47 protein-coding genes, 1 tRNA gene and 2 pseudogenes (2 of these 50 running past the window's edge) are annotated in these 57,671 nt (G+C 49.6%); 38 read left to right on the forward strand and 12 right to left on the reverse strand.

Annotated features, from left to right (window positions below):
• The 9 genes from MRBLPE1_RS29485 to MRBLPE1_RS29525 all read left to right on the forward strand — a co-directional run.
• Positions 1-1,197: the 3' portion of an SWIM zinc finger family protein gene (locus MRBLPE1_RS29485; RefSeq protein WP_364152991.1), read on the forward strand. 420 nt of this gene lie to the left of the window's left edge; 1,197 of the gene's 1,617 nt are visible here — the last part of the coding sequence; the start codon falls outside the window, past its left edge; the stop codon is at positions 1,195-1,197.
• Positions 1,194-4,097 carry a DEAD/DEAH box helicase gene (locus tag MRBLPE1_RS29490; protein WP_364152994.1) on the forward strand — a complete coding sequence of 968 codons (2,904 nt, stop codon included), beginning with the start codon at positions 1,194-1,196 and terminating at the stop codon, positions 4,095-4,097. Before MRBLPE1_RS29485 ends, MRBLPE1_RS29490 begins: the two co-directional genes overlap by 4 nt.
• A 9-nt stretch (positions 4,098-4,106) precedes the next feature.
• Positions 4,107-4,298 (forward strand): hypothetical protein, encoded by a 192-nt coding sequence (locus tag MRBLPE1_RS29495; RefSeq protein WP_364152997.1) that lies wholly within the window; start codon positions 4,107-4,109, stop codon positions 4,296-4,298.
• Between the two features lie 194 nt (positions 4,299-4,492).
• Complete coding sequence (locus MRBLPE1_RS29500) at positions 4,493-5,863, forward strand: extracellular solute-binding protein (protein WP_364153000.1); 1,371 nt, start codon at positions 4,493-4,495, stop codon at positions 5,861-5,863.
• Between the two features lie 94 nt (positions 5,864-5,957).
• Entirely contained in the window at positions 5,958-6,839 is an 882-nt protein-coding gene (locus tag MRBLPE1_RS29505; RefSeq protein WP_364153003.1) for a carbohydrate ABC transporter permease, read from the forward strand.
• Entirely contained in the window at positions 6,839-7,684 is an 846-nt protein-coding gene (locus MRBLPE1_RS29510) for a carbohydrate ABC transporter permease (RefSeq protein ID WP_364153006.1), read from the forward strand. Before MRBLPE1_RS29505 ends, MRBLPE1_RS29510 begins: the two co-directional genes overlap by 1 nt.
• A 21-nt stretch (positions 7,685-7,705) precedes the next feature.
• Positions 7,706-9,517: a cache domain-containing sensor histidine kinase gene (locus tag MRBLPE1_RS29515; protein ID WP_364153008.1), complete on the forward strand. Its 1,812-nt coding sequence runs from the start codon at positions 7,706-7,708 to the stop codon at positions 9,515-9,517.
• Positions 9,517-11,157, forward strand: coding sequence for a response regulator transcription factor (locus tag MRBLPE1_RS29520; RefSeq protein ID WP_364153011.1), 1,641 nt, complete (start codon positions 9,517-9,519; stop codon positions 11,155-11,157). Before MRBLPE1_RS29515 ends, MRBLPE1_RS29520 begins: the two co-directional genes overlap by 1 nt.
• 31 nt (positions 11,158-11,188) lie before the next feature.
• Entirely contained in the window at positions 11,189-12,805 is a 1,617-nt protein-coding gene (locus MRBLPE1_RS29525; RefSeq protein WP_364153013.1) for a glycoside hydrolase family 3 protein, read from the forward strand.
• 1,099 nt (positions 12,806-13,904) lie between these two features.
• On the opposite strand, the gene MRBLPE1_RS29530 is transcribed toward MRBLPE1_RS29525, so the two are convergent.
• Positions 13,905-15,047 (reverse strand): YfbR-like 5'-deoxynucleotidase, encoded by a 1,143-nt coding sequence (locus MRBLPE1_RS29530; protein WP_364153016.1) that lies wholly within the window; start codon positions 15,045-15,047, stop codon positions 13,905-13,907.
• 116 nt (positions 15,048-15,163) lie between these two features.
• On the opposite strand from MRBLPE1_RS29530, the gene MRBLPE1_RS29535 reads away from it, so the two are divergent.
• The 3 genes from MRBLPE1_RS29535 to MRBLPE1_RS29545 all read left to right on the forward strand — a co-directional run bounded on the left by MRBLPE1_RS29535 (position 15,164) and on the right by MRBLPE1_RS29545 (position 18,822).
• A complete protein-coding gene (locus MRBLPE1_RS29535; protein WP_364153019.1) occupies positions 15,164-16,141 on the forward strand; it encodes a bile acid:sodium symporter family protein in 978 nt (325 codons plus the stop codon).
• A 72-nt stretch (positions 16,142-16,213) separates the two neighbouring features.
• A complete protein-coding gene (pnpS, locus tag MRBLPE1_RS29540; RefSeq protein WP_364153021.1) occupies positions 16,214-17,989 on the forward strand; it encodes a two-component system histidine kinase PnpS in 1,776 nt (591 codons plus the stop codon).
• Positions 17,990-18,099: 110 nt separating this feature from the next.
• Positions 18,100-18,822 carry a response regulator transcription factor gene (locus MRBLPE1_RS29545; protein WP_364153024.1) on the forward strand — a complete coding sequence of 241 codons (723 nt, stop codon included), beginning with the start codon at positions 18,100-18,102 and terminating at the stop codon, positions 18,820-18,822.
• A gap of 27 nt (positions 18,823-18,849) precedes the next feature.
• On the opposite strand, the gene MRBLPE1_RS29550 is transcribed toward MRBLPE1_RS29545, so the two are convergent.
• Positions 18,850-19,716, reverse strand: coding sequence for an AraC family transcriptional regulator (locus tag MRBLPE1_RS29550; RefSeq protein ID WP_364153027.1), 867 nt, complete (start codon positions 19,714-19,716; stop codon positions 18,850-18,852).
• 201 nt (positions 19,717-19,917) lie between these two features.
• On the opposite strand from MRBLPE1_RS29550, the gene MRBLPE1_RS29555 reads away from it, so the two are divergent.
• A complete protein-coding gene (locus tag MRBLPE1_RS29555; protein ID WP_364153030.1) occupies positions 19,918-20,769 on the forward strand; it encodes a lipoate--protein ligase family protein in 852 nt (283 codons plus the stop codon).
• Positions 20,770-20,779: 10 nt separating this feature from the next.
• On the opposite strand, the gene MRBLPE1_RS29560 is transcribed toward MRBLPE1_RS29555, so the two are convergent.
• The 5 genes from MRBLPE1_RS29560 to MRBLPE1_RS29580 all read right to left on the reverse strand — a co-directional run bounded on the left by MRBLPE1_RS29560 (position 20,780) and on the right by MRBLPE1_RS29580 (position 25,876).
• Positions 20,780-21,718, reverse strand: a complete 939-nt coding sequence (locus MRBLPE1_RS29560; protein WP_364153032.1) for a phosphotransferase — start codon at positions 21,716-21,718, stop codon at positions 20,780-20,782.
• A gap of 39 nt (positions 21,719-21,757) precedes the next feature.
• On the reverse strand, positions 21,758-22,186 hold the full coding sequence (locus MRBLPE1_RS29565; RefSeq protein ID WP_364153620.1) for a threonine/serine exporter family protein: 429 nt from the start codon (positions 22,184-22,186) through the stop codon (positions 21,758-21,760).
• A gap of 28 nt (positions 22,187-22,214) precedes the next feature.
• On the reverse strand, positions 22,215-22,973 hold the full coding sequence (locus MRBLPE1_RS29570; RefSeq protein WP_364153035.1) for a threonine/serine exporter family protein: 759 nt from the start codon (positions 22,971-22,973) through the stop codon (positions 22,215-22,217).
• 33 nt (positions 22,974-23,006) lie between these two features.
• Positions 23,007-24,194, reverse strand: coding sequence for a M20 family metallopeptidase (locus tag MRBLPE1_RS29575; RefSeq protein WP_364153037.1), 1,188 nt, complete (start codon positions 24,192-24,194; stop codon positions 23,007-23,009).
• A gap of 833 nt (positions 24,195-25,027) precedes the next feature.
• Positions 25,028-25,876, reverse strand: a complete 849-nt coding sequence (locus MRBLPE1_RS29580) for an AraC family transcriptional regulator (protein WP_364153039.1) — start codon at positions 25,874-25,876, stop codon at positions 25,028-25,030.
• 121 nt (positions 25,877-25,997) lie between these two features.
• Here MRBLPE1_RS29580 and MRBLPE1_RS29585 point away from each other — a divergent pair, with 121 nt between their 5' ends.
• The 14 genes from MRBLPE1_RS29585 to MRBLPE1_RS29650 all read left to right on the forward strand — a co-directional run bounded on the left by MRBLPE1_RS29585 (position 25,998) and on the right by MRBLPE1_RS29650 (position 42,808).
• A complete protein-coding gene (locus tag MRBLPE1_RS29585; RefSeq protein WP_364153042.1) occupies positions 25,998-28,067 on the forward strand; it encodes a beta-galactosidase in 2,070 nt (689 codons plus the stop codon).
• A gap of 286 nt (positions 28,068-28,353) precedes the next feature.
• Positions 28,354-29,619: a methyl-accepting chemotaxis protein gene (locus tag MRBLPE1_RS29590; RefSeq protein ID WP_364153046.1), complete on the forward strand. Its 1,266-nt coding sequence runs from the start codon at positions 28,354-28,356 to the stop codon at positions 29,617-29,619.
• A gap of 99 nt (positions 29,620-29,718) precedes the next feature.
• Positions 29,719-30,717 carry a PstS family phosphate ABC transporter substrate-binding protein gene (locus tag MRBLPE1_RS29595; protein WP_364153049.1) on the forward strand — a complete coding sequence of 333 codons (999 nt, stop codon included), beginning with the start codon at positions 29,719-29,721 and terminating at the stop codon, positions 30,715-30,717.
• A gap of 191 nt (positions 30,718-30,908) precedes the next feature.
• Entirely contained in the window at positions 30,909-31,772 is an 864-nt protein-coding gene (gene pstC, locus MRBLPE1_RS29600) for a phosphate ABC transporter permease subunit PstC (RefSeq protein WP_364153623.1), read from the forward strand.
• 1 nt (position 31,773) lies between these two features.
• Positions 31,774-32,649 carry a phosphate ABC transporter permease PstA gene (gene pstA, locus MRBLPE1_RS29605; protein ID WP_364153052.1) on the forward strand — a complete coding sequence of 292 codons (876 nt, stop codon included), beginning with the start codon at positions 31,774-31,776 and terminating at the stop codon, positions 32,647-32,649.
• Positions 32,650-32,691: 42 nt separating this feature from the next.
• Positions 32,692-33,447, forward strand: a complete 756-nt coding sequence (gene pstB, locus MRBLPE1_RS29610; protein WP_364153055.1) for a phosphate ABC transporter ATP-binding protein PstB — start codon at positions 32,692-32,694, stop codon at positions 33,445-33,447.
• A gap of 50 nt (positions 33,448-33,497) precedes the next feature.
• A complete protein-coding gene (phoU, locus tag MRBLPE1_RS29615) occupies positions 33,498-34,157 on the forward strand; it encodes a phosphate signaling complex protein PhoU (RefSeq protein ID WP_364153058.1) in 660 nt (219 codons plus the stop codon).
• Between the two features lie 192 nt (positions 34,158-34,349).
• Positions 34,350-35,882, forward strand: a complete 1,533-nt coding sequence (locus tag MRBLPE1_RS29620; protein ID WP_364153061.1) for a GGDEF domain-containing protein — start codon at positions 34,350-34,352, stop codon at positions 35,880-35,882.
• A complete protein-coding gene (locus MRBLPE1_RS29625) occupies positions 35,883-37,103 on the forward strand; it encodes an EAL domain-containing protein (RefSeq protein ID WP_364153064.1) in 1,221 nt (406 codons plus the stop codon).
• Positions 37,104-37,205: 102 nt separating this feature from the next.
• Positions 37,206-39,884, forward strand: coding sequence for a DNA polymerase I (gene polA, locus MRBLPE1_RS29630; RefSeq protein WP_364153067.1), 2,679 nt, complete (start codon positions 37,206-37,208; stop codon positions 39,882-39,884).
• Between the two features lie 48 nt (positions 39,885-39,932).
• Positions 39,933-40,787 carry a DNA-formamidopyrimidine glycosylase gene (gene mutM, locus MRBLPE1_RS29635; protein ID WP_364153070.1) on the forward strand — a complete coding sequence of 285 codons (855 nt, stop codon included), beginning with the start codon at positions 39,933-39,935 and terminating at the stop codon, positions 40,785-40,787.
• Between the two features lie 129 nt (positions 40,788-40,916).
• Positions 40,917-41,633 carry an MntP/YtaF family protein gene (locus MRBLPE1_RS29640; RefSeq protein ID WP_364153072.1) on the forward strand — a complete coding sequence of 239 codons (717 nt, stop codon included), beginning with the start codon at positions 40,917-40,919 and terminating at the stop codon, positions 41,631-41,633.
• Between the two features lie 15 nt (positions 41,634-41,648).
• A complete protein-coding gene (gene coaE, locus MRBLPE1_RS29645; protein WP_364153075.1) occupies positions 41,649-42,245 on the forward strand; it encodes a dephospho-CoA kinase in 597 nt (198 codons plus the stop codon).
• Positions 42,242-42,808, forward strand: a complete 567-nt coding sequence (locus MRBLPE1_RS29650) for a lytic transglycosylase domain-containing protein (protein WP_364153626.1) — start codon at positions 42,242-42,244, stop codon at positions 42,806-42,808. The genes coaE and MRBLPE1_RS29650 overlap by 4 nt, the downstream gene beginning before the upstream one ends.
• Before the next feature lie 108 nt (positions 42,809-42,916).
• On the opposite strand, the gene MRBLPE1_RS29655 is transcribed toward MRBLPE1_RS29650, so the two are convergent.
• Entirely contained in the window at positions 42,917-43,135 is a 219-nt protein-coding gene (locus MRBLPE1_RS29655) for an alpha/beta-type small acid-soluble spore protein (protein WP_169085206.1), read from the reverse strand.
• A gap of 142 nt (positions 43,136-43,277) precedes the next feature.
• Here MRBLPE1_RS29655 and nrdR point away from each other — a divergent pair, with 142 nt between their 5' ends.
• Together nrdR and MRBLPE1_RS29665 are read left to right on the forward strand one after the other, a co-directional pair.
• A complete protein-coding gene (gene nrdR / locus MRBLPE1_RS29660) occupies positions 43,278-43,760 on the forward strand; it encodes a transcriptional regulator NrdR (protein WP_308999348.1) in 483 nt (160 codons plus the stop codon).
• A 43-nt stretch (positions 43,761-43,803) separates the two neighbouring features.
• Positions 43,804-43,879 (forward strand) — tRNA-Ala (locus MRBLPE1_RS29665).
• Between the two features lie 266 nt (positions 43,880-44,145).
• On the opposite strand, the gene MRBLPE1_RS29670 is transcribed toward MRBLPE1_RS29665, so the two are convergent.
• Positions 44,146-44,334 (reverse strand): hypothetical protein, encoded by a 189-nt coding sequence (locus MRBLPE1_RS29670; RefSeq protein ID WP_364153080.1) that lies wholly within the window; start codon positions 44,332-44,334, stop codon positions 44,146-44,148.
• Positions 44,335-44,599: 265 nt separating this feature from the next.
• Positions 44,600-45,219, reverse strand: a pseudogene (locus MRBLPE1_RS29675) (NADH:flavin oxidoreductase); the annotation flags it as partial.
• A gap of 129 nt (positions 45,220-45,348) precedes the next feature.
• On the opposite strand from MRBLPE1_RS29675, the gene MRBLPE1_RS29680 reads away from it, so the two are divergent.
• From MRBLPE1_RS29680 to MRBLPE1_RS29690, 3 genes are all read left to right on the forward strand, one after another.
• Positions 45,349-46,008, forward strand: a complete 660-nt coding sequence (locus MRBLPE1_RS29680) for an alpha/beta hydrolase (RefSeq protein ID WP_414698942.1) — start codon at positions 45,349-45,351, stop codon at positions 46,006-46,008.
• Between the two features lie 56 nt (positions 46,009-46,064).
• Complete coding sequence (locus tag MRBLPE1_RS29685; RefSeq protein WP_364153086.1) at positions 46,065-46,196, forward strand: hypothetical protein; 132 nt, start codon at positions 46,065-46,067, stop codon at positions 46,194-46,196.
• Positions 46,197-46,407: 211 nt separating this feature from the next.
• Positions 46,408-48,273, forward strand: a complete 1,866-nt coding sequence (locus tag MRBLPE1_RS29690; RefSeq protein WP_364153089.1) for a beta-L-arabinofuranosidase domain-containing protein — start codon at positions 46,408-46,410, stop codon at positions 48,271-48,273.
• A 179-nt stretch (positions 48,274-48,452) separates the two neighbouring features.
• Here the strand turns inward: MRBLPE1_RS29690 and MRBLPE1_RS33205 are convergent.
• A pseudogene (locus MRBLPE1_RS33205) lies at positions 48,453-48,656 on the reverse strand (carbohydrate ABC transporter permease); the annotation flags it as partial.
• Between the two features lie 521 nt (positions 48,657-49,177).
• Positions 49,178-49,375 (reverse strand): alpha-L-arabinofuranosidase C-terminal domain-containing protein, encoded by a 198-nt coding sequence (locus MRBLPE1_RS29700; protein ID WP_364153628.1) that lies wholly within the window; start codon positions 49,373-49,375, stop codon positions 49,178-49,180.
• Positions 49,376-49,520: 145 nt separating this feature from the next.
• On the opposite strand from MRBLPE1_RS29700, the gene MRBLPE1_RS29705 reads away from it, so the two are divergent.
• The 6 genes from MRBLPE1_RS29705 to MRBLPE1_RS29730 all read left to right on the forward strand — a co-directional run.
• Positions 49,521-49,583, forward strand: a complete 63-nt coding sequence (locus MRBLPE1_RS29705) for a hypothetical protein (RefSeq protein WP_364153630.1) — start codon at positions 49,521-49,523, stop codon at positions 49,581-49,583.
• A 363-nt stretch (positions 49,584-49,946) separates the two neighbouring features.
• Positions 49,947-52,172 carry an AraC family transcriptional regulator gene (locus MRBLPE1_RS29710; RefSeq protein ID WP_364153092.1) on the forward strand — a complete coding sequence of 742 codons (2,226 nt, stop codon included), beginning with the start codon at positions 49,947-49,949 and terminating at the stop codon, positions 52,170-52,172.
• 209 nt (positions 52,173-52,381) lie between these two features.
• Complete coding sequence (locus MRBLPE1_RS29715; protein WP_364153096.1) at positions 52,382-53,323, forward strand: ABC transporter permease; 942 nt, start codon at positions 52,382-52,384, stop codon at positions 53,321-53,323.
• Between the two features lie 12 nt (positions 53,324-53,335).
• Positions 53,336-54,226: a carbohydrate ABC transporter permease gene (locus tag MRBLPE1_RS29720; protein WP_414698938.1), complete on the forward strand. Its 891-nt coding sequence runs from the start codon at positions 53,336-53,338 to the stop codon at positions 54,224-54,226.
• A 93-nt stretch (positions 54,227-54,319) separates the two neighbouring features.
• Complete coding sequence (locus MRBLPE1_RS29725) at positions 54,320-55,936, forward strand: extracellular solute-binding protein (RefSeq protein WP_414698939.1); 1,617 nt, start codon at positions 54,320-54,322, stop codon at positions 55,934-55,936.
• Between the two features lie 76 nt (positions 55,937-56,012).
• A protein-coding gene (locus MRBLPE1_RS29730) for a hypothetical protein (RefSeq protein WP_364153098.1) crosses the window boundary here: on the forward strand, positions 56,013-57,671 show its 5' portion. The gene runs 321 nt beyond the window's last position; the window shows 1,659 of its 1,980 coding nt (coding positions 1-1,659); the start codon lies at positions 56,013-56,015; the stop codon falls past the right edge of the window.

The following is a 57,671-nucleotide window of genomic DNA, read 5'->3' on the forward strand; positions in this document are numbered from 1 at the left end:
GATCCCGGCGAATCGGCATCTGCGCTAGAGTGGCTGGAATGGATGGAAGCGACGCATGGCGAAGTTTGGCAGAAATGCCGGCATTCACTCCACGCGCTCCAACCCTTGTTATCCTCATTAAAGGGATTATCCAAAGATTGGGAGAAGCCGATGCAGCGTTTGCATTGGTCTACGGCCATTATCTTTGTTCTTGAGCAAGCGGAGCGGGCGATCAATACGGTTGATTCGTTCAGCCGCTATTATCACGAAATGTCGTTCCTCCGAATGGCTGAGCCATGGGTTGAGCATTTATATACACTCGTTTCAGAACTTGCTCCTGCTGCGATGGAGCCAAAGGAAGAAGCTTGGGCGGACGCTCTAATAACACGCGTAAAGCAATGGGCCTCCGGCACCGAGCGTCAGCTCTTTGATTGGGAATACATGTACTTGGCTTTTTGCGAGAAGCTTGCTGAAAACCGGGGTTGGTTTGAAGGGGAGCTGGCTGCAATGGTCCGGCAGGCGAATACCGAGGAACCGGAAAGCGTCAACCTGGCTTTTTTGCACACCGCAATCGGCATTATGTACTTTTTGGATCAGCAGGATAAGCAGGCTATCGAGCATTTTTCCATGGCGACCTTTGAGCGCGCGCAAAAGGTAATGTATCCTTGCGCGGCACAACGAATGGAAGAAGGGAAATGGGAGCTTGTCGAGCAGTGGATGAGCTTTTTGTTTGAGCGGGTAAATAAAGTAAAGAACGGCCGATCGGTCGGACCGTTCGTGACGTTATGCCGCAGAGCGGATCTTGATCGCCCTGAAATACCGACATGGACGGATTACATGACGCAATTGCTGCCCCATTCCTATTCAGAATTATCAGATCATTGGCTCGATCAGAAGCGTTACGATGAATGGGCAGATTTGCAAATGCTTGTAGGCGCGCGTCCTGAAGATGTCGGCGCCCATGCGCTGCGCGAAATTGCAAAGCTCGCTCCGCGTGCTTTAATGCCGATGTACCATCAGTCGGTCGAAGCGTCGATTCAGACCCGTAACCGCCAAGGTTACCGCGTGGCTGTCAAGCAGTTGAAGAAGCTGGAGAGATTATATAAAGCAGATAAGGATCCGGGCAGATGGGATCAATATATAGACGCACTCGTGCGTAAGCATCAGCGTCTTAGAGCGTTTCAGGAAGAGCTGTGGAAAGGGAAAATCGTTACATGAGAACATACATTGGCGCGCGCAAGTTGATGATAGACGGGTTTTGGAACGAAGACGAAAGCGGAACCTCTGTTTTATTAAGCGCCGTTGATCGGAAGGATGCGGCGGAGGGAAAGCTGCGCCCTTTATTGTTTGCTTGGCACAAAGCATCCTGGTACGGGGCGGATGTCGAAGAAATCAGCGTTGGCGAACGAAAGCTGCTGAAGATCCCGCCGCTTCTCGCCATCGATTATTTATCCTCGCCGCAGCCCGTGCGTTTGCTGCAAGTAGAGTGGACGGATCGGGTTTCTCTCATCATGCAGATGGCTGAGCAAGTCAGAACGGCGCTTCTTAAGGGCTGGTTTGAGCCTGATTGGGATCGTTGGAGCGACGACCAGCGCAGCTGGCGCATGGCTATCCCGGAGCAGGAGCTGGATTATAGACTGCAATGGGAGAGAAACGTTGCCGCAGCGCATCGAAATGGCGATAAGGGCATCGAATATTGGATTAGCGGTGCCGTTGAACAAATGATCATCGAAAACGAACAGGCTGCGGGGGCATGGAGAGCTATTGGTACGGCCTCCGGCGAGGCTGTGCTGAGAAGAAAGTCGGCCGATGAGGAAGACTGGTTTATTGCCATTGGGCTTCGTAAGGATTTGCTTCCGTTCCGTATCGCACTTCAGCTGGTTGAGCCAGTAGAATCATCCGTTTGGCGTCTGCGGCCCGCGCTGCAGGACCGCGACGGAGGCCCGTGGCTCCCGATTCGTCCTGCCATCCGGGAAGATGGCTGGGAATCAGACTCCGAAGATGAACGGGCGATTCCGGAGGAGTGGCTGCCGCTGCTTAGCGGTAAGCTTGCAAAGGGACAGCTGAAATGGACAACGGCCTTGCCGGAGCTAAAAGATCCTTCGGATGAAAGCAAGCTTCGCGATAAGTTGTCCGACAACGAAGCCTGGAGCTTTTTGGAGCATGCCAGCGTTAAGCTGCTGGAGGCTGGATGTCCGGTGCTGCTCCCTGGCTGGTGGGAGACGGTTCGTACGCGCAAGCTGCGTTTGAAGGCGAAAATGAAGTCGTCGGTAGGGTCGGCGGCGCAGCCGATGTTCGGACTGGACCAAATCGTTCAATTCGATTGGAAGCTTGCCCTTGGCGATGTTAATTTATCGGAGGCCGAATTTCTTCATCTTGCCGAGCAGAACCGCCGTCTCTTCCATATTGGCGGCGAATGGGTCCATTTGGACCCGCAGGATGTCACGCAAATCAAACAATGGCTGAAACGGATGGGCAAACGCAAAGGACTTTCCTTCCGGGACGTGCTGGAGATGCATTTAAGAGGAGGCATTCCGCTGGATGACAGCGGCGAGCTGGACTCGGAACTGGAAGCAGAGGTCGAGCTGAACGAGCATTTAACGTCATGGCTCACGCAGCTTCAGCAAATCTCGCAAATTCCGCCTGCCGAAATTCCGCCTTCGTTTCTGGGCGAGCTGCGCCCATATCAGCATGAAGGCGTATCATGGCTTTTGTTTCTGAGAAAATTCGGGCTTGGCGGCGTGCTCGCCGACGATATGGGACTAGGTAAAACCATTCAATTTATGGCTTACCTTGCCTATATCAAGGAATATAAGCAGCAGAAAAACGGCCCTTCGCTGCTGATTTGCCCCACCTCCGTAATCGGGAACTGGGAGAAAGAGCTTGAACGGTTTGCACCGTCCTTGCGCGTGATGCTGCATTACGGGAACAAGCGGGACAAAGGAGAGTCATTCCGTGATTCGGTGGCGGACGCGGATTTGGTGATTACGTCTTATTCGCTCGCCCAGCTGGACGAGGAGGATTTATGCTTGGTCGATTGGGATGCGCTCTGCCTTGACGAAGCGCAAAACATCAAGAACGTCTATACGAAGCAATCGACGGCCATAAGGCGCCTGCCGGCAGAGCATCGCATTGCGCTAACGGGAACGCCGATGGAGAATAGGCTGACGGAGCTGTGGTCGATCTATGATTTTATAAATCCAGGGTACTTAGGCAATATTAGCGATTTCCGGAAGGAAGTCGTTGCGCCGATCGAGAAAACCCGCGACGAGAAAATGATCGCGGGCCTGCAGCGCTGGGTGAAGCCGTTTATGCTGCGCAGAATCAAAAAGGATCCTTCGATCCAGCTATCGCTGCCGGATAAGAATGAGACCAAAACCTATATGACATTAACCGCGGAACAGGGCGCGATGTATGAGAATTTTGTAGCCGACCTTCTGGAAAATCTCGATAAGCTGGGACCGATGCAGCGAAGGGGACTTATTCTTGCCGCGTTAACGAAGCTAAAGCAGTTATGCGACCATCCGTCTTTGCTCGGCAATGAGGATAAAACGGCTTTATGGGAAATCGAACGGTCAAACAAAGTAGCCCGGCTGTTGGAAATGTGCGAGGAAATCGCCGCGGAAGGCGAACGCTGCCTCATCTTTACGCAGTATATCGACATGGGGCATCAGCTCAAGCAATTGCTTGAGGAAAAGCTTGGTTTGCCTGTCCCTTATTTGCATGGAGGCGTTCCGAAGGCGAAGCGGGATCAAATGATCGAACAGTTCCAGAATGCCGAGGAGCCGTGCTGCGCGTTCGTGCTTTCGCTTAAGGCCGGCGGAACCGGGCTTAACCTGACGGCAGCGAACCATGTGTTTCATTTCGACCGTTGGTGGAACCCGGCCGTGGAAAATCAAGCGACCGACCGGGCGTTCCGAATCGGGCAGACGAAGCAGGTTCAGGTGCATAAGTTTATCACGCTCGGCACGCTTGAGGAGAAGATCGACGAGATGATCGAACGGAAGCAGTCGCTGAATGACCAAGTAGTCGGCCAGTCGGAGCAATGGATTACCGAAATGTCTACCGATGATCTTAGAGAGCTTTTTGCACTGCGAAAAGGCTGGTTAAAGGGATGAGGGATATAAATGTCAGATGGCAGCCTGCGGGCGAAGCAGGAGAAATTACAGCTTGAAAGCAAGAAAATGATTCATGCAGAGCTAGCTTCGCATTCAGAAGAGGGAAGTCTGGGTGAAAACCGCAAGAAAGAGGGGGCTAACCCGGAGTGGCAGCGGTTTTATGAGGTTATCAAGGAAATAACGCAGGATATGCGTTACTAATACGAGATGTAAATAAACATAGCCTGTCGGGGATTATAACCCTGGCGGGCTATAAAATTTTATCCCTCTTTTCAAAAATAAGCGAATTGTATCCCTAACTCATCGTTTTTTGGACCTCCTTACATAGCAAAGGACCCGACTATAATAAAGGTGCGAGGCAAACAAGCAACACCATAAACGAGGAGGTCTTCCCAATGAAAAAGAGAGCTACACTTCTTGGCACCCTATTAGTATCGATCATGCTGGTCGTATCTGCATGCGGCTCTAACGGCAACGCGGAGACGAACAAAAACGCCGGCACGAACAACAGCACCAATACTCCCGCCGAAGCAACGGAACCGCCTGCTGAAGCGAAGGATGTAACCTTGTCGCTGCGCCATACCCAAATTAAAGAAACGAGCAAAACCCGTTTGAAAATTCTTGAAGATGTCGTTGCAAAAACACAAGAAGAAAACAAAGGCTTAACCTTCAAGCTTGAAGGCATCGACGAGATCGTTAACCGCGACCAGAAGCTGAAGGCTGAAATGGCTGCCGGCAATCCTCCCGATATTTTTGAAGTATTCGGCGGCGCGGATCTCAATCTTTACGTAAAAGCAAACCGCATGCTGGACTTGACTCCTATCATCGAAGAACTTGGCATTAAAGACAAGTTCGCCAGCTTGGATGAGTTCACGATCGACGGTAAAGTATACGGCCTTCCTTTCGGCGGCTATAGCGAAGCGATTTTCTACAACAAGAAAATCTTCTCCGAGCTGGGCTTGGAAATTCCTACGACATGGGCGCAGCTGCTTGACGTCTCCGAAAAAATTAAAGCAGCGGGCTACACGCCGTTCGGTTTGGCAGCCAAAGACGGCTGGGTTAACGGTATGTTGTGGAACACGGTGATGGAACGCAACGTAGGGATCGATGCCTTCAGCAAAGTCGTATCCGGGGAAGCGAAATGGACGGACGAAAACTTCGTAAAAGGTTTTGCTTCCTATGCTGAGCTTGTGAACAAGGATTATTTTACAAAAGGCGCGCTAGGCCTTGCTTATGCCGACCAAGGCGCACAATTGCTCTCGGGTAAAGCCGCAATGGTATTTACCGGAACCTGGGATGCCAACCGCTTCTCCGGCGACGAAGCTGGCGAACTGAAAGGCCAAATCGGTTACTTCGCATTCCCGTCCATCGACGGCGGGGCAGGCGACCAAACTTCAATCAATGCTTCGTACTCGAACGGCTTTGGTTTCTCAGCAAACCTGAACGAAGATCAAGTAGCGGCAGCCAAGAAATTCATCGCTAATTTCTACACGGAAGAAGTTCAAAAACGTACGTTGGTTGAAGACAAATTGCTGCCTTCCATGAAGCTTAGCGACCTATCCGGCGTTGATCCGCTCACGACTGAAATTTTGACGGTCATGGCGAATGCATCAACCTCTTGGAAAGCATACGACGCCATCGTTCAACCGGCGGTTGGCGCGGATGTAAACGTTGGAATCCAAGAGCTTATCGGTAAAGTAAGCACACCGGAAAAAGTAGCGGAAAAAATTCAAGCGTCGCAGGACAAAGCTAACGCAGCTAAGTAATCGCGAGACATGACAATCGATCCTGATGGGCGAGAGGGTGTTCTTCCTTCCAGGAGGACACCCTCTTCTTATGCCGGGATAAAAGGAGGACATTATGAACAGAGCTCTCAAAAATCCGATTACTTACGTGGCGTTCATTATTCCGACGCTTGCTTTATACGCTTTATTTTTCGTATACCCGGTCATCGTTTCCTTTTTTTACGGCTTCTTTCGTTGGGACGGCATTACCGAAAAGGTATTTATCGGTTTCGATAACTTTACGAGACTTTGGCAGGATGAGGTTTTTCGAAAAGCACTCATGAACAATTTTTACTTTATGGCGTTTTCCTTAATCGTGAACATTCCGCTCGTCTTCTTGATTTCGATTATCATCAGCAAAGTAAGACGGATGCGTGACTTTTACAAATCGGCCGTATTCGTACCGGTTGTTATATCGACAGCGACGGTAGCGATTTTGTTCGGGGTGCTGTACAACTATGACTCGGGCATGATCAACCAGTTTATCCGCCTCGTTGCGCCGGAGGACTGGGCGCGCGAATGGTTGTCCGATCCAAAGCTAGCCATGCTGTCGATTCTGATAGCAAACGCCTGGCAAAATATCGGCTTCTTCATTGTCCTATGTTTGGCAGCGATACTAAACATTCCGAAAGAGATTGTCGAAGCCTCCAAGCTGGACGGCGTAAACGGCTGGCAGGAAACATGGTCCATTACGCTGCCGCTCGTTAGGCCGATCCTGTTCGTTATGCTGCTTCTCACGGTTTCGGGAACGATGAAGGTGCTTGATATCGTGCAAATTATGACCAACGGCGGTCCGTTTCAATCCACGGAGGTTATGTCGACCTATATGCTTAAGGTAGGCTTCCGTTCGCTGGAGCTTGGTTACGGCAGCGCGATCGGAGTCGCGATGTTCATTATTATTTTAGTGCTAACCGGTATTTTGCAACGCATCACGAAAAGCGAAGAGGTGCAGTACTGATGGAACGTGCCCGTAATTCCCAATGGTGGATGCATACTTTTTTATTTGGTTATGTCATCGTATTGCTTTTCCCGCTGCTGTGGCTGTTCATGTCCTCCTTTAAAACGAACCGTGAAATTACGGTCAATACTTGGGCGCTGCCGAAAAGCTTCAATTTCGATAACTATGCTGCCGCATGGCAGACGGCGAATATCGGAAAATACGCTTGGAATAGTACGTTTGTTACGGTTATCGCCTGTGTTCTGACGCTGCTGTTCGCAGCCATGACCTCGTTCGCAATCGCGCGTATGAAATACAAGAAAACGAATAAAGCGATCTATCAATTTATTCTACTCGGATTAATCGTTCCGCCGGGCGCTTTATTTATTCCGTTGTATCGGCTGGTGCAGGGGATTAAAGTATTCGGACATCCGTTGTACGATACGCATTGGTCCTTAATTTTGGTATACTGCACATATGCGCTGCCTATAACCGTTTTCATTATTTATGCCTTTATGCTCTCGATACCGAATGAGCTGGAGGAAGCGGGCATTGTGGATGGGCTGGGCGCCACTGGACTTTTCTTCAAGGTCATTATTCCGATCTCTTTGCCGGCGCTTGTTACTGTGTTTATTTTGAATTTCATTTCCAATTGGAACGAATATATTTTATCCCAGCTATTTATCACGTCTGAATCCCTCAAAACGCTGCCTACGGGGATGGCGACCTTTAATGACGGCTACCGCACGAACTTTGCCTCGCTTTCGGCAGCTGTCATCATAAGCATTATTCCGGTTCTTGCCGTGTATGTATTTTTGCAGCGCCAAATCATTGAAGGCATGACGGCTGGAAGCGTGAAAGGGTAAAAAGAAGAAGGAGCCTGCTGGATGAACCTGAGACCGAAATTGATGCTTGCTTTTATATTCCTGATCGTCATTCCGATGATTGGACTCGGCATGTTCTCTTTCCTTCATTCAGAGACGCTGCTCGAGAAAAAATATAGCGAGCAAACGGAAATTTCCCTCAGGGCGGTAGGCGGGAATATCCGATATTTCTTCCGAGAGCTGGATCAGCTCTCCGACGGCAACCTGACGAGCTCAGAGGTCCAGGATACGCTTAAGTACAGCACGTATACGTCAAACGATGCCAGTACGATGATCGCGATCAACCAAGCTGAAAAAGAAATGAAACGGATATTGTTCCAGCATCCCGCCGTTAGCTTCGTTGTGCTGTACGCGAAGGACGGCACCATGTTCCGCTCGTACCGGAACGATCCGACGACGTTCAAGCCGATTTCATTCGATATGCTGAAGGCGCATTCCACCTATAAGGAAGTGCAAAAACTTGGAGGCCGGCCGCTTTGGATCGGTCCGTATGAGCAGCGGGAGCTTACTGGCGTTGAACCGCCGCTGTTCACGCAAATGCGCGTGGTTAAGGATATCGAGACGTTCAATGATCTCGGCGTTATGATTACGCAGTACAAAACCGAAGAGATATCTGACATGCTTAAAGCTTTCCAAAATCCGAAGGCGGATGCGGCTGAAACCAGATATCTGATCGTGAATAAAACGGGTCTCATCATGCTGGACAGCAAAAGCGAGTTTGACGGCCGCAACATTAATGAACAGACCGATTCGCTGCCGCAGCTTACGAATAGTTACAACAGCTCTAGAGTGAAGTTTGAGGGGGTAGACAGCTTAGTCTCCTCCTATCAATTGGACCGCAATGAGTGGATTCTCGTATCGGTAAAGCCATGGAATTCATTAACGAATGAAAATGTAAGGTTTGTGCAGTGGATCGGCATGATTACGGTGCTTGGCTTGCTGTCAGCGGTGCTGTTTAACGTCTTTTTTGTCAATCGCGTGGCCAAATCGATCATTAAGGTTGTTCGCAAAATGAGATTGGTCGAGCAGGGGCTGCTTGATATTCGCGTAACGGCCCATGGCAAGGATGAAACGGTACTGCTTGCCAACAGCTTCAATAGCATGGTTGAGAGAATCGGCAGCCTCCTTAGCGAGGTGAGAAGAGAGCAGGCACGCAAGCAGCATGCGGAAATGATGCTGATGCAGGCTCAAATCAAGCCTCATTTTTTATTTAATACGCTGGAGTCGATTAATGCGCTTGCCGCGCAAAACGAAGGCGCAAAGATCATGCTTATGGTTCGCAGATTAAGCAATCTGCTCCGCACAAGCATGCACCATACCGAAGAAATAAGAATAAACCAAGAAATTGAACATGTGCGAAGCTATTTGGAAATTCAAAAATATCGTTTTGAGGAGCTATTTTCATATGAGCTGAATGTTCCCGCCGAGGCGTTGGATTATACGATAATGAAGCTTACGCTTCAGCCTCTCGTCGAAAACAGCATTCAGCACGGCTTTGACGGCTATGAAGACGGGCAAGGGAAGATCGAAATAGATGTCATAACGGAACCTTATCAAATCGTTATTATGGTTCGTGATAACGGACTGGGCATGAGCGCGAATGTGCTGCATCAGCTAGCTGCGGGCTCTGACTCATCCGGTAAGCTGTCAAATGCTGCGGAGATTGGGGAAAGAAGAGGGCTCGGACTGCGAAATGTTGCAGATCGCCTGCGTATACATTACGGTCCGGCTTTTGGTTTATGGATTTGCAGCCAAGAGGGCAGCGGTACCGTTATTCGTTGTGTAATTCCGAAGAGCAGAGGTGATCAGCCATGATGGGTAAAGTGCTCTTAGTTGACGATGAGGCACATATAACGAGAAATTTAGAGAAGGTTATTCCCTGGGAAATGCTAGGGCTAACCGTCGGCGGCACGGCCAAAAACGGGGTGGAAGCGCTGGAGCTTATGGAGCAGCAGGCCTTTGATTTGTTGCTGTGCGATATTCGAATGCCGGTGATGGACGGCTTGGAGCTGGTGCGTCATATCCGTGATAAAGCAATGCCTTGCGATATCATTATGCTGTCAGGCTATCAGGATTTTGCCTATACGCGAACGGCTATTCAATTCGGGGTCAATGATTATATTCTGAAGCCGATTCCGTACGATGAATTGACCGGAGTCATTGCGAGGGTCATGTCCAGTCAGCGGAGCAAGCAGAAGCAGCTGCAGGAAGAGAAGCAGAAACTGGGCCGCATGATCGATTTGGCAAGCGAGAAAATTTTATATGACATTATTATGGATTATACCGACGTTACGGCAGACCACTTCCTGCTGACCGGAGACGAACAGCAGCTGAAGCAGCAGCAGTTCGTCTTAATCGTGCTTGATCTCGATGTAAGCTCCGAGAAAACGAAGGACTGGCGGGACTGGTCCGATAAAGAACGGAAGCTGTGGAATTTTGCCGTCTGCAATGTGCTGAGAGAGAGGCTGCAGCAAAATGGGCTGCATCACGCGGTCATTCAGATCCGTGACGGTGAATGGTGCGTGCTGATCGAAATGGAAAAAACGGCAGCCTATGATTTAACCAAGATTAAAGAATGGGCAGAGATGCTGCTGGCGGCGATTAAGAGCCATGTTAAGCTGTCTTTGTTTGCAGGGATATATAGGGAGTTTGCTGCGGTTGCTGAATTGTCCCAAGCTTATAAGCTTGTCCAGCAGGGCATGCAGCTGACGCCGGTTCATGACCTTATCGCTGTATATCCGTCGGAGCAGCAAAAATCATCGCAAGCAGATCAGGCTTTTTGGGATACCGCCGAGAAAATGATCGGCGCGGTAAAGCGCGGCGACTCGATCGGCGTAGATAACGAGCTTCAAAGGATAACGCTGCTTTTGCAGCGCATGAATGAGCCTTCGTTAAACCGCGTCAAGCAGCTGCTGCATTTCTTCGTGCTGCATCTAATGCGGGAAATGAAGGAGATGGGCGTTTTCTCGCGCGAGCAGGAGGATATGCTGTGGCGCCGATTGGATCGCCGCTTCGGCATTAAGGACTTGTTATCGTTCATTCGCCAGGTCACGAATGCGGTATCGGAGAAATCGTTGGACAAGAAAAAACAATCGGAGCGCTCGATGACGGAGGCGAAGGCCTTTCTCGACCGAAATCTGTATAGAGATCTTAGTGTGGAGGAGACGGCGACCCATGTCGGTTTGAGCACCTCTTACTTTAGTCTTTTGTTTAAACAAACATTTGGCGAAACGTTTATTGAATATGTAACGCGGCAGCGGATGGAACGCGCGAAGGCAATGCTTGCGGAAACGGCCAAGAGCGTGGCTCAAATCGCCAAGGAAGTCGGTTATGCGGAGCGGCGGTATTTTACAAAAGTATTCATGAAATATACCGGTGAGAATCCGACCGACTACCGGAGCAGGCGACAAGAAGGCTCGCAATCCGCCGAGGATTTGACTGAGCCGAAGCAATAAGGTTTGAACTACGGAAGGGATGGAGAAGGCATTGACAAGTGGGCGTGAGTGGCAAAGCTGGAGTTTGAAGAAAAAAATCGGGCAATTATTCGTATTTGGATTCCATGGTTATGAGCCGACTGAGCAAATCAAGCAGCTTATTGCAGCAAACGGCATTGGCGGAACGATCTATTTCTCGCGCAATGTGAAAAATGCAAAGCAGGTGCATAAGCTGGGCGGAGAGCTTCAAAGCCTCGCAAAGCAAGCAGGCTGTCCGCCTTTATTCGTTGCCATTGACCAAGAAGGCGGCATGGTCGCGAGACTGGTCGACGGCGTAACGCTTATGCCCGGCAATATGGCGCTCGGTGCGGCTGGTGTTGCGGAGGGAGCTCAAGAAACGGCGCGTATTTGCGGTGAAGAGCTTCGGCAATTAGGCATAACGATGAACTATGCGCCTTGTATCGACGTGAATAACAATCCGGACAATCCGGTTATTAATGTCCGCTCCTATAGCGACCGTTCGGATGTGGTTGCAGTGCTTGGCGCAGCCGCCGTTGTGGGTTATCAGTCTGCCGGGATAGCGGCGACCGTCAAACATTTTCCGGGACATGGCGATACGGCGGTCGATTCCCACCATGCCTTACCGGTGCTGCTTCATGGCCGGGAGCGTCTGGAGGCGATTGAGCTGAGGCCGTTCCGGGCGGCCATAGAAGCAGGCACGGATTGTATCATGACCGCGCATGTTTGCTTGCCGGCACTTGATCCTTCCGGCGTGCCATCTACCTTGTCGGAGAAAGTCATAAGCGGCTTGCTGCGCAAGGAGCTGGGCTATGACGGGGTTGTCGTAACGGATTGTTTGGAGATGGATGCCATTGATAAAAACTATGGACCGGAGCAGGGAGCGATCATGGCGATTCGAGCAGGCGCGGACATGGTGCTGATCAGCCATACGTTTGAGAAGCAATGGGCCGCGCTGGAAGCCGTTGCGGACGCGGTTGAGAAGGGTGAGCTTGCCGAGGCGCGCATCAATGAGGCACTTGACCGGATTATGACGCTCAAGGAGAAGCTTGCGCTGGATGAGCCGCAGCTGACTTGGACGGAGGTGGAAGCGGCGATCGGTACCGAAGCGAATAAAGCGGTTGCGAAACGCTGGAGCGAGGCCTCCATAACCTTAGTTAAAAATGAGGGCGGCTTGCTGCCGATCAGCCGCAGCGAAGCCACGCTTGTGCTATGGCCGGAAATTGTCCCGGTATCGGTTGCGGATGAGATGCTTTCTGGCGAAGGTTCCCTGGGCAGCTTCCTTTCGGAGCTTGGCGCTAAGGTGGTTGAGCGTAAGATGAATGCGGTCAATCCGCTTGCTGATCTGAACAGCTTCTCGCAGATCATTGTTGTGACCTACGACGCTTCAAAACATCCTCTCGAGCGCGAAATCGCTTGCGAGGCCGTACGGCTTGCGCCGGATCGCACCATAGCGGTATCGGTGAGAAACCCGTTGGATTTGTTGCTGTACCCAGACGTGAAAGCTTATCTGGCTGTGTATGAATGCAGACCGCTAGCGCTTGCGGCAGTTGCAAAAGCTCTGCTTGGCGACCTCGAGCCGGCGGGCAAGCTGCCTTTAGAAATTTCGGCAGCATATCCTTTTGGCTGGAGTGCGGCGGTTGACGGATAATGATTGCCATTCCTTATAGCTTTGGATGTTTAGACTGCCGAGAAATTCGGCAGTCTTTTTTTTGCGCAGCTGGATGCTGCTGCTGGAGAAACTGCGCTATAGCTCAACGGATGCAGGTTTTTCGCGCCGTACGCTGGAGGAACTGCACTGCAATTCAACGGAAGCAGCTTTTCGCGCCATACGTTGCAGAAACTGCACTGTAGTTCAACGGAAGCAGCTTTTCGCATCATACGCTGCAGAAACTGCATGATAGCTCAATGGATGCAGGCTTTTCGCGCCATACGCTGCAGAAAATGCACTGTAGTTCAACGGAAGCAGCTTTTCGCATCATACGACGCCAAAAATGCACTGTAGTTTAGTTCAACAAATGTACGCTCAACGTTCCATACGCTGCATTATTTGCTGAATAGGTGCGTGATGGTTTGCTGCCGAACGAAGGAGGCTGTTCAGCGGGCGTACTAGGTTGACGTGGAGGCATGCCGATGTCGTACGTTGTACTTTGTGCAACGGAAACCTTACATGGGTTGCAAACGATGGGGTTACGCTGCACTAAATGCAATAGAATCAAAGAATTAACGGGTTAAATGGGAGTCTCCCAGCGATTCTATTGCAGAAACTGCACTGTAGGCAGACACAAGCATGCTTTTGGCATCATACGTTGCAGAAACTGCACTGTAGACCGGCAGAAGCAAGTTTTACGCTTCATCCGTTGCAGTAACTGTACTGCAGCTCAATGAAAGCATGCATTTCGCGCCATATGTTGCAGTAACTGTACTGCAGCTCAATGAAAGCATGCATTTCGCGCCATCCGTTGCAGAAACTGCACTGTAGCTCAACGAAAGCAAGCTCTACGCATCAATCATTGCAGGAACTACACTGTAGGCCAACAGAAGCAAGTTTTACGCTTCATCCGTTGCAGTAACTGTACTGCACCTCAATGAAAGCAAGCATTTCGCCATATGTTGCAGAAACTGCAATGCAGCTCAACGAGAGCACGCTCCACGCGCCATACACTGAAGTAACTGCACCAGAGGTGTTTTAGAAGCCTGCAGCAGAAAAGGTAACTGAAGCTGCATAGCTTTGCAGTGAGTTACCTTCGCTACTGTCCAATCAGATTAGAATAGGTGAGATCATGCAGGATATACGCAAGGAAGAAAATAACGCAGGGATTTTCAAACCGATGCTGTACCCTTACTAGCTGATTATAGTAGGTGTCCGCGTAATGGGGATTATTGCGCATCTCCAGGCTAGCTTTAATGAGGGCGTCCAGCTTATCCGCGATATCGACCATTTCTCCGACATAATCATCGGATTTGCTGTGCGCAATGAATTCGAACATCTCCGCGTGGAAAAGCTCAGGCAGCTTGTTAATCATAAGATGAGCGGTTTCCTTCTCATATTGTTCGAAAGCCAGCTTGATTTCCGGATTATTGTGTTTAAAGTTCGATACGACATCGCCGGACAGCGCCTCGGGCAGGTCATGGAGCGTGGCCTTTGCCAAAAGCGTATAAAGATCGATGCTTTTGTTGCCAAAGCGCTCGATTTCGAGCAGCCCGTTAAACAAAGCCAGCGAAGCTACGCGGAAGGAATGCGTCGCATCATTGTCGGGTACGAGGTTATAGCTGCCGTTCCATCTTTTTACGGTGTCCAGGCTGACGATGTATTGGATAAATTCATATAGGCCTGCGTGCTTATTATACTCGTCCAGCAGCCAGCGAATAGAGCGGAGCTCGGTATTTTGGAGGATTTGCTCGAGCTCCTTATGCTTGGCATGGAAGAAGGGATTCGTATCATGACGCGATTCCCGGTGGCAATAAAGATAGGCATCAAATGTATCGATCGCATCGACCAAACGGCCGATATGCGTATCATCCTGCGCATTGACGATATAATCGAATGCTTGGGCTTGAAGGGATTTGGAGAGATAGGAAACGATTTCCTTGCTGAGCTCCACTTCAAAATCCCGAATATGGTTCATGACGAGCGATTCTTTTTTGGTAACATGCTTAATAGAGCCGGTTCCGGTATTTTTAAGATCGCCCCAGAGGCATCTCCCGAGAAGCTTTAGCTTATCGAGCGGTTCATGGAATACCTTCTCCTCAATGATGCCTACCATGATAGATAATGCGGCGCATCTGAAGCTATGAGCGGAGGCGTTGTCTTCAAAACGAGGAGCATGCTCGCTCCATCTCGGTACGTATTGCATGCGGATGATCGTATTGGTGAATTTTCCATTTTTCATAAATCGGCTCCTTAGCTAATCGAAGTGCAAGAGATTCCGTTCATGTGCAGGATTGTCTATGTTATTATATAGCTTATGTATAGAAACGACTAGTTGAGGTAAATGAGGGAATGAAAATGCGTGAATTCGGTTTGGCCTTTAATCGATATTTCGAGAAATGGATGTTTATTATTATCCCTAGCTCCTTGGTACTTGGTTTTATATTTGCATCGCAGCTTCAACCCTACATCAAATCCGTTCCGTATTTATTCGCGTATGTCACGCTGACGATGGCCATTGGCTGCGGCCTGGGCCAATTGCGGGCGGTGATGAAGCGGCCGGGGATTATGGCGCTAACCTTTTTAATTGCCCATGTGCTCTCGCCTTTGGTTGCCTATGCTCTTGGCGCGCTCGCTTTTGGTGCGGATTCTCCTTATGTCGTGGGACTCGTGCTGTTTACCATAATACCGATCGGCGTCTCGACGGTGCTGTGGGTAGGGATGTCGGGCGGCAGCGTTCCGCTCATGCTGGCGATGGTGGTGCTGGATTCCGCGCTAAGCCCGTTAGTTGTGCCTGCCGGCATTCATTTGTTTTTCGATTCGGCGGTTGAGGTAAAGGCAGGCCCTATTATTATGGATTTGCTCGTCATTATCGTGCTTCCTACCATTATCGGGGTCGGGCTGAATCAGATGAGCCGCGGCCGCATTCAACATGCCGTGGCACCTTATACGTCGCCGCTCTCCAAGTTTTGTTTCGTTGCCGTTGTCTCGCTGAATGCATCGGCGATCGCGCCGCATCTGGACAAGCTAAAGCAGGATATGGCGCTGCTCGTGCCGGTTGTCATCGTGCTTGTCGGCATATGTTATGCCTTCGGTTATATCGGTACGGCTGGTCTTCGCAATTACGAGCAGCAGGTGACGGTATCGTATGCAACAGGGATGCGCAACATTTCGCTCGGTATCGTATTGGCGCTCGGTTATTTCAGTCCGCTTGCGGCTGTGCCTGTCGTATTATCGATTCTCATTCAGCAGCCGCTCGCTACGGTGCATCATTATGTTTTACAAAAACTTAACAAAAACAAGACTGGCGTAAGTACGGCGACGCATGTACGATAAACGTTGTATGTTAGGTCAGGGGTTGTATGACGTTAGCAGCCTGTGCTTGAAAAAACGTAGGGAGTGAACCGGATGAACAGCTTTCGCACCAGGCTGACGCTCATTATGATCTCGATGATCGCATTATCGGTCATTGCGGCAGGGCTATTCATGGTCAAAACATTTAAAGAAAACCATATTAATGCGCTTGAAGATAATATGGTTCGCGAGATGCAGATCATTTCGGCAAAAATGGAATGGAAGACAGGCGAGCTTCCTTTGCTTTACGGTTATTTTTCGGACGAAGCAAAAGAGCTTAAGCATTATACCGGCGCACGGGTTACTTTTATTCGAAATGACGGCGTGGTGCTTGGGGACTCGGATGGAGATCCGAAGGAAATGGATAATCATCTTGACCGCGTGGAAATAAAGGAGGCGCTCCAGTTAGGTAAGGGGAGAGCGATCCGGAAAAGCGAAACGGTCAAGCAAAATATGATGTACGTGGCGATCCCTGTGGAGGTCATGCCGAATCAAGCGCCGGATGTTATTCGTTTGGCGATGAGCCTAGAAGAGGTGGAGGCAAGCATTCGCCAATTGACGGGCCTGCTTTTTGCCGGATTGCTGGTGCTGTTCCTGATTGCCGCATTAATCAGCTATCGTCTTGCGCTTAGCTTGACGAGGCCGCTCGAGCAAATAACGAAGGTAGCCAAGCGGATCAAAAACATGGATTACCGGGCAAGGGTAAAGGTTGCGAAACAGGATGAGATCGGGGAACTCGGCAATGCTATTAATGCAATGGCAGACAGCCTGCAGGTTCAAATGACGCGTATCCAGCAAAATGAGAATCAACTCGAGAGCGTTCTCGATAATATGATAAACGGAATTGTGATGATTGATCGCAATGGAATAATCGTATTGATGAACAGGCGCGCAGAGGAAGTGCTGGGATTTTCCGCGCGCGAGCTAGTCGGACGCCATTTTGCAGAAGCGAAGCAGCAATATGAGCTGTCACAAATGATTCAAGAAGGCCTGAAGAGCAAAGAGCATTTGCGCGAGGAAATTACGTTTTATTTTCCGGAAGAGCGTCTGCTTGAGCTGAATCTGGTTCCGATTCATCCGGAAGGCAATGATTTCTCAGGCGTGCTTCTTGTCCTGCAGGATGTATCCGCTATCCGAAGATTAGAGCGTATGCGCAGCGAATTTGTCGCGAACGTCTCCCATGAGCTGAAGACTCCGATTACCGCCGTAAAGGGGTTCGCGGAGACGCTGCTTGGCGGTGCAGTGAATGATGCAGAAACGGCACGTTCTTTTTTGCAAATCATATATGATGAGAGCGACCGGCTCAACCGGCTGATCGGCGATATTTTGGAGCTGTCTAAAATCGAATCCCGCCGCGTTCCGCTTGTATTTTCACCGGTAGAAGTCGATACCTTTGCGGAGAAGTCGGTTAAGCTCATGGAATCTGAGGCATCCCGCAAAAATATTGAGCTCAGCATGACTATCGAGCCAGGCTTATATGTGGAAGCGGATGAGGATCGGCTGAGGCAAATAATCATGAATTTACTTTCGAACGGCATTAACTATACGCCTGAAGGCGGCCGTGTATCCTTAAAGATTGAGGGTCTCGGCGATGATTACATCCGCGTCCAAATCGCTGATTCGGGAATCGGCATTCCGAAAAAGGATTTACCGCGAATTTTTGAACGGTTTTACCGCGTGGACAAGGCGCGTTCGCGAAGTTCAGGCGGCACGGGGCTTGGCTTGTCCATCGTTAAGCATCTCGTTGAGCTGCACAAAGGAACGATCTCGGTTACAAGCTCGGTAGGAGTGGGAACTACGTTTACAATTGAGCTTCCGGTTCTGCAATAGAAAAAAAGATTTACCTATTCTTCATGAAACCATGATAAACTAAGATTAAACGTCTTAAATATGCGGATGCGGCGTCTTTGGGCGCTGCCATTCGCCAGGTTGGAGGTAACATGTCGCATAAAGTGCTCGTAATTGAAGATGAACCGACATTAGCAAGGCTTCTGTCGTACAATTTGACCCAAGAGGGCTATGAAACGACCGTTATCGATCATGGCGGAGAAGGCTTGCAAACCGCTTTGCAGCGTACTTTCGACTTGGTCATCCTCGACATCATGCTTCCAGGCATGAACGGCTTTGAAATTTTGAACCGTCTGCGCCAAAACGGCGTTAGAACGCCCGTCATTATTTTAACCGCCCGCAATGCGGAGGAAGAGGTTGTACAAGGACTGAAGCATGGGGCCGATGATTACATCACGAAGCCATTTGGCGTAGCTGAGCTTCTAGCGCGCGTGTCAGCTGTGCTTCGCCGGACGCAGCTTGATGACAGCAAGCCAATTGAATCAACGGAGAAGATTATTACAGCCGGTGATTTATCGATTTACCCAGAGAAATACGAGGTTATTTTGAACGGAGATACGATTCCGCTCAGACCTAAGGAATTTGAGGTTCTGCTGTATCTCGTACAGCGCCCAGGTATGGTTATTACGCGGGATGATCTGATGAATGTCGTATGGGGCTTCGATTATATCGGCGGCCAACGTACGGTAGATGTTCATGTAAGTTCTTTGCGGAAGAAGCTGGAACTTGGTCAGCAATCGGTCCAGATTGAATCTATCCGCGGCGTAGGTTATAAACTCGTAATGCCAAAAAAGCTCGTTACCCCGAAAGTGTAGGGTGGACGAGCTTTTTTGATTCCAGGGCTACTGCCGGTTCCATACGAGCATTTTACGCTGGTATTGCTTGGGCGAGCAGTCATTGTATTTTTTGAACATCTTGTAAAAATGAGCCATATTCGGCATGCCAATCCGTTCGCCTACCTCGGAAATGCTCAAATCCTTCGTCAGCAATATCCGCTCCGCCCATTTCACCTTGCGATAATTCACATATTCCGTAAAAGATAGTCCAATCGTCTTTTTGAAATATTTGACGAAGTAGTAGTAGCTCATATTGGCGATTTTGCAAACCTCTTCGACCTGGATGCGGTCCGTCAGATGATTCTCGATATAATCGAGCACCGGCTTCAGGCGGATGCGGTCGAAATTGTCCTGCTCAATAAGCACCTTCCGGCTGTCATGGCGAAGCAGCAGCAGCAATATTTGCTTAATGAGCACGCTGACCGCCAGCTCGTAGCCGGTTTCCTTACGGGTAGCTTCATTTAACATTTGCTGGATGCAGGAAGCGGTTTGCTGCTTGACGTTACTGTTTTCTTGGAAAATGTAATTCGCTTTGCTTAGCGGCATTTGGGTTTCCGAGAAATAACGCATATAAGGAATCGTGCTCTGGTCAAAAAACGGTTCCAAATCAAATTGGAGCACGATGTAATCGAGCAGGCTATGGCTGCGGTCGCGGTGCAGCTCGGAGGCTCCGATGAGCATGACATCTCCCGTCGTCAGATGAAAGCTTTCCTCATCGATATAAACGTCCAGATTGCCTTCAAGAATGAGCAGCAGCTCAAGCTGTTTATGATAATGCCAGTTTGTAAATCCATCAAGATCGCGTATCGTCTGAAAAATCCGCAGCGACAGCAATGGGTTTTCGTATGCGACTTTCTCGTTTATGACTTCCAATGTATTGCTTCCCCCTTGGCGCTGCATGACAATATCTTTATTGTATTGAAAGCGTTGGTCATTAGCAATAAGGAGGATAGATATTAAAATGTATTTTATCTATTAACGGAAGAGAAGATGCATGAATGCGCAATTACCGTTAAAATAGATTATAAAGCAAATAAGCGGAACGAAAAGCAGGAGAGGGCTGGACGACGACAAATGGGATGGGATGAGCTTAAGGATTTAGGACTTGAAAATGTATGGATATTGGACCGTCGGGATGATCTGTCCCAGGCAGATGTGCTTTATTCTTTTGCGCTGGACGAGCTGCTATGCCGGAAAACAGGGCAGGGCGGACCGTCCATTTGTCATATTTGGCGTCATCCGAAGGGCTTTGTAATGGGCTTGCGGGATAGTCGTTTGCCTAGGGCCGCTGACGCGGAACAAGCGCTTCAATCAGATGGCTGGGCGACTGCCGTCCGCAATTCGGGCGGCGCGGCGGTTCCGCTTGATACAGGGGTGATCAATCTTTCATTGATTATGCCTAAGCCAAGTGTAGAGTCTTTCCATTTCCATGATGATTTTGAACGGATGTACGGACTGATCCGCTATGCCTTGCAGGAAACGGGCTGCCAGGTCGACAAAGGAGAAATAAAGGGGGCGTACTGTCCCGGTGATTTTGATTTAAGCATTAACGGATATAAATTTTGCGGCATAGCGCAGCGCAGGCAGACGCATGCCTACATTGTGCAAGCATTCATTGTTGCAGAGGGATCCGGACAGGAGCGGGCCCGCTTTGTCCGTGAATTTTATGACCAAGCTGCAGGCGGAGCGGATACGAAGGAATATCCTTTGGTCCATGCAGACAGCACTGCCAGCTTGGAGCAGCTGACAGGACTCGGCCAGGATGCGGGGAAACGTTTCGTCGAAGCCGTGAAACGGATTATCGGGTCGCAGCAAACGGAAGCGGGCATGAGAGACGCAAAGGCAAAGTTCGAGATGCCTTCCCGCGAGCAAATAGAGGCTATGGCAGAGGTCATGCGAGCCAGGTATGCTATCCAAACGGAATAAGCTGCAAGTCTTATAGAAATTCCGCGATTTGTCGGAGGTTTGATCTTGTTTCGATATACTGCTGCTCTAATTGGTTAAGAGGCCATATCCCTTTGTTGGCGCGGATATCGCTAGCGATCAGCCTCAGCATCCATAGCGAGTATAGGGAAGCAAACAAATAATAGCCGTGCTTGAACGAGAGCGGCTCAATCCGCTTACCGTATTGCGCCGATAATTCGATGTAATGATCCAGCAGGCGCTCGCGGATGGCAGTTGTCATGTCCTTAGGGAATAACGGATGTGAAAGATCGATAACATGATACAGATCCCAATACCTAAGATTAAGGTGGGCGTGCTCCCAATCGAGCACCTTGATCTGACCGTTTACGCGGGCGTAATTGCCAAGATGCAGATCGCCATGCGAGATCACGAGCTCGTCCGCTGCAAAGCTTTCCTTCTGGAGCGTGGCAAGCAGATGCCTGCACAACGAAGAGGGGATCCCCGGCCATAGCTGTTCGGGCTCCTCGGATTGCCAGAGCTGGAGCAGCTCTGCACGGATGGCTTCAACGGTAGGCTTCGGTCCTCTAAGCGGAGCATGCTGCAAATGGCTGCTCGGCAGGGCATGCCATTTCGCCATATAGGATATAAGCCCGATTGCAGTCTTTTCCTCAAAAACATGAGTCAATTCGCCTAAATCCTCATACAAAATCCAATTCAAGCTGGGATTTGTACTTACGGAATGAGCAATGATTCGCGGATAAATAGGGGGGAAAGCAGTTAGGATATGCTCATTAACCCAGATTTCCTTGCCCAGCTGCTCGTTGTTTGTCAGCGGTTTAAAAACGAGCGATTCGGAAGCCGTCACGTAAACCCGTTCGACGCAGTTTCCGTTCATCCCCTGATACAGCAGCTCTCTCCGCCATATCTTCCCGTCATTGATCCGGCCGTCAGGCTTTATGATGGAATGCATGATGAATTCTCCTCTCCCAGCTAATCTAACCGCGTTCTTCTAACGTTCGGTTTTGCGAATGATCTGATTGATGACCTCCGAGAATACAAGTCCAATGGCGATCGCTCCCGAGATCATGAATGCCTTCACGGCGAGCTGTACCGCAATATCATAATTATCCTCAACGACATTCCTCATCGCATCGTAGGCAAGACCTCCCGGAACTAACGGGATGATTCCCGATACGCTAAATACGATAATAGGGGTTTTGTACAGCTTGGAGAACAGCTGGCTTATAACCGTGACGATAAAAGCAGCAATCAAGGTAGCCGGTATCGTATCCATATCAAGCTGCGTGCAAACCACATAGATCATCCAGCCAATCATGCCGACAGCACCGCAGTGCAGCAGCGTACGCTTCGGCACGTTGAAGATGAGCCCGAAGGCAGCTGTCGCTATGAAGCTTGTTAATAGCTGTTCAAGCATCATCAAGATGATACACCTCCAGGCAGCGATTTTAATAAAAGGACAGCACGGCGGCTATGCCGGCTCCGATAGCGAATGCGGTGAGAAAGGCCTCTGCCCCTTTTGACAGACCCGATACGAGATGGCCGGCCATTAAGTCGCGGACAGCCGCGGTAATGTGAAGGCCGGGAACCAAGGGCATGACCGACCCGATAATGATTTTATCTAAATCAAAACCAAAGCCTTGATGTACAAAAAGCACGGACAAGGTACCGATCAGCAGGGCGGTGATGAACTCGGCGAAAAACTTAATCGGCACGATCCGGTGCAGCTGAAGCAGAAATCCGAAGCCGATGCCGCCGATCAGCATGACCGGGAGGAAGTCGTTCCAGCTTCCTTGAAACATGATGAGGAAGCATCCGCTGGCGATTGCCGCTGCAACGATTTTCAGCCAGGAAGGATATTCGAAAGCATTTGTATCAATTTCTTGAAGCAAACGATGCGCGTCGCCTGCGGCAAGCTTGCCCGTGCTTATTTTTCGGGAGATATCGTTTACAAGGGATACTTTAAGCAAATTCGTTGACCGCTCGGATATCCGAATGAGCCTTGTCATCTGAGAGGAACCGTCGATAGCAAAAATAATTCCCGTCGGCGTCACGAAGCTATGCGAGTTTTCAATGCCGTAAGCCGCGGCAATACGGACCATCGTATCTTCGACCCGGTAGGTTTCGCCGCCGTTTTGCAAAATGATTTTGCCGGCCAATAAGCAAATTTGCGTGATTTCATGGCTGTTAATTATACTTCTATTCAATTTGGCGAGCCTCCTTGTCCGAGCGAAGTATCGTTAATTGCCGATTTTCGTTTGCTGCGCGAATTCTGCTCGAATTCGCGATTGTAAGGCGGGATCTGCAAAAACGTCGTATGCGGTGGCAGCCAGCATTTTAGCGCCGAATAACATCCCGTCGAGCGCATAATCGGTCATGGCGGCATCGCGGAAGGCTTCGGTGTGAAGCAGCAGGCGATCTTGAACGACCTTGACGAAGGGATGGATTGCCGGGCAGCGAACCGAAACGTTGCCAAGATCCAGGGAGCCGTGATCTTTGCCGATCTCGATTTGTTCGGGGCGAATGCCGGCTTCTATGAGATTCGCGTTAAATTGTTCGGACAGCGCTTCGTTGGTGACCAGCTCGTCATAGGAGAACTCAAACCGGTTAGTCGCCAGCGTGCAGCCGGTTTGCAGCGCGGCCCCTTCCGCACAGCGCAGCACCTTGGCGGTTAGCTCGTCCGTATAAGTGCGGGAGGCCGAGCGGATATAAAATTTGGCTGAAGCGTAGTCGGGAATGATATTTGGCGCTTTGCCGCCGTTGTCGATAATACCGTGAATACGCGCATCGCTGCGTGTCTGCTGACGAAGCGCATTGATGCTGTTAAACAGCTGGAGCACCGCGTCGAGCGCGTTTATGCCTTCATAGGGACTTGCCGCTGCATGTGCGGCCACGCCGCTGTATTCAAATTGGATAGCATCCATCGCCAGCGATTCGCCAGATTTCTCGAAGGTATGGTAAGGATGCGCCATAAGCGCAAAGTCGCAGTCATCGAATAAGCCGGCTGCTGCCATCGGTACTTTCGCGCCGCGGGTTTCTTCGGCAGGCGTGCCGTAGATGCGGATTTTACCGCCAAGTCCGCTCGCCAGCAGCGCCGCTTTGAGTCCGACGGCCGCTGCGACGCTCATGGAGCAAATGAGATGATGCCCGCAGGCATGCCCAATTTCCGGCAGCGCGTCGTATTCGCAAAGGAAGCCAACTGTTGGTCCGGGTTTAGCCGTATCGAACGAAGCGATAAAAGACGTTTCGATATCAAGGATGCCCCGTTCCACCTCGAAGCCGTATTTGGAGAGCTCGGCACATAACAGGCCGGATGCGAAAAACTCTTCGAGGCCAAGCTCCGGCCGACTGCCAACGGACCGCGAGATGTCGCGGAATAAGTCGGCGTATTGATCAATCTCTGTGAAAATAAGCTTTTTATCGGTCATATGTTATTAAACCTCCTAAAGATTCTCGAAGCATGTATATGTATGAAGAGCACTGGTATGTTCTAAAGGTAATATGATTAGAGCGCTTGTAAGAACGTATGCGTTCTTATAGAGCAACTTGGTCGGGTGCATACGGGAATTTGTAGGCTGTAAGCGCACAGGTGTGCTTATAGCAGCAAGAGTAACTAGTTTGAGCGCGTGTAAGAACGTGTGTGTTCTTACAGAGTAGCTTGGCCGTGTGTACACGCGAAATCGTGGGCTGTAAGAACACAGGTGCGCTTACAGCAGCAAGAGTAACTAGTTTGAGCGCATGTAAGAACGTATGTGTTCTTACAGAGCAGTTTGGCCGTGTGTACACGCGAAATCGTAGGCTGTAAGCGCACAGGTGTGCTTACAGAAGCAAAAGTAACTGGTTGAACGTATGTAAGAACGTATGCGTTCGTATATGGTTTTTCAGCAGTGTGCACACGTGAAATCGTAGGCTGTAAGAACACAGGTGCGCTTACAGAAGCAAGAGTAACTAGTTTGAGCACCTGTAAGAACGTATGTGTTCTTACAGAGCAGTTTGGCCGTGTGTACACGCGAAATCGTAGGCTGTAAGCGCACAGGTGTGCTTATAGCAGCAAGAGTAACTAGTTTGAGCACCTGTAAGAACGTATGCGTTCTTACAGTGCTGCTTGGCCGTGTGTACACGCGAAATCGTAGGCTGTAAGTGCACAGGTGTGCTTACAGCAGCAAGAGTAACTAGTTTGAGCGCATGTAAGAACGTATGTGTTCTTACAGAGCAGCTTGGCCGTGTGTACATGCGAAATCGTAAGCTGTAAGGCGATTCGCTAACGCATGCCATGTATTTTCTTGAATTGCTCGGGGCTGAGCCCTTCAAGCCGCCTGAAAACGGAGCTGAAGTAGCTTGGGGAGTCGAAGCCGACGCGGCGGGCGATTTCATGCATCTTTATTTCACCCTCGCGGAACATAAGCTCCTTGCTGCGATTGACGCGCTCCCGGTTGACGTATTCCATCGGCCGCAACTTCAAAGCCTTCTTAAACAGCAGGCATAAATACTGCGGCGTTACATCAATACAGCCTGCCATATCCTTTATCGTAATGAGCTCGCTGTAATGCGCTTCAATATATTGTAGGACTGGCTGCAGCTTTAAGTAGTTCTGCTCCACGGAATGCGAGCTCACAAGAATAACCTTCATCAAATCGAGCAAAAACATGTAAACCAGCTTCGAGCATTCGAGCCCGAGAAAAGCACGGCCGGATTGCGTCATTGCGTAAATGTTTTTCATATGGGTAACAATCATATCATGATCGGCAGTCGAATAGACACCGGATTGCGTTATTCCAGCCTGCTTGAACAGCTTGTCGGATAAATCTCCGCGAAAGCTCATCCAAATCACATCCCACGGCTCTTGGATCGAAAAATATTGATGCTGCTCGTTTGGGAATAAGCAGAACCCTTGACCTGCGCGCACCGTTATTTTTTGATCGCCGACATGCAGCTCGCCGGAGCCGTCAATGACCTGCAGCCATTGAAAATGAGGATACCCGTTCGGACGGTCGATCGGCTCCTGATTGCTCCAATGCCCGATGCTTGTAAGATAGACGGGCAGCGTCGTGTCCGTTTCGGTCAAAATCGGAAAAACCATCGTATCGATAATCGCAGCCTCCAGTTTCATATTTTTAAAGTAATGCGAAAATACTATTATTTTGTTACTCATTTTAACGAGTTATAATATGAATATCATTATAGTATATCCAATAATGGCTGCAATCAAGATAAAACTGGAGGTCGCTGAGATGAGTTTGAAATTTCCGCCGATTAGTTCGAAAATCCCGCAAATGCTGCATGGTGCAGATTATAATCCCGATCAATGGCAGAAATACCCCGAGGTGCTGGAGGAAGACATCCGGCTCATGAAGCTTGCGCACTGCAACGTGATGTCGGTAGGTATTTTTGCCTGGATGGCCATAGAGCCGGAGGAAGGCGTATTTACGTTTGATTGGCTGGATACGCTGCTTGATAAGTTTGCAGCAAACGGCATCTATGCGCTGCTAGCAACCCCAAGCGGGGCGCGTCCGGTATGGATGTCTCAAAAATATCCTGAGGTGCTTCGCGTAGCGCCGAACGGCATCCGCAATTTGCATGGCGCACGCCATAACCACTGCTTCAGCTCGCCTGTTTACCGCGAGAAAGTAACCATTATGAACACGAAGCTGGCTGAGCGTTATTCCGATCATCCTGCCGTCATTGGCTGGCATATTTCGAATGAATACGGCGGCGAATGCCACTGCTCGTATTGCGAGGAAGCTTTCCGCGGCTGGCTGCAAAATAAATACGGTTCCCTCGAAGCGCTTAACGATGCTTGGTGGACGACATTCTGGAGCCATACGTATACGGATTGGAGCCAAGTTGAGTCTCCGACGGAGCGCGGCGAGAAAGCCGTTCATGGTCAAAATGTGGACTGGAGAAGATTCGTCACGGATCAGACGGTTGATTTCTGCCGTAACGAGATCGAACCGCTGCGCGCTGCAAACAGCGAGCTGCCGATTACGACAAATTTCATGCTTGATTTTGAGCCGCTTAACTATTGGAAGTTCACGGATCTTCTCGACATGATTTCATGGGATGCTTACCCGACATGGCATGACAACGGCGGAGACGACAGCGAGCAGGCGGCTTGGATCGGCTTTAACCATGATGTATTCCGTTCCTTGGGCGGCGGTAAGCCGTTTATGCTGATGGAGAGCACGCCGAGCATGACGAACTGGCAGCCGATCAGCAAAGTGAAGCGACCAGGCATGCATATGCTGTCCTCGCTTCAAGCCGTCGCGCATGGTTCGGACACCGTTCAATATTTCCAGTGGCGCAAGAGCAGAGGCTCAAGCGAGAAGCTTCACGGCGCGGTAGTCGATCATGTTGGTCATGAGAATACCCGTGTATTCCGTGATGTTGCCGAGCTGGGCGAGACGCTTGAGAAGCTGACTGAAGTTGTCGGCACGACGGTGAAGCCGGAGGTTGCGCTCATTTACGATTGGGAGAACCGCTGGGCGGTGAAGGATTCGCAAGGTCCTCGCAACGGCGGCCTGCATTATGAGGAAACGGCGAAGCGCCATTACCGTCCTTTCTGGGATCTAGGCGTACCCGTGGACATTATCGATTCCGAATGCTCGTTCGAATCCTATAAAGTGCTGGTTGCGCCAATGCTTTATATGGTTCGTCCCGGCGTTGGCGAGCGCATCGAGCGCTTTGTTGAAAATGGCGGGACCTTCGTTGCCACTTACTGGACAGGTATCGTCGACGAGAATGATCTATGCTTCCTGACGGGTTTCCCGGGACCGCTGCGGAAGACACTGGGCATTTGGTCCGAGGAAATCGACTCGCTTCATGATCATGATTCCAACCGCGTCGTCCTGAAGGACGGCAATGCGCTTGGCCTAAGCGGCGAGTACACGGCGCGTGAATTATGCGATCTGATCCATCTGGAGGGTGCAGAGGCGCTTGCCGTATACGGCGAAGACTTCTACGCCGGACGTCCGGCGTTGACGGTTAACCGTCTGGGAGCAGGCAAGGCTTACTATATCGCTTCCCGCAACGAGGCAGCATTTACAAATGATCTGCTGGCGCGTATTGTCGAGCAAGAGGGCATCAAGCGCGTGCTGGATACGGAGCTTCCGCAAGGCGTAACCGCGCAGCTTCGTACGGATGGTGAAAACGATTATGTATTCGTGTCTAATTTTAGCGCGAATGAAGCTGCCGTTGCGCTGGACGGACGGACCTATACCGATTTGTTAACGGGGGCCGCGGCGGGCGAGAGCGTTGCTTTGGGCGCTTACAGCTGCCGGATTTTGAAAAGGGCTTCGGAATAAGCGTAACGATAATTAAAAAGCTGTGTGTAACGTACAAGTTCCCGTACGCTGCGCACAGCTTTTTTTTGCGTCTATACGTCTGAATAAGTTTTCACACTCGCTCCGAAGCGCTGATATTGATTTGTAGTCATAAAGACATGTCTTCAGCATGTTCAGAAAATCCATTTTACAACATATCAAAAAAAAATTGTCGAATTTAACATTCCGAAAACATTTCTGCTTATTCCTGTTGATGCTTCCGACCTATAGTGGGTGAATAAGGAAATAGAAGGAAGGGTGATGAGGAGTGACAGCGACTGTACTAGATCAACTAAAACCATCGGTGAACGAAAAAAATGAGAGTATTAATCCGAAAGCACCACTTAACGGAAACGATCAACGGCAGGTTAGAGAAGAAAAGCCGTCTGCGGGACAAGCCAGTGCCCACAAGGCTCGGCGGCCCGAAGAAAAGTCTTTGAAGGAATCTAAGCCAGCCGTATCCGAGTCTGCAGCCTTGAGGCATTATTTACGTCAAGCGCCGACAATCGGGGCAGATCGGACATGCCGGGAGACGATAGCGGTATTCAAAAAGCACCCGGATAGCGAATGTATCATTGTGACTGACGAGCATGGGGCTCCTATCGGATTAATGATGCGAAATCGTTTCTTCTTGAAGCTAGGACATCGTTTTAGCGCCGATTTGTACGATGATAAGCCGATTGCCAAGCTGATGGATGCAGAACCATTGCTGGTGGATCATGAGGATGAGCCCCAGCAGTTGATCGACAGCGCCTTAAGCCGTCATGACAGCGTCCTTTACGACTGCGTCATCGTCACGGAGAACAACCGGTTAGCAGGCGTTTTGACCGTGTCCGATATGCTTAAGCTGTCCAGCAAGCTGCGGCAGGAAGCAGTAGCTGCCCAAATGAACACCATCCTCTCGGCAGAGATCCGCGTGAAGGAAATTGAACAAGCTGTCAGCAGCGTTCGCGTGTCTACGGAGCAGGGCGAGTCCTTGTCGGTGGAGATGGTTGATTTAACGCTTACGGGCAAAAACGAGCTGGATAAGGTCACGAAAGCATTTGAGGCGATTGCGGTAAATTCGCAGCTGCAAGAAAAACGCATGAACGAGCTGCAGACGGAAGCGGGCTCCATCAGCAAAGTGTCCTTGTTAATCAAAGAGCTTGCGGAGCAAAGCAATTTGCTTGCGCTTAATGCTTCTATAGAAGCAGCGCGCGCAGGGGAGCATGGGCTCGGCTTTGCGGTGGTAGCCGGCGAAGTGATGAAGCTCGCTGGCCAAACGAAAAAATTCGCCAATGAAATCACAACTTTAACAAGAACCATCGTAGAAGCTATTTCGCATACGGCGACCTTGGCGCAAACCGGCCGTACGGAGACGGTTGCGAGCGAGGCCCATGTCAATGAGGCAGTAGAAGCATTTAACCGTTTGTTCCGGGCAGCTGCGGATAATCGAAACAGCGCCCAGCTGATCGGCTCTTTGACGGAGCAAGCGCATCAGCAATCCGTACATGTAGCCGGCGAAATGGAAAAATTGCAGCAATCGTATTTTTAACATGGAGTTTACAAAAACAGAATACGAGGTTTACAAACGGCTAGTAGTATAAGAGGCACAGGGGCTGACCCTAAGAGAAAAATAAGAGGAGTGGTAGTGTTGTTGAAGAAAAAGGGCTTTAAGGGGATCTTGATGTTGTCGATGGTGGTGCTGCTCGCATTTGCGGCTGCATGCGGTAATAATACAAACGGCGGAAATACAGGTTCAGAAAATACAGGCACTTCGAACAACGCAACAAACGCTCCAACAGAAGAAGCGGTTAAATTGTCAGGCGAAATTAAAATCGACGGTTCAAGCACGGTTTTCCCATTAACGGAAGCTGCGGCTGAAGAATTCAACAAAGAGCATCCGGATGTACGCGTTCCAGTCGGCGTATCCGGCACAGGCGGCGGCTTCAAGCAATTTTGCGCAGGCGAGATCGCAATCGCAGATGCTTCCCGTCCAATCAAAGAAGAAGAAGCAACGGCTTGTAAGGATGCAGGCATCGAGTACACTGAGCTTTCGGTAGCCTTTGACGGTTTGTCGGTTGTTGTTAGCAAAGACAATGATTTCATCGACCACTTGACGGTTGAAGAGTTGAACAAAATTTTCCTAACAGGCAGCACGGTTGCAACTTGGAAAGATGTTCGCGATACTTTCCCTGCTGAACCAATCGTAATGTTCTCGCCAGGCGCTGATTCCGGCACTTATGACTATTTCAATGAAGCTATTCTAGATAAAGCAGGCATTCGCAATGATAAAGCAATCAGCTTCTCCGAAGATGACAATGCTCTCGTTCAAGGCGTATCCGGCAGCAAATACGGTATCGGCTACTTCGGCTTTGCTTACTATGAAGAAAACCAAGACAAATTGAAAGTTGTTCCGATTGACGGCGGCAGCGGTGCAATCACACCGTCTTATGACACGATCAAAGACGGAAGCTACGCTCCATTGTCCCGTCCGCTTTACATCTATGCAAACAATAAAGAGCTAGAGCGTCCAGAAGTAAAAGAATTTGTGAAATACTACATCAACAACATTGGAACATTTGCTGGCGAAGTTGGTTATGTTGCCCTTCCAGATGAGCAGTACGCTACTGAAGCAGCAAAAGTCCAATAATCAGTAAATAGGCTGAGTGAAAAAAATGTGGTGTCTCGAGGGACATCACATTTTTCTCGGCACATATGTAAACGAATTGTAAAGGCAAGAAGGAGGACGCTGCAATGTCAAAGCAAGGGCTGCAAACGGTCGATAAGGCTCAAACATTAAGCAAAGAAATCTATGATTTCAAAAATAAACGCGTAAGCATCATGAATACAGTGATGCCGATCCTATTGTTTCTGTGCGCATCCGTTTCCGTACTTACAACGATAGGAATCGTCGTCACACTCATCTCAGAAACCTATCAGTTTTTTCAGAAAGTACCTATTTTTGATTTCTTGTTTGGGACCAAGTGGTCACCGTTAATCGCGCCAAAAAGCTTCGGCGTTCTTCCGCTCTTGTCCGGCACGCTTATGATTACGTTTATCGCCTGTTTAGTTGCTATTCCGCTTGGACTTGCGAGTGCCATTTATTTGTCGGAATACGCGCCGAAACGGGTTCGCAAAATCGTAAAGCCTATTCTAGAGGTGCTTGCAGGTGTGCCGACAATCGTATACGGCTATTTCGCGCTAAGCTTAGTAACGCCTCTTATCCAAAGCATATTCAACAGCGCCGGTATTTTTAACGCGCTAAGCGCAGGTATCGTAGTCGGTATTATGATCATTCCGATGGTGAGCTCGTTAAGCGAGGATGCGATGTCAGCGGTTCCGCGCAGCCTGCGTGACGGTGCATATGCCCTGGGAGCTACAAGGTTCGAAGTTGCCTTGAAAATCGTCGTGCCTGCCGCTTTTTCAGGTATCGTGGCTTCAGCGGTTCTCGCTTTCTCGCGTGCGATCGGCGAGACGATGATCGTTACGGTAGCAGCGGGTTCCACGCCTAATATGACTGCTAATCCGCTCGATAGTATCCAGACCATGACCGCTTATATCGTTCAGGTCAGCCTTGGGGATACGCCGCACGGAACGGTTGAGTACGGATCGATCTTTGCGGTCGGCATGACGCTGTTCGTCATTACGTTCCTGCTCAATATTCTTGCCCAATATATCGCAAGAAAATTCAGAGAGGAGTACTAAGATGAACATATTCCAAGATGCGAACCGCAAGCAAATCGCGGGTCGGCGGAAAACGGACTGGTTGCTCCATTTGCTGTTCGTCGTAGCCACCTCCATCGGCGTGCTCGCGTTATGCGCGCTAATCATAGACATTTTAATCGACGGCATTTCGCGGCTTCAGCCTGATTTATTCACGAACTTTCCATCACGCAAAGCCGATGGCTCTGGCATGAAGTCCGCGCTTGTCGGCACGATCTATATGCTGCTAATTATGGCGCCAATCTCATTTATTTTCGGTGTCGGAGCGGCCATTTATCTCGAAGAATATGCGAAGAAGGGCCGGCTCACCCGGATGATTCAGCTTAATATCAGTACGCTTGCTGGGGTTCCGTCCATCGTGTACGGCATTTTGGGTTTGACCTTGTTTGTCCGTTTGCTTGCGCTTGACCGCAGTCTCATTGCCGGCGCGCTCACGATGACGCTGCTCGTGCTTCCTATTATTATCGTTTCGGCGCAGGAAGCGATTCGCGCCGTTCCGAAATCACGCCGCGATGCTTCGTTTGCGCTTGGCGCGACGAAATGGCAAACCGTTTCCCGTTCGGTCATGCCTTCCGCACTGCCGGGCGTTCTGACTGGCGTTATTCTTGCCATGTCGCGGGCAATTGGCGAGACGGCTCCGCTTGTCATGATCGGGGCATTGACGTATGTCGCATTTTTGCCGAATGGAATCAAGGATTCGTTTACGGTTATTCCGATTCAAGTGTACAACTGGTTGTCTAAGCCCCAGCTTGAGTTTAAGGAGCTTGCGGCCAGCGGTATTATCGTTTTGCTAGCGCTGCTGCTGCTGATGAATTTCTCAGCCATCTTGCTTCGCAACAAATATCAGAAGAACGTTTAATATGTTGCTGGCATAAGCATACCATTTTAGGAGGAAAACGATATGGAAGCACTTATTAATATTAACAAGCTGAATTTGTTTTACGGCGCTTTCCACGCTTTGAAGGACGTAACGCTGACGATTCCGGAGAAAGCGATCACGGCTTTCATCGGGCCTTCCGGCTGCGGCAAATCAACGCTGCTTCGTACGTTGAACCGCATGAATGACATGATTCCGGGCACTCGCATCGAGGGCGGCATCGCCATCGGCGGAACCGAGATTTATTCCAATGAAGTGGACGTAGAGACCCTTCGCAAAAAGGTAGGCATGGTGTTCCAGCAGCCAAACCCGTTCCCGAAATCGATTTATGATAATGTCGCATACGGTCCCCGCTTGCATGGGATTACAAGCAAACGGGAGCTTGACGAGATCGTAGAAACGAGCTTGAAATCCGCTGTGCTCTGGGATGAAGTAAAGGATCATTTGAAACGTTCGGCCTTCGGTCTATCCGGCGGACAGCAGCAGCGTTTGTGCATTGCCCGCGCGCTTGCCGTGAATCCGAATATTTTGCTCATGGATGAAGCGACCTCTGCCCTTGATCCGATTTCCACGCTCAAAATTGAAGAACTTGCCCAAGAGCTGAAGGATAAATATACGATCGTGATGGTTACTCACAACATGCATCAGGCTGCCCGCGTATCGAACCAAACCGTGTTTTTCTTAAACGGGGAAGTCGTTGAATACTCGGAAACAGAGAAGCTGTTCTCGAATCCAACGGATCAACGCACGGAAGATTACATTAGCGGTCGCTTCGGCTAAGCCGGGGTCAGCCATAGAAATAACATAATAGTAGGAGGAATGCCGTTGTGATGGCCACGCGTAAAGAATTTGATTTGGGACTTGAGCATCTTCATAACCTGTTGATCGAAATGGGTACATTTGTGGAACAGGCGCTGGTAGAATCGATGGAGGCATTAAAGACCATTGATGTAGCCCGTGCCAAAACGGTCATCGAGAAGGATCCTAAGTTAAATCAAATGGAAGAGAAAATCACGGAAATCGGCTCGAAGCTTATTGCCACGCAGCAGCCGGTAGCCAAGGATTTGCGCCGGATATTGTCCGCATTCAAGATCGCCAGCGATTTGGAGCGGATGGGCGATCTTGCTGTAGACATCGCTAAAGTTGTACTTCGCCTAGAAGGACAGACGCTCATTAAACCGTTGATCGATCTGCCGCGCATGGCAGAAATCGTTCAATTGATGACATATGAATCCATTCAATCCTTTATTCAAGAAAACGTGGATTTGGCGTACAAAATGGCGAAGGACGACGATCAAGTCGACGCCCTTTACGGACAAATTACACGCGAGCTCTATTCGCTTATGATGGAAAATCCCCGCAACATCACGCAATCGTCATTGCTAAGCTTTGTCGGACGTTATTTGGAGCGGTTCGGCGACCATGCAACAAACATTGGCGAAAGCGTCGTTTATCTCGTTACCGGCAGCAGACCGGATTTGAACGTATAATATGACGTAAAAGATACGCTAAACCGTCGAAGCCAAAGCGCTTGGGCGGTTTTTTTTGTACAAAGGACAAAAGAACTAAAAAATGTCGAATTTTACCGAAATTTAATCATTTGATGCATCTCCATTCACAATTGACTGCTAAAGTTAGAAAAAAGGAACAGAAATAGAAGCAAATCGATCGAGGGGAAAGTCATGAATGGAGTCGGGGTTGGTTTTTTCAATCGAGATATGCTCCGCAGCATCAAAGAGCGCTGGCATGAGGGCGGCATCGGTGTGATATATGTCCGTTTCCGGCTGGGAAATGCCTTGTCAGAAGCTGCATTGCAGCTTTGGGAGAGCAGAGAGCAAAGACTCTTTTGGCGTCAGCGGCTAGAATGGGACTACTTTTTTTTGTTTGACCGGCAGCACAAGGATGAGCCGATCGACAAGGTCATTGAAAAAGCCTTGGAGCGGTTGTACGTCAGTTTACGGAAAAGCTGGGCAGCTGGAGGGAAGGAGAACGCAGAAGAATGCGAGATGGAAGTCAGCATGGGGATATCTACTGCATATCCGCCCGCGACCGGACGTTCCTCGGAATCGGTCGTATACCGGATGATGCTGGATGCGATGGAGCTGAGCGCCTATCATCATCCGCTTGACAGGGAGCATAAGGAATCCGGCGCGAATAGCCGATTGGATAAGGCGGGCTTCGGTCAGCTTGCGGCAGCAAGCCAGACTTCGCACCTTCATGATATAGCAGGGCTTCACGGCAGATCCGTTAGAATTGGTACGCTCGCTGTTCCGTTTCCGATATTTCCTGCCCGGGCGAAAGTATCGGAGGTCGCTTACTTATTTGATACGAATGCAAAGGCGCAGGGTGTTGTGATTGTCGACCAAGGAAGACCGATCGGAATTCTAATGAAGGAGAAGCTGCATCAGATGCTTGCCGGGCAATTCGGGCAGCCGCTTTATTGGAATAAGCCGGTCGTGCGAATCATGAACGATCAGCCGCTCATCGTGGATGAACAGCTGACTGTCGAGCATGTATCGCAGCTGGCAATGGCGCGGGATTTTTCGCAGCTTTACGATGTGGTTCTCATTACGAAGGATGGGCAGATGGCGGGAGCGGCTTCGATTAGATCCATACTGGAATGCATGACGATGCTCCGGACAGAGGCAGCGCGCACGGCTAATCCGCTTACGGGGCTGCCGGGGAACGAGGAAATCCAGCTTGAGCTGCGGCGTCGAATCGCTCAAGCGGAACCGTTTGCGGTCATCTATGCGGATCTCGATTATTTTAAATGGTATAACGATTGTTTTGGCTTCGGCATGGGTGATAATCTGATTCGCTACCTGGGCGAATTGCTGCGCGGAGAGCTTGATCAACTTGGCGGCAGCGCTGATTTTATCGGGCATATCGGCGGGGATGATTTTATCGCGGTGACGAAGGCGTCCATTGCGGAGAGCTTATGCAAAGCATTGATCGCGCATTTCGATCACGGCATTAAAGCGTTTTACGGCGGTGCCGAGATCAGTACGGTCGAGGATCGACACGGCAACCTTATTGAACACGAGGGCGTAACGCTCTCCTTATCGCTGATGCTGTGGGATGGGGAAGTGCCGCTAACGACAGAGGAGATCCCTAGATTGGCCGCTAAGCTGAAAAAGCAGGCGAAGGCCCTGAAAGGCAGCGTTTGTGTCATCGATCAAATATCAGGAATGCACCATGGAGAGGAACGAAAGTAATTGAGACATCTTAGGGAGATATGGCGGCTAAAAAGCGGAAAAAACGCAAGCGCAGACCATCTTGGTATTATATATTTGTCCTGGCAGCTTCCGACTGGCAGTCAGAGAAGCCGTGATTCCTCCTTGCAGGAGCAATGGCGCTATTTTGCGGAGCGCGAGATAGAAGCAGCATTCGGCAGTTCCTTGCTTTATGAGGGGTTGCAATGGATGAAGGAGGATTTATTCATTCATTTGCGAATGCCGGCAGGAAGCCAGCGGCTGCTTGAGGGCTGGCTGCTTGAGCTTGCCCATAAGCATACCACGGAGTGGGAGCGGCGTTTTGTTGAAGGACTAAGCAGCGAGGAGCAGCTTTACTTAGAGAGAAAGCTGCATGCGGGGGTAGCCGTTTCTTCGAATGATTCGCATGCTGCAGACGGTTTGGTTTGGTATGAGGTGATGAAAACGGCGATTTTGCACGGTCAATCGGCAGGGGCCATGGAGCGCAGCTTGAAGCGGCGGGAAATCGACCGCGTGATTGGCGAGCGGCTGATCAAGCCCGTATACCAGCCTATCGTCTCGCTGCAGCGCGAGGGGGAGGTATTTGGCTACGAGGCGCTGACACGAACGGAGGATATGACTTGGTTCGGGGGCCCGCTGGAGCTGTTTCTTTTTGCCGAACAGCAAGGATTGACCTACTCGCTGGACCGCTTGGCTCGGGAGAAGGCAATCGACGGCTGCATCCCGCTCAAGCCAAACCAGAAGCTGTTCATAAACGTAATGGCGCAAATTATGGAAGACCCAAGCTTCTCGCCGGGACAAACGCTGACCCTGCTGGAGCAGCATCACTTGTCACCGCATCATGTCGTCTTCGAGATTACGGAACGGAGCGCCATTGCGGATTTCGGCACGGTAAAAAAAGCGCTTGAGCATTATCGCAGCCAAGGCTACCAGATCGCAATCGATGACGTTGGGGCAGGTTACTCCTCCCTGCAGTCCGTCGTGGAGCTGCGTCCCGACTATTTGAAGGTGGACCGTTCCATCATTCAGAACATTCATCTCGATGAGATGAAGGAACATATTTTGTATACATTGATCCAGCTTGCGGCCAAAATGGATATTTCGATTATCGCCGAAGGCATTGAACTCGAAGAGGAACTCGCGAAGGTGCGGGAAATGGGCGTAGCGTATGCGCAAGGGTATTTGCTGGGCAGACCTAAAGCTTTTGATTCGCAAAGGCAATAAATGACCGTAATGGGCTTTCCTAACGCAGCGATGCTTGGGACAAGCCCATTTTGTGGTATACTGGGAGGTATGAATGCTACATAAAGAAGGTGTTGATTCCATATGGAAAAATGGATGCTCATTGATGGAAATAGTATAATTTACCGCGCGTTCTTCGCGATTCCGCCGCTGACGAATTCGTCCGGCAGCCATACGAACGCGGTATTTGGTTTTACGACGATGCTTCTTAAGCTGCTTGAGCAAGAAAAGCCGACACATGTGCTGGTTGCTTTTGATGCCGGCAAAATTACGTTCCGGCATGAAGGTTATGCGGATTACAAAGGCGGAAGGCAAAAGACGCCGCCTGAGCTGTCCGAGCAATTTCCGGTGCTTAAGGAGCTGCTGAACGCCTTCAATATTTCCCAATTCGAGCTGTCAGGCTATGAAGCGGATGATATTATCGGAACGCTTACGAAAGCGGCTGACGAACAGGGCGTCGAGACGTTTGTCGTTACCGGAGACAAAGATATGCTGCAGCTGGCATCCGATAAGGTAACCATAGCGGTTACGCGCAAAGGCGTCAGCGAGGTGGATCTGTACACGCCTGAAGCGATTCAAGAGAAATACGGCCTTGTTCCGATGCAAATTATCGATCTAAAGGGTCTAATGGGCGATGTGTCCGACAATATCCCAGGCGTGCCCGGCGTCGGCGAGAAGACGGCGCTTAAGCTGCTGCACGAGCATGGATCGGTTGAAAGCGTGCTGGACAATTTGGACAAGCTCAAAGGCAAGCTCAAGGAAAATATCGAGAATCACAAGGAAGACGCCGCCATGAGCAAGAAGCTGGCGACTATTTTCCGTGAGGTTCCCATTGAGAAGAGCATGGACGAGATTCGCTATGCGGGCTATGACGGTTCGAAGCTTGCCGAAGCGTTCCGCAAGCTTGAATTCAAATCATTGATCGAACGGCTTCAGCTCGGCGCGGAAGCCGGGGATATGGAAGAGGAAGCGCAGGCGGCGGCAGCTGATTTGAATATCCAAGTTATCGAGTCTGATCATGACGCGGAGAAACTGGCTAAGCTGGTCGAGCTGCTTGGGAAATCGGACAAAAACGGCCTATATATCGAAGCCATAGGCGAGAATCCGCATCACGCGGTACTGATTGGCCTCGCTGTTGCCACGGAGGAAGCGGTGTTTGCCCTTCCGTTCCAGGTGCTTAAGCAGCCTTTCGCTGCGAAGCTCCGGGATTGGCTGGAGCAAGCGGATAAGCCGAAATACGGCTTTGACCTGCATAAGGTTGAGCTTGCGCTTAAGTGGAGCGGAATTAACTTCGAGGGTTCGGCATTCGACGTTCAGCTCGCTGCCTACTTGCTTGATCCAACTGAAGCGAGCCAAACGCTGAGCGGCATCAACGAGAAGCAAGGGCTGTCTATGCTGCCGCCGGATGAAGCTGTATACGGGAAGGGCGCGAAGTTCAAAGTGCCAGATTCGGATACGTTGTACCGGCATTTGTCATTGAAGGCAGAAGCGGTTCGGAAGCTGGTGCCGCTGTTAACCGAAGAGCTAAGCAATACGGGGATGAGCAAGCTTTATTTTGACATGGAGCACCCATTGTCACGTATCCTCGCCGGTATGGAGTTTCAGGGCATTAAGGTGAAATCCGAGGAGCTGGAGGCGCTTGGGCGCAATCTGGAGGGACAGCTTACGACCATTATTAGCAATGTGTACAAGCTCGCCGGCATGGAATTCAATATTGGTTCTCCAAAGCAGCTTGGCGAGGTTTTGTTCGAGAAGCTTGGATTGCCCGCCAAGAAAAAGACGAAAACAGGCTATTCAACGGATGCAGAGGTGCTCGAGGAGCTCGCTCCTTATCATGACATTATCCCGCTAATCCTGCATTACCGCCAGCTCTCCAAGCTGCAGTCCACTTATGTGGAAGGGCTGCTGAAGGAGGTACGCAAGGAAACGGGCAAAATCCATACCTATTACCGCCAGACGATTGCAGCTACGGGTCGTCTAAGCAGTCAGTTCCCGAACCTGCAGAATATTCCGATCCGCTTGGAAGAAGGCCGCCAAATCCGCAAGGCATTCGTTCCGTCTGAGCCCGGCTGGTCTATTGTCGCAGCCGACTATTCGCAGATAGAGCTTCGGGTGCTTGCGCATATCGCCGACGATACGAATATGAAGGAAGCTTTTATCAAGGACATGGACATTCATACAAAAACCGCGATGGACGTATTCGGGGTACCGGCTGATCAAGTCGATTCCAATATGCGCCGCTCGGCTAAGGCGGTCAACTTCGGGATCGTATATGGAATCAGCGATTTCGGACTTTCACAGAATCTGGGCATTACACGTAAAGAGGCTGGGAAATTCATCGAGGATTATAAAGAAGTATTCAAAGGCGTCCGTCAATATATGAGCGACATCGTCCTGCAAGCCAAGCGTGACGGCTATGTGGCGACGCTCCTGGAGCGGAGACGCTATTTGAATGACATCAACGCTTCGAACTTCAATCTGCGTTCCTTCGCGGAGAGGACAGCAATGAATACGCCGATCCAGGGCACGGCTGCCGACATTATTAAATTGGCGATGGTGCACATGGATGCTACGCTGCGCGAGCGCAAGCTGAAGAGCCGCATGCTCCTTCAGGTACACGATGAGCTCGTATTCGAGGTGCCTGAAGATGAACTTGAGCTGATGAAGACGCTTGTGCCGGAGGTTATGGCAGGAGCGCTCCAGCTCGATGTTCCGCTTAAAGCAGATATGAGCTACGGTGACAATTGGTATGAAGCAAAGTAGCCCATTGGCGCGCAGTTTCGGGTATAATGGTTGTTGAGGTGAGGAGAAATGCCTGAATTGCCAGAGGTAGAAACCGTAAGACGAACATTAATTGAACTTGTAGCGGGAAAAAGGATTCAATCCGTATCCGTCAGACTCCCGCGTATTATACAGCGTCCCGCAGAGCCGGAGCAATTTGCCGACGCCTTAGTTGGACATACGATTCAAACCGTAGAGCGGCGCGGCAAATTTTTGAGAATCCTATTGGACGGACTGGTCCTTGTATCCCATTTGCGCATGGAAGGCCGTTACGGCGTGTTTGCGTCAGATGAACCGATCGAGCTGCATACGCATGTGATTTTCCATTTCGAGGATGGAACGGATCTTCGCTATAAGGATGTGCGCCAATTCGGCACGATGCATTTGTTCCAAGCCGGACAGGAGATGGAGCTTCCCCCGCTTAACAAGCTGGGCATAGAGCCGCTTGAGCCGTCCTTTACGCTGGAAGCGCTGCGCGGCAAGCTGGAGAAGCGTACGACAAAAATAAAGCCGCTGCTGCTCAATCAGGAGCATATTGTCGGTTTGGGCAATATTTATGTGGATGAAGCCTTGTTTCAAGCCCGCATTCATCCCGAACGCACGCCGAATACGCTCAAGCCGGCGGAGTGGAAGCGGCTGTACGAAGCCATTCGTTCGACGCTTGCGCATGCCGTCGAGGCGGGCGGCTCATCGATTAAATCCTATGTAAACGGGCAAGGCGAGATGGGAATGTTCCAGCATCAGCTGCTCGTATACGGCAAGAAGGACGAGCCTTGCCCGACCTGCGCCAAACCGATTCATAAATTTGTCGTAGGGGGCAGGGGCACGCATATTTGCAGTAAATGCCAGCCATTATCCGCATCAGGGAAAGGCGCGGCGCAATAGCATTTCTTTATCGACATGCACAGACAAATACTCCCCGCATATGATAGGTGTGTTACGAACAATAGGCGGATGACTACTCACAGCGTTAACGTGAGCCGGATAACCGCCGTGCGGGGAGGGACTTTACGATTGTTCGCGCATGTTGCTTCGCTGTTAGTTCTTGCTTTTGCGGTTAGTTTAGACGGATTTGGTGTTGGTGTTACCTATGGCTTGCGGAGAATCCGCATCCCGTTGCTGTCGGTTATTATCATTGCTTGCTGCTCCGGTCTGATTATTTATTTATCCATGCAGGTAGGAGGCTGGCTGACCGGTTTTCTATCCGAATTCGTAGCGCGACTCATTGGCGCATGCGTGCTGATATTAATCGGAGGCTGGGCGCTGCTGCAGCTTAGGCGAGGAAAGCGTAACGATGAAACAAACGGTACGGCTGACGCGTCTGCCGGAGAGAGCGCAGGTGCTGCTGAAAACACTGCGAGATCGCATGCCGGAGAGATCGCAAGCGCGGCGCTTGTCGTTATGGTGGAGCTGAAGCGTCTTGGGCTGGTCATTCAAATTTTGCGAACGCCGCAAGCAGCGGATGTCGACAAATCGGGCACCATCTCAGCTTCGGAAGCGGTCATGCTCGGCGTAGCTCTATCACTCGATGCTTTCGGAGCGGGACTTGGCGCTGCGTTGATCGGTTTGCCAGCGCTGCTGACGGCATTAACGATAGCGGCTGCGAGTGCGATTTTCTTAGTCGGCGGCATCCGTTTCGGTTTTCGCTTCTCTGCCTGGAGGGGAATGCAGACATTATCTTTACTGCCAGGCATATTATTAATCATGATGGGAATCATGAAGTTGTTATAATTTGAGGTGAAATGGATGAAAATCGGATTAACCGGCGGTATTGCCAGCGGTAAAAGCACTATCGCGAGCTTGCTCGTGGAACGCGGTGCGCTGCTGGTCGATGCCGATCAAGTCGCAAGAGAGGTTGTGCTTCCCGGTGAACCGGCACTGGAGGCAATAGCCTCTACGTTCGGACAAGCCATCCTCGAGTCGGACGGTTCGCTCAACCGGAAGGCACTCGGTGAAATTGTATTTCGGGACAAAGACTCGCTTGCCAAGCTAGAAGCGATTACGCACCCGGCAATCCGCTCGCGCATGCAGGAAAAAATACATACCTATGCCGAGCAGTATCCCGAACGTTTAATTGTAGCGGACATCCCGCTATTGTATGAAACCAAGCAGGAGCATCTCTACGATGGAATAATGGTCGTTTACGTGCCTGCGGAATTGCAGAAGGTTCGTTTAATGGAAAGAAACCATGTTTCGGAAGAAGAAGCCGTTCGCCGGGTCTCACTGCAGATGGATATCGAGCAAAAGCGAAGAAATGCCGATTGGGTCATTGATAACAGCGGTTCACTCGCGGAGACGAAGCGTCAGCTGGACGAATTTTGGAAAAGCCAGTGCCTGCCATGAGAGTGCTGCTGAAGAAGAGAGTATTGCTGTTGCTGCTGCTTGGATTAATGACTATTTTGTTTCTAAAATCCGACTGGCTTGCCGCATGGATGTACCCCGTTAAATTTAAAGATGATATTCGGGCAAGCGCGTCAAATTACGGAGTCGAACCCCATTTGGTTGCTGCGATCATACGCAGTGAAACCAATTATCGGACAGGCCAGGATTCGAAGAAGGGCGCTTTGGGCTTAATGCAAATTATGCCGGATACGGCCAAGTGGGTCGTTCAGAAGGCGGGATTTGAAGATGTAACGGAGGATATGCTTCGTCATCGAGCAGATGTCAGTATCGAGGTCGGTTCATGGTATTTACAATCTTTGAATCAACAATTCGATGAAAATAAGATTGCAGCCGTTGCTGCGTACAACGCAGGCCCGGGTAATGTTCGGAAATGGCTGGATACCGGCGTATGGGATGGAACGATCGAATCGGTGAAGGAAATACCTTTTGGAGAGACGAGACACTATGTACAGCGGGTCATTTACTATTATAATAAGTATAAGGATTTATATCCGACCTTCTGATGGACGAGCATTTGCGGATTCGAAAATACAATGAAGCCTTGGAGGCCCGTCTCTTCGTGGACAGGCCCAGCCAAAGCTTCCGTTATTCATACAACTTTTAATGAATCATTATTTGTATTGACCAGCAAGGGATTGCTCGGCAATTTGCACTAGGCGACGGGTAATGTATCCCCCGATGGAGCCTGCGTCTTTTGTAGCCATGTTGCCGTAGTATCCGTCTTGCGGAATCGCGATGCCTAGCTCTTGAGCAACTTCAAATTTCATTTGATCAAGGGCAGCTGTCGCTTGTGGCACTACCAGTTGGTTACTGCTGCGGGATGCGCTCATGTATGTTCACCTCCTTGCGGTTGGTAAAAGTATTATGTGCAAAAATCAAAACTTCATTACAGGAATTTGATGGAAATTAAAATTATTTTTGAAGAGCTGATTTTCAAAGGCTTTTCGATGTAGAAAGGAGGCCAAACGCATCATGAAATGCCCATACTGCGACTATGCCGGCACGAAAGTATTAGATTCGAGGCCAGCCAACGAGAACAAATCGATTCGCCGCCGCCGTGAATGCGAAAAGTGCAGCCGCCGCTTCACGACATTCGAAATGATTGAAGAAACGCCTCTAATCGTCATCAAGAAGGATGGCAGCCGCGAAGAATTCAGCCGCGACAAAATATTACGAGGTCTTATTCGGGCCTGCGAGAAGCGTCCAGTGCCCGTAGAGCGACTGGAAGTTATCGTATCCGAGGTGGAGAAGGAGCTTCGCACGACGGCACACGCCGAAGTCGACAGCAGCGATATCGGTTCGATCGTAATGAATGAGCTGTATCCGGTTGACGAGGTAGCCTATGTCCGCTTCGCATCCGTATATCGCCAATTCAAAGATATCGACATGTTTATGAAGGAGCTCAACAACCTGCTCTCCAAACATCCGCTCAACAGTATGATAGATAAAGATTGACAGATCTTAGCACCTTATGCTAAGATCAATCTTGTCGTCATTTGGGGCCTTAGCTCAGCTGGGAGAGCGCATCGCTGGCAGCGATGAGGTCAGGGGTTCGATCCCCCTAGGCTCCACCAAATACAAACTTCCAAAACCCTTGATAATCAAGGGTTTTTTTGTTTTTATAATGTCCTAAGCAGAAATTAAAGTATTAATTTTTTGAACTTTGGGGACGGATTGGGGACGAAAAAATAAAAAATGAAAACTTGTGTTTGCGACTTGCGGGGATAAATATGTACTGTTAATGAAGTTGTTTAAAAAAAGAGTCCCCATCAGCAATAGATGTGGAGCTATGTAAGAACAAAAAAAACGGCGCCTTTTTACGCACCGTTTGATTCATTAATTAGTCTAATTCAAGATTTTTCATAAAGCTCACAATATTAATGGGTTTTAACTCATCTAGTCGTTTGTTACCGAAGACAGGGGAGATATGGTTTTTCAATAAGTGGTTGTAATTTTCGAGGGTCTTATCTTCTAGATGTTTGATTCCGTATTTGCTTTTCCATTCTTCAACAAATTTATTGAAAGTCATTTTCTCCGGAGCAATATATTCACCAGCTTCGACTTCATCTTGGAATTTAGCTAGTTCTTTTTCTGCTTCCCTTATGCCTGATGCTTTAATCGTTTTTTTTTGATCTTTTTATACGTTTTCCTTCATTGTCGTAGCCTGTTTCAACAATTAACCGATATGAGTTTTTACTTTGCTTTTCAATACTGGCCATTTTTATCCTCCTATAAGTTCACTTATAGGAAATTATTTCCTATAAGTGATTACATGAATACTAATTAATTCAAGTATTATCTGGTGTGATAATGGAACCGGCCGCCAACACAGGTACCTTACCGTTTGCTCTTTCAAGAATCAATTAATTCAAGCCTTGTTTTCTCATCTTGACTATTTATAGGCTTGGAAGACACATGATCTAATGAAGCATGTATATAATCTAAATTTTGTTCAACAAGGAAATCAATTAATTTATATGTGTCTTCCATACGTAATCCGTCCACTTTAGAGGATTCTTCTGGGGACAAACGATACCCTAACATAAATGGTTTTGTAGCATGCTTTTCAATTACCTTTTTGATTTCTTCAATAATTGCCAATGGAAAACGTAGTCGATTCTCAAGGGTTCCCCCCCCAGTGGTCTGTCTGTTTATTGGTTGCTGGGGACCAGAAGTTTTGAATTAAAAATCCATGAGCCCCATGAATTTCGACGCCATCAAATCCAGCTTCAATCGCTCTTCTCGTTGTGTCGCCAAAAGCACGTATAGTCGACAGGATTTCCTCATGTGATAGCTCTCTTGTTTTTGCAAGTGGGCCAAATGGAGTAGCCTCAGGCTGATAGACACTCGCACTAACTGCATCTAATCCAGGCAAGGATTTATCGCCTGCATGAAAAATCTGCAGTACAGCAGGAAGCAAGGCACAGTTCGAGAGGTTGCTTATCCGGTAAATAATTATATTAACCAGTCGCGGCAATTCGTGACGGATCGCCCTATCGATGCCGGGGAAGCGGGAAGAGCCACGGTTAGTGGAGAGGCGATCATGAAATCCTGCAGTGTCTATCTCCCAGCGGGTTATGACGAGTGTGATCCGGATACCCTTTACAATGTGTTGTACTTGCTTCACGGTGTAGGCGGAGACGAATACGAATGGTTACGCGGAAGCGGGAGTGAGGGCGGCAATCATATCTTGTGCAATATGTTAGACAAACTCGTAGCGAACCGTGATATCGATCCGGTCATTGCCGTTATGCCGAATGGAAGAAGCTCGCATGACTGGACGGATCGAACTTTCAATTCCGAAGGGACCAACATGCTTGGGTTCTACTATTTCGATTATGAGCTAAGATACGACTTGATCCCTTTCATTGAATCCGCATTCAAGACGTATGCGAATATACGAGAGACGTCTCCGGAAGCAGTCGAATACAACCGTACGCATAGGGCCATCGCGGGTTTATCCATGGGTGGCATGCCAAGCATTGAATCTGATCCTTGGCGGTTATCGATGCGATTCCGCGACGGCGTATCGATCGATTGCTACAGGCAATCGATCAACGGGCTCGCGGACATTGCAGGGGATTATCTCGATGTGTATTACCAAGTCTCGATCAAAGGCGGTGTTCATGATTTCAACGTGTGGAACAAAGGTGCGTACCATTTTACCCGTCTGTCATTCGGGAATGGTTTGAAGCTAGACTGAATAGTAGACTCAGAGTACATAGATGAAATGAAGCGAAATCGGAGGAAGGTGTCGAAATGAAAAAGCCCCTGTATGACGAGAACGTACAAGTGAAAGACGGTCTAAGGATAGATGAAGAAGTATGGCGGCGTGTAGATCTCCGAACGCACGGTAACTCGGATCATGAAAAAGCAACAATGAAGGTCTAGAACGGACAAGTGTGCCCATCTCGAACTGGCCTCCAATTATTGTGTGAAATTTTATAAAAAACAGATTGAGTTTGTTTATAGTCCTTACTTAATTTCATAGGATAAACTGTTGTAGTCAAATCGTATAAGTTGAGGGAGTGGGACGTTGGAGTTACGGCATCCGGTTGGTCGACAAGGCAAGGCTGTATAGTTAGATTGGAGGTATCACGCCGTGATTGAGCTGAAGGGGAAACATGTCATCGTTCACGATGGCGAATTAAAACGCAGGGAAAATGCAAACCGGGCGTATCTGATGAAGCTGAACAGCGATCATCTATTATTAAATTACAAGCTGGAGGCAGGAAGATTCTCGGGCAGAGAAATTCCTAAAGGAGCGCACGGAGGCTGGGAGACGCCCGTCTGTCAGATTCGCGGCCATTTCCTTGGCCACTGGATGTCCGCTGCGGCACTCCACTATCAAGAGACCGGCGACCCCGAATTGAAAGTCAAGCTCGACATTATCATCAGTGAGTTGTCAGCATGCCAAAAGGATAATGGGGGGAAGTGGGTCGGTCCCATTCCGGAAAAATATCTCCACTGGATCGCGAGCGGAAAAGAGATCTGGGCGCCTCAATATAATGTTCACAAGATTCTTATGGGACTTGTTGATGCGTATTTGTATGCCGGAAATCGACAGGCGCTCGATATTGCGGAAAATTTCGCGGACTGGTTTGTCGAATGGAGCGGGGAATTTTCCAGGGAAAAATTCGATGACATTCTGGACGTGGAGACTGGCGGCATGATTGAAGTCTGGGCAGAGCTCCTACACCTAACCGGCAAAGATAAATACAAAACGCTGTTGGAGCGTTATTATCGCAGAAGGCTCTTTCAGCCATTGCTGGAAGGAAAAGATCCGCTAACGAATATGCATGCAAATACGACCATCCCAGAAGTACTGGGCTGTGCGAGGGCTTATGAGGTAACCGGGGAAGACAGATGGATGGATATCGTCAAAGCCTATTGGAATTGCGCTGTTACGGAGAGAGGTTATCTAGCGACGGGCGGCCAGACAGCCGGCGAAGTCTGGATGCCGAAGATGAAAATGAAAGCTCGTTTGGGGGACAAAAATCAAGAGCATTGTACGGTATACAACATGATGCGTATGGCCGAGTTTTTATTCAGGCATTCCAGCGACCCGGCTTACGCGCAATATATCGAATACAACCTGTACAACGGCATCATGGCGCAATCCTATTACCAGGAGTACAGCTTGACCGGAAGTCAGCATACCCATCCCCGAACAGGGTTGCTGACATATTTCCTTCCCATGAAGGCCGGATTGCGCAAGGACTGGAGTACGGAGACGGAAAGCTTCTTCTGCTGTCACGGCACGATGGTTCAGGCGAACGCCGCCTGGAACAGAAGTATTTACTACAAGGATCGGAACGATATTTACGTATGCCAATATTTTGATTCTGAGGTGGAAGCGGAAATCGACGGCGATGACTTCCGGATCATCCAACGCAGGGACAACATGAGCGGAAGTATGCTAACCTCTTCAAACACCGCGGGATATCAGAAGTTGAGCGAGATGACTGCACGTCATGAGAATATTCCTCCATACCGAAAGTATGATCTCACCGTGAGCTCGTCCGCTCAGAAGGAGTTTACGATCAGTTGCCGGATTCCGGAATGGATTCTGTCGGAGGCAGTCATATACGTCAACAATGAGCTCCATGGAAGAACTGCAAACAGCAATACGTTCTATAAGATCCGTCGTACATGGAAGGATGGAGACAGGATCAGTATCATCCTGCCCATAGGAATCCGCTTCATCCCGCTTCCCGATGACGAGAATATAGGTGCTTTCCGTTACGGAGCTGAGGTGCTGGCAGGTGTGTCCGAGACGGAAAGAATGCTGGTAGTTGAGAATGGCGACGTCGCTTCCGAAGTGGAGATGGAGAACGAGCGGGAGTGGGGAAGCTGGCGGTTCTTCTTTAAGACGAAAAATCAGAACCCGGTCATCGAGCTGAGGAGAATCCGGGATATCGGATATGAACCCTATCAAATCTATTTTAAAGTGAAAAATGCAAGGTAGGATCCTCATACGTGGTTGGAATCAAAAACCACAAACAGACCCAATCTCGAAATCGATTGGGTCTGTTCGTGGTTCAACCGGCAGAAACGGATAGACCAGAATAATCGGCACGCTGGCAACGATCGTCATCGTCGCGCGAACCGATGTCGGCGTAACCATCGTTACATTGCCCTGCGCAATAGCAAGCCGAGCTCTTTGGTCAGCAGGTAGCTCGGAATCAAGCCGCCACTGAAATACATCGTAAAAATGAAGGTAATGGTTACAAACTTTTTCAATGCATATTCAGGACGGCTGATTGTATAGGCCAGCATTGCCGTACAAAACACGGAGATGATTGTTCCGATGATCGTCTGCGCTGCGGAAATGAAGGTCGCATAAAATACCGGGTCTGAACTGACCTCTACATTCGTTCCGTCTGTCTCGGTGTTGCTTCCTCCTGGGTCATTATTCGAGTAGCCAGCAAGGAGGATTGTCGCAACCGTTAGAACGACCAGGCGGATAATTGTAAGAAATTGCATAACGGGAGGGAATGGAAGGCCAATCGCGGGTTCGGGATGGGCAACGGAAGAATAGGGATCGTTCCATATAAAAGAAGCTGCTCATGATCGAGCGGCTTATTCATTAAGTAAACCACGGCTGCTACTCTACGATGATTTCTACAACACAACAGGCGGGCAGATTAATTGAAAAGCAATTGTCCTTTACCACTATATCCGGCATCGTTTTAATTTCTACTTGAGGAGGCTGCCGGAATCGGTTATGGCTGTTCATATCGCCGCTGATCAAGTGAACAGAGGCGGAAGAGAACGCCTTTCCCTCAAGCATGATCTGTGCCAGTCGAGGCTCGTCTGCCGACAGGTTTACAACCGTTACATGAATTCTGCCATCAACTCTCTCGGAGGCACTAACTAACGTGCAGTGAGGGGACGGAAGCCTCCTCTGTCCCCGTAAGGTCCTGCTGTACGTAGCTTTCAATTAACGTGGAATTCTTATGCCCCTTAAACAGATCAAATACGTGATAAGTGGGAGTAAGTATCATCTCGTCTCCTTCAGTTAGAATAACCGATTGGAGCACATTTACCATTTGTGCAAGGTTGGCCATATGCACCCGGTCGCTGTGGGCATTGAAAATGTTCACGAAGGACTTGTGGAGCAATGGAAAGGGCTGGATGGTAAAATCGATGTAAACCGCTTCACGAGCGTGGCTTAAGGAGCAGTCCGAGCATGCGGCGGAATGGCGGGATGTCGTGAATACGTACTTTTTCCGAAAGTCAGGCATTCCTGATTCGCACAATCGAAAGATCCATTAGATCGACATATGCCTATCATTCCATCAAAACGGAGCCGCGCATGTTTGCGGACTCCGTTTTTTGAATAAGACTTCTATACTATTTTCTCTTATTTTTATGGCATATATCTACTTATTTGGAGGTAAAAAGTAATTCAATGACTTATATACGTTGCTGAAATACGATAAATCGTAGAAACCGCATCGTTCCGCTGCTTGAGTTACGGTGTCAGCCTATTTAATAATTACAAATATTGCTTCAAATACACATAGATCATGAAAACGCTTTAGTATTATAATGTTCTTAAAACGAATCTCTCAGGAAATTGGCTGGGGAGGATTGGAAGGTTAGAGAAAAGTATTTTGAGGAACTGAGGGGATCAGGATGAGGATGAACTGGTATTACCGTATGATGTTGTCTTATACGCCCATCTTTTTTGTCGTCATATCATCCGTCATCGTTGTCTTCTTCACCACGTTGAACCATGCAACGGAAAATCGATACATCGAGACGAATAAGGCGATCGTCGAACAAATCATGCAAAATACGGAGGCCAACCTGAAACTGATTGAGCGCAATGCGGTCAGCGCTTTGATTACCGACCGATCGATTAAGGATTTTTTCTCCGATCGGCCGAAAACCATCTACGATCATTACATCATTCAAGAAAAGCTGCTTGATCTGAAATCATCCTTGCCGCTCACCAGTTCAATTTATCTTTACGACGAAGCGAACAGGCGCATTCTGTCCGATTCGAATGCCTATAATTTGGATGTTTTTGCCGACAAGACCTTTCTGTCCGAGTCTTACACCGAGCCGATGCGTTCCGAATGGACATCGCCCCGCGATTATACGTTGTCGACGATTGATCGCAACAAGCAGAAGGTCGTATCGATCGTTAAAGTGTTCCCATATTCCAAGGACCAGAAGGGAACCATGGTGATTAACGTCTATGTCAGCTCACTTATGGAATCGCTCAATCAGTACAGTCAAGAGGATCGCGGAACCGTCCATATCGTAGACGCGGAGAATCGAGTGTTCCAAACGACGAAAGAAAGCCCGACCAACTCGCGTCTACGCGCGGTATCGGAATATACGGGCTGGACCTATTACGCCGACAGCGTCAATGCCGCAGGGTACTCCGCGCTGTCTCTTCTTTCCAATGCATGGGTCATATTGGTCATGGTCATCATCGTGCTGGCACTTGTTTGGTTTACGATTATTACTCATGTCCATTATAAGCCGATTCAGGCTTTGGTCGAGAAAATCAATAGGTATACGGCAAGAAAGAGCGGTGTACTTGGAATTAAAAAGCCCCTCAACGAGTTTAATTTCATTGAATCCGCGATCGACCAATTGCTCGCAAAATCAGTTGATTACGATAGCCTCCATGAGGCAGATACGCTTCACCGCAAGCGTATCCTGTTACAGGAATTGCTTGAAGGCCATCGAACGATGAACGATGCCGAATGGCAACAGAAAGCCGGTCCGATCGGTCTCCCTGGCGAGTATGATCGGATTGGCGTCGTATCGATCGAAATCGACCGTTATCCATCATTTGTCGAGACGTACAAGCCAAGCGATCAGCATTTGCTGAAATATTTCCTCGAGAGCGCCTTTCGAGAGCTTGCGCAGGAGCGCGGAATGCCTCAGAGCCATATCTGGACGGAGCCGCAGCAGATGACTTTTATTTTGTTTCTGACGGAACCCCACAAGCCGTATTCTGACGCTCTCTTCCGGTTATGCGAGGATTATAGAAGCTGGATTCACGACAATCTGCAGATAACGGTGTCTATAGGAATCGGCGCCGTATCCGATACGATGGAGACGATCGCGGAGTCGTACCGAAATGCCATCAACAACGTATCTTACAAGGTAGTGTTCGGTACGAACGCCGTGATCGATAACCAGAAAGCAGCGGCTAAGTCGGATAATAACGCTTATTCGTCATTCGGCTCCATCCCGGAGCTGGTACATCTATATCTGAAAGGAGACGGGCAATGGCTAAACAAATTATCGAGAATCATCGAAGAGTTGAAGCTGAGAAAAATGGGCAGAATGGAGATCACGAGTCTTGCCGCCAGTATCACCCAGTATTTAGAGAAGGAGATCTGCAGCATATCGCCTGAATTGAAGCGGGCTTGGCATGAAAGTTATCGCGATCGGTTCAATGCGATGGCAGACAAAGCGGAAACGCTTGGAGAGCTGAATGCCGAACTGGTCGCCGCCTTGAACGATCTGGCGGTCGATCTCAAGGTAGAACGCGAAAGCTCCAGCAACCATGCCATTGCGATGCGGATAAAAGCCTATATCGATGATCATTATTCGGACCCCGATTTATCTCTCTCCAGCGTTTGCGATAAGTTCGGGCTGCCCGTCAGCAATGCCAGCATTCTGTTCAAGGAGGAGAGCGGAGAGAAGTTCATTGACTATGTCATGAGGATTCGTCTCGATCACGGACGCCGCATGCTGGTGGAAACCGATGAATCGATTCAATCCATCGCGGAAAAGGTCGGGTATACGCACGTCATTTCCTTTCACCGCGCCTTCAAAAAGCAGTTCGAGTTCCCGCCGGGCGAGTATAGGAATATTTATCGGTTACAACGTTAATGAGTTGAAATCTGCTGGTTTCCAGCAGATTTTTTTTTTGAAGTTAAGCCGTAAAACCAGGTTAAGCATGCCACTAATTCCGCAGTAGACCTGGAATTAAGTCCAAAAATCATGTAAATGTACATCGAGCAATCCCGAATGATACATTATGACGTGTAAGGAGCGCTCGAACATACATGGAGCGATGAATAATTAGAAGGAGGGTGACCATGGCGATCTCAACGAAGCCTAACGCCCGGGAAGCATCACGATGGAAGGTACTGGCCCTAGTCCGCGACTGGCAGCTCTACACATTGCTTCTGCTCCCCGTGCTGTATTTTCTAACATTTAAGTATGTACCTATGCTCGGAGTCGTCATCGCATTTAAAGACTACAACATCTTTAATGGAATTTGGGCGAGTCCATGGGTAGGGTTCGAGACCTTCCAAGAAGTATTTAAAATGGATGGATTCTATCGCGCGCTGAGGAATACGTTTTTGCTGAACCTGCTGGATCTCGTCATCAGCTTTCCGATTCCGATTATTTTGGCCATCCTTTTAAATGAATTGCGCCTGAAATGGTTCAAGAAGGGGGCACAGATGATCCTCTATCTCCCGCACTTTATATCATGGGTAATTATAGGCGGCATGGCGATCCAGTTGCTTGCGACCAATACGGGTATCGTGAATACGGTGCTCAAAAATTTTGGAATGGAAGCGATCCCGTTTTTGACGGAGCCCTTGTATTGGGTGTTGACCTATCTCGGTATAGGGATTTGGCAAAGCGCCGGATGGGGGACCATCATTTATTTAGCCGCTTTAACGGGGATCAATAAGGACCTCTATGAAGCCGCGGAAGTGGACGGGGCCAATCGAATGCGGAAAATTTGGCACATTACGCTGCCCGGCATCAAACCGACCATTATTATTTTGTTAATCATTAACATCGGGCACATGGCCAGCATTGGATTCGATCGCCCGTTCGTTCTCAGCAATCCGCTCGTGACCGACGTCTCCGAGGTGATCAGCACTTACGTATACAGTATTGGGATCCAGTCGGCCAGGTACACAATCGCGACGGCGATCGGCTTATTCCAGGCGGTTGTCGGCCTGATTTTTCTGCTAACTGCCGATTTTATATCCCGCAAAGTAAATGACCAAGGCATCTGGTAAGGAGGAGAGGACATGAAAAGCATGGAACACGCAGCAAAGCTTGCGAATCGCAAAATAAATCTTTTGGACGCCTTTATTATCGGTATCATTACGATCGCCGGCGTGTTCTGCTTAGTGCCGATGCTCCATATTTTGGCGCTCTCGCTAAGCGGCAACAGCGCGATCCTCGCAGGCAAAGTAACCCTGATTCCGTTGGAGATGGATATGACGGCGTACAAGGCCGTGTTCGGAAACACGCAGATGCTTAGGTCTCTAGCGTTCACGGTATTTCTGGTGCTGTTATTTACGGCGATTTCCATGGCGATGACCGTAATGGCCGCCTATCCTTTGACTAAATCGAATTTGAGGGGACGAAATCTATTCCTGCTTATAATCGTAATGACGATGTTTTTCAGCGGAGGGATGATCCCGGAATATTTGCTGGTTAAAAATTTGCACCTGCTGGATTCCGTGTGGGCATTAGTATTACCGGGCGCCGTCAACGCTTTTTATCTCTTGATTATGAAATCATTTTTCTCTTCCATCCCGGTAGAGCTCGAGGAATCCGCCCGTATGGACGGCGCAAGTCATTACCGTATATTGTTCGGTATTGTGCTTCCGCTTTCGTTGCCGGTGTTAGCGACGTTAAGCCTGTTCTATGCAGTGGGCCGCTGGAACGGTTTTATGGATGCGCTGCTCTATATCACCGACTCGAAGCTCTATCCGCTGCAGTTGCGTTTGTACGAGATGGTCATGAACAGCCAGGTCGCCGACATCGCCGAGGGGCTAAGCACGACGGCTCCGGTGCCCGAAAGCCTTAAGGCGGCGTCCATTATGTTCGCGACTGTTCCGATTCTGCTGGTATACCCGTGGCTGCAACGTTACTTCGTATCCGGGATGATGATCGGAGCCGTTAAGGGATAATATCCAATATAGGCACGGTAGTCTCTTCCGTCGGGCACGTTATGCCGGGAGTTACTATATAAGCAATCCAATTTTTTGAAAAAGGGGAGAGGTATGATGAAATTCATCGCCAAATCAAGCAGATGGTACATCGGTTTCCTTCTGGCCGTTATCTTTATGACGGCCGCGCTATCGGGCTGCAGCGGCGGCAATTCAAGCGGCAACGAAGGAAACCAATCGCCGGACAATACGTCTGGAGAAGAGACGGGAGCGCCTAAGGGAGATCCCATTACGCTCCGCATCGAGCTGTTCGACCGCAACAATACGCCGACGGGGGCGCCGCCGATTACGGACAACTTCATGACGCAATACATTCAGAAAAACTTCGGCGACCCCAATAACATCAAGGTCGAATTCGTAACCGTTCCGCGGACGCAGGAAGTCGAAAAGTTGAACGTGCTGATGGCCTCGAACCAAGCGCCGGATCTCGTATACACGTACGACAACCCGACCGTGCAGAACTATGTGAGAAGCGGCGGATTGACCGATCTCGGTCCTCTGATCGAGAAATACGGTCAAAATTTAAAAACGGTTCTGGGCGAAGACGTGCTTAAATACGGCGTGTTCGAGGGCAAACAGTACACGATTCCGGCGCGCCGCGTATTGCTGCCTCAGAGCACGACGCTTATCCGTCAGGACTGGCTGGACGAGCTCGGCTTGCCGGTACCGAAGACGACGGAGGAATTCTACAATACGTTGAAAGCGTTTAAGGAAAAGCAGCCCGGCAAATCCGGAGCGAACGTCATACCGTACAGCAATATCGACCCCTTCCATATGAAACCGCTTATGTACTCGTTCTGGGAGTGGGATAAAATTTCGGATGAAGTCCTTTACGCGACACCTGAATGGCTGATGCCGGGCCATAAGGAAGCGCTGCGCTTCCTGAACAAAATGTACAACGAAGGGTTAATCGACCCGGATTTCCCGCTGACGATGAACAAGGATCCTCAGAAATTCCAAAAGGATCTGATCAACGGCTTGGTTGGGGCGGGTACCGCCAATACGAACGAGCCGGTCTACCAGGCGTATCTGGCAGAAGTCTACAAAGCGGATCCCAAAGCCAACCTTGTCCCGATCGATCCTTTCTCCACGCCAGACGGGAAGCATCCTAAGCCACTATATTCGCCGAACGGATTGCATATGTTCGTGCCGAAATCGAGCAAAAACGCGGAAGCCGTCGTGAAATATTTGGACTGGATGGCGCAGCCGGAAAACTTCATCGCCCTTCAGAACGGCACGGAAGGCAAATCCTACGAAATGCAGGACGGTATCCCGGTAACATTGGATAACGATGAAGCCAAAAATACTCTGTACAACTATTCGGATTATGCAATCATCCTCAACGGCAAATACGTCAGCACGACGGATGAAGAATTGAACATCGCCGCGAACGCGTCCGACCCGAAATTTAAAGATTTTACGATTTCGAGTATCGAGTTGGGTTCGTCCGACGGCGTTCTCATCCCGAATGTGAGTACGCCGGTCGAATCCGAGATCAAGTACGCGGTGACGCTTAAGGAGAAAACCGACGAAATTTTCGTCAAGGCCATTACGGCAAAGCCGGCTGACTTCGATAGCGTGTACGACAAAGAAGTTCAGGATTATATGAAAATTGGCGGCCAAGAGGTTATGGACGAGAAGCTCAAAGTGTTCCAAGCTGAGAAGAAGTAAGACGCAGAAGGTGAAACCGATTCTCCGTTCGCGGTAATGGAGAGTCGGCTTCCAAGCGAGATCGGAGGATTATGTGATGAACGTCGTCATATCGGCACGAAACAAGCAGAAGCAGAATATGGACTATACGGAACTCTCCATCCACGGATTAAGCGCAACGGTTGATGTTAGCGGCGGCATCGGAAGTCCCGACCAGCCTTACCGGGCTGCCTTAATTGTACGTAATGATAACCGTGAAGTCTGGAGCGGCGTGATCCGCGTGGAGCTTCCTTTCGCCAAAACGAATCCCCGCTTTTTCCTTCCCGCATTTATGTATGGCAGAAATCGCGGCGAAAGCCCCCAGAATGTATTGAACGAGTTTCCAAGGCTGCGAGAGGGCCATTCTTCCCGCCCTTCGTCTTCCTGGTGGATGACAAGGAGCGACCGTTTGTCTCATCCGGCGGCTCTTGTCTACGACTCCGGCAGAATTACGGGTATTTGCGCCAGTCCGTATTTTATGCTCAAGAATGGAACCAAGCAGCAATGGATGCCGGGCAAAGTAGGGGAGTTCTATCAATATGGGGGATTCACTTGCTCGTTGTCCAAAGGGACAGTCGGCTATACGCTTGGTTACGAGAATGCGCCGTGGATGTTCATCAAGTCCAAGCAGGTTGCGGAAAGGGCGCCTCTGTCGGAAAATGTCTTTGAGCTCGCGGCGGGCGAAAGCGTAAGCTTCGAGATAGACATCTACGATTACGAAGCCGAGTCGCCACTCGGCATCAACGCGGCTTTGGAACAGATTTATTACCGGTATCACGAGAAGCCGAGAAAGGGCAGTGCCGTGCAAATTGCCGCTGCCGATCTGTCGAAGGCTGTGTCCCAATATGCATGGCTGCCGGAGGAATTGAGTTATTCCGGCTTTGTCTTTGAGGATGAGCCCGGCTCCGGCAAGTTCCGGTACAACAAGCTATTTTCGATCAGCTGGACGAACGGCTTGTCCGTGGCCACACCCGTTCTGATAGCCGCACTGAGGCTTGACGACGAAGACATGCGGCAACAGGCGCTCTCCTGCATAACCAACATCGTGGAAAATTCGATCAATCCGGCTTCTGGGCTGCCGTATGAGACCTACGGCAACGGCCAATGGAGCATTAAGGGCTGGTGGTTCGACGGCATTCATACGCCCGGTCATTCTTCTTATTTGGCATGTCAAGCCATGTACTACATCTTGAAAGCTTACGAATACGAAAAGCGGCTGAAAACATGTACGCATGACGAATGGCTGCCTTTCGTACATCGGGTGCTTATGCAAATGGAGCGAACCAAAAATACGGATGGCGAATATCCATATATTTTGTCCGAAGAAACGGGCGCCGGTCTGGAATACGATTCATTTGGCGGGGCGTGGGCTATGACCGCTCTGGCTTATTACTGCTGGTTAACGGAAGAGCACTCGCACCTCGAGAGCCTGCGGCTAAGCGAAGCCCACTATTATAACCGCTTCGTGAAACGGATGGAATGTTACGGAGCACCGCTCGATACGGACAAAACCATCGATTCGGAAGGGATATTGGCTTATATTAAAGCCGTCCGTTATCTGCACGCCATGACGGGAGAGCAACACTATTTGGACAATATGAGGGATGCCATCTGCTATGAATCCACCTTCAAGTTCGTCTACAATTCTCCTATCAAAGTACCTCCGCTCAGTCGAATAGGCTGGTCGAGCAGCGGTGGAAGCGTCACTTCCGTGTCT

The organism is Paenibacillus sp. LPE1-1-1.1 (assembly GCF_040676435.1).
Taxonomy (GTDB): domain Bacteria; phylum Bacillota; class Bacilli; order Paenibacillales; family Paenibacillaceae; genus Pristimantibacillus.

What these genes read in the sequence shown, in the direction of transcription:
- MRBLPE1_RS29620 (WP_364153061.1), top strand. Translation starts at nt 34,350, where the DNA reads ATGAATGGAGTCGGGGTTGGTTTTTTCAATCGAGATATGCTCCGCAGC.
- MRBLPE1_RS29565 (WP_364153620.1), bottom strand. Translation starts at nt 22,186, where the DNA reads ATGATGCTTGAACAGCTATTAACAAGCTTCATAGCGACAGCTGCCTTC.
- MRBLPE1_RS29535 (WP_364153019.1), top strand. Translation starts at nt 15,164, where the DNA reads ATGCGTGAATTCGGTTTGGCCTTTAATCGATATTTCGAGAAATGGATG.
- coaE (WP_364153075.1), top strand. Translation starts at nt 41,649, where the DNA reads ATGAAAATCGGATTAACCGGCGGTATTGCCAGCGGTAAAAGCACTATC.
- MRBLPE1_RS29700 (WP_364153628.1), bottom strand. Translation starts at nt 49,375, where the DNA reads ATGGCCAACCTTGCACAAATGGTAAATGTGCTCCAATCGGTTATTCTA.
- MRBLPE1_RS29655 (WP_169085206.1), bottom strand. Translation starts at nt 43,135, where the DNA reads ATGAGCGCATCCCGCAGCAGTAACCAACTGGTAGTGCCACAAGCGACA.
- MRBLPE1_RS29680 (WP_414698942.1), top strand. Translation starts at nt 45,349, where the DNA reads ATGAAATCCTGCAGTGTCTATCTCCCAGCGGGTTATGACGAGTGTGAT.
- MRBLPE1_RS29555 (WP_364153030.1), top strand. Translation starts at nt 19,918, where the DNA reads ATGGGATGGGATGAGCTTAAGGATTTAGGACTTGAAAATGTATGGATA.
- MRBLPE1_RS29580 (WP_364153039.1), bottom strand. Translation starts at nt 25,876, where the DNA reads ATGAAACTGGAGGCTGCGATTATCGATACGATGGTTTTTCCGATTTTG.
- MRBLPE1_RS29515 (WP_364153008.1), top strand. Translation starts at nt 7,706, where the DNA reads ATGAACCTGAGACCGAAATTGATGCTTGCTTTTATATTCCTGATCGTC.
- MRBLPE1_RS29490 (WP_364152994.1), top strand. Translation starts at nt 1,194, where the DNA reads ATGAGAACATACATTGGCGCGCGCAAGTTGATGATAGACGGGTTTTGG.
- MRBLPE1_RS29530 (WP_364153016.1), bottom strand. Translation starts at nt 15,047, where the DNA reads ATGAAAAATGGAAAATTCACCAATACGATCATCCGCATGCAATACGTA.
- MRBLPE1_RS29725 (WP_414698939.1), top strand. Translation starts at nt 54,320, where the DNA reads ATGATGAAATTCATCGCCAAATCAAGCAGATGGTACATCGGTTTCCTT.
- MRBLPE1_RS29520 (WP_364153011.1), top strand. Translation starts at nt 9,517, where the DNA reads ATGGGTAAAGTGCTCTTAGTTGACGATGAGGCACATATAACGAGAAAT.
- MRBLPE1_RS29715 (WP_364153096.1), top strand. Translation starts at nt 52,382, where the DNA reads ATGGCGATCTCAACGAAGCCTAACGCCCGGGAAGCATCACGATGGAAG.
- pnpS (WP_364153021.1), top strand. Translation starts at nt 16,214, where the DNA reads ATGAACAGCTTTCGCACCAGGCTGACGCTCATTATGATCTCGATGATC.
- MRBLPE1_RS29685 (WP_364153086.1), top strand. Translation starts at nt 46,065, where the DNA reads ATGAAAAAGCCCCTGTATGACGAGAACGTACAAGTGAAAGACGGTCTA.
- MRBLPE1_RS29575 (WP_364153037.1), bottom strand. Translation starts at nt 24,194, where the DNA reads ATGACCGATAAAAAGCTTATTTTCACAGAGATTGATCAATACGCCGAC.
- MRBLPE1_RS29545 (WP_364153024.1), top strand. Translation starts at nt 18,100, where the DNA reads ATGTCGCATAAAGTGCTCGTAATTGAAGATGAACCGACATTAGCAAGG.
- pstA (WP_364153052.1), top strand. Translation starts at nt 31,774, where the DNA reads ATGAACATATTCCAAGATGCGAACCGCAAGCAAATCGCGGGTCGGCGG.
- mutM (WP_364153070.1), top strand. Translation starts at nt 39,933, where the DNA reads ATGCCTGAATTGCCAGAGGTAGAAACCGTAAGACGAACATTAATTGAA.
- MRBLPE1_RS29710 (WP_364153092.1), top strand. Translation starts at nt 49,947, where the DNA reads ATGAGGATGAACTGGTATTACCGTATGATGTTGTCTTATACGCCCATC.
- pstC (WP_364153623.1), top strand. Translation starts at nt 30,909, where the DNA reads ATGAATACAGTGATGCCGATCCTATTGTTTCTGTGCGCATCCGTTTCC.
- MRBLPE1_RS29510 (WP_364153006.1), top strand. Translation starts at nt 6,839, where the DNA reads ATGGAACGTGCCCGTAATTCCCAATGGTGGATGCATACTTTTTTATTT.
- phoU (WP_364153058.1), top strand. Translation starts at nt 33,498, where the DNA reads ATGGCCACGCGTAAAGAATTTGATTTGGGACTTGAGCATCTTCATAAC.
- MRBLPE1_RS29670 (WP_364153080.1), bottom strand. Translation starts at nt 44,334, where the DNA reads ATGACTTTCAATAAATTTGTTGAAGAATGGAAAAGCAAATACGGAATC.
- pstB (WP_364153055.1), top strand. Translation starts at nt 32,692, where the DNA reads ATGGAAGCACTTATTAATATTAACAAGCTGAATTTGTTTTACGGCGCT.
- MRBLPE1_RS29585 (WP_364153042.1), top strand. Translation starts at nt 25,998, where the DNA reads ATGAGTTTGAAATTTCCGCCGATTAGTTCGAAAATCCCGCAAATGCTG.
- MRBLPE1_RS29505 (WP_364153003.1), top strand. Translation starts at nt 5,958, where the DNA reads ATGAACAGAGCTCTCAAAAATCCGATTACTTACGTGGCGTTCATTATT.
- MRBLPE1_RS29650 (WP_364153626.1), top strand. Translation starts at nt 42,242, where the DNA reads ATGAGAGTGCTGCTGAAGAAGAGAGTATTGCTGTTGCTGCTGCTTGGA.
- MRBLPE1_RS29560 (WP_364153032.1), bottom strand. Translation starts at nt 21,718, where the DNA reads ATGCATTCCATCATAAAGCCTGACGGCCGGATCAATGACGGGAAGATA.
- nrdR (WP_308999348.1), top strand. Translation starts at nt 43,278, where the DNA reads ATGAAATGCCCATACTGCGACTATGCCGGCACGAAAGTATTAGATTCG.
- polA (WP_364153067.1), top strand. Translation starts at nt 37,206, where the DNA reads ATGGAAAAATGGATGCTCATTGATGGAAATAGTATAATTTACCGCGCG.
- MRBLPE1_RS29495 (WP_364152997.1), top strand. Translation starts at nt 4,107, where the DNA reads ATGTCAGATGGCAGCCTGCGGGCGAAGCAGGAGAAATTACAGCTTGAA.
- MRBLPE1_RS29720 (WP_414698938.1), top strand. Translation starts at nt 53,336, where the DNA reads ATGAAAAGCATGGAACACGCAGCAAAGCTTGCGAATCGCAAAATAAAT.
- MRBLPE1_RS29500 (WP_364153000.1), top strand. Translation starts at nt 4,493, where the DNA reads ATGAAAAAGAGAGCTACACTTCTTGGCACCCTATTAGTATCGATCATG.